At 70.3% G+C, this 40,977-nt stretch carries 32 protein-coding genes and 1 pseudogene; 23 read left to right on the forward strand and 10 right to left on the reverse strand.

Annotated features, from left to right (window positions below; all coding sequences use genetic code 11):
• Positions 1 to 643: 643 nt before the first annotated feature.
• The 3 genes from ACZ6SD_RS26865 to ACZ6SD_RS26875 all read right to left on the reverse strand — a co-directional run bounded on the left by ACZ6SD_RS26865 (position 644) and on the right by ACZ6SD_RS26875 (position 3,954).
• Positions 644 to 2,143 carry a PH domain-containing protein gene (locus ACZ6SD_RS26865; RefSeq protein WP_465319776.1) on the reverse strand — a complete coding sequence of 500 codons (1,500 nt, stop codon included), beginning with the start codon at positions 2,141 to 2,143 and terminating at the stop codon, positions 644 to 646.
• Positions 2,140 to 2,631, reverse strand: coding sequence for a PH domain-containing protein (locus ACZ6SD_RS26870; protein WP_465319777.1), 492 nt, complete (start codon positions 2,629 to 2,631; stop codon positions 2,140 to 2,142). Before ACZ6SD_RS26870 ends, ACZ6SD_RS26865 begins: the two co-directional genes overlap by 4 nt.
• Positions 2,632 to 2,721: 90 nt before the next feature.
• Positions 2,722 to 3,954 carry an NAD(P)/FAD-dependent oxidoreductase gene (locus ACZ6SD_RS26875; protein ID WP_465319778.1) on the reverse strand — a complete coding sequence of 411 codons (1,233 nt, stop codon included), beginning with the start codon at positions 3,952 to 3,954 and terminating at the stop codon, positions 2,722 to 2,724.
• A gap of 178 nt (positions 3,955 to 4,132) precedes the next feature.
• On the opposite strand from ACZ6SD_RS26875, the gene ACZ6SD_RS26880 reads away from it, so the two are divergent.
• Together ACZ6SD_RS26880 and ACZ6SD_RS26885 are read left to right on the forward strand one after the other, a co-directional pair.
• Positions 4,133 to 4,345, forward strand: coding sequence for a hypothetical protein (locus tag ACZ6SD_RS26880; RefSeq protein WP_465319779.1), 213 nt, complete (start codon positions 4,133 to 4,135; stop codon positions 4,343 to 4,345).
• A 67-nt stretch (positions 4,346 to 4,412) separates the two neighbouring features.
• Positions 4,413 to 6,332, forward strand: a complete 1,920-nt coding sequence (locus ACZ6SD_RS26885) for an SDR family oxidoreductase (RefSeq protein WP_465319780.1) — start codon at positions 4,413 to 4,415, stop codon at positions 6,330 to 6,332.
• Positions 6,333 to 6,440: 108 nt separating this feature from the next.
• Here ACZ6SD_RS26885 and ACZ6SD_RS26890 read toward each other — a convergent pair.
• Positions 6,441 to 7,598: pseudogene (locus ACZ6SD_RS26890) on the reverse strand (multidrug effflux MFS transporter); the annotation flags it as partial.
• A 286-nt stretch (positions 7,599 to 7,884) separates the two neighbouring features.
• On the opposite strand from ACZ6SD_RS26890, the gene ACZ6SD_RS26895 reads away from it, so the two are divergent.
• Both ACZ6SD_RS26895 and ACZ6SD_RS26900 read left to right on the forward strand, forming a co-directional pair.
• Positions 7,885 to 8,895: a tetratricopeptide repeat protein gene (locus ACZ6SD_RS26895; protein ID WP_465319781.1), complete on the forward strand. Its 1,011-nt coding sequence runs from the start codon at positions 7,885 to 7,887 to the stop codon at positions 8,893 to 8,895.
• A gap of 556 nt (positions 8,896 to 9,451) precedes the next feature.
• A complete protein-coding gene (locus tag ACZ6SD_RS26900; protein ID WP_465319805.1) occupies positions 9,452 to 10,615 on the forward strand; it encodes a lactate 2-monooxygenase in 1,164 nt (387 codons plus the stop codon).
• A 1,064-nt stretch (positions 10,616 to 11,679) separates the two neighbouring features.
• Here the strand turns inward: ACZ6SD_RS26900 and ACZ6SD_RS26905 are convergent.
• A complete protein-coding gene (locus ACZ6SD_RS26905; protein ID WP_465319782.1) occupies positions 11,680 to 13,338 on the reverse strand; it encodes a bifunctional 3'-5' exonuclease/DNA polymerase in 1,659 nt (552 codons plus the stop codon).
• Between the two features lie 173 nt (positions 13,339 to 13,511).
• Between ACZ6SD_RS26905 and ACZ6SD_RS26910 the strand changes: the two genes are divergently transcribed.
• The gene (locus tag ACZ6SD_RS26910; RefSeq protein ID WP_465319806.1) at positions 13,512 to 15,074 is read left to right on the forward strand and encodes an acyl-CoA synthetase; all 1,563 of its coding nucleotides are present in this window, start codon (positions 13,512 to 13,514) and stop codon (positions 15,072 to 15,074) included.
• A gap of 307 nt (positions 15,075 to 15,381) precedes the next feature.
• Here ACZ6SD_RS26910 and ACZ6SD_RS26915 read toward each other — a convergent pair whose 3' ends face one another.
• The gene (locus ACZ6SD_RS26915; RefSeq protein ID WP_465319783.1) at positions 15,382 to 16,173 is read right to left on the reverse strand and encodes a pentapeptide repeat-containing protein; all 792 of its coding nucleotides are present in this window, start codon (positions 16,171 to 16,173) and stop codon (positions 15,382 to 15,384) included.
• A gap of 12 nt (positions 16,174 to 16,185) precedes the next feature.
• Positions 16,186 to 16,755, reverse strand: coding sequence for a TetR/AcrR family transcriptional regulator (locus tag ACZ6SD_RS26920; RefSeq protein ID WP_465319784.1), 570 nt, complete (start codon positions 16,753 to 16,755; stop codon positions 16,186 to 16,188).
• 78 nt (positions 16,756 to 16,833) lie between these two features.
• On the opposite strand from ACZ6SD_RS26920, the gene ACZ6SD_RS26925 reads away from it, so the two are divergent.
• From ACZ6SD_RS26925 to ACZ6SD_RS26975, 11 genes are all read left to right on the forward strand, one after another.
• Positions 16,834 to 18,042 (forward strand): acyl-CoA dehydrogenase family protein, encoded by a 1,209-nt coding sequence (locus ACZ6SD_RS26925; RefSeq protein ID WP_465319785.1) that lies wholly within the window; start codon positions 16,834 to 16,836, stop codon positions 18,040 to 18,042.
• Positions 18,039 to 18,848, forward strand: coding sequence for an SDR family oxidoreductase (locus ACZ6SD_RS26930; protein WP_465319786.1), 810 nt, complete (start codon positions 18,039 to 18,041; stop codon positions 18,846 to 18,848). The genes ACZ6SD_RS26925 and ACZ6SD_RS26930 overlap by 4 nt, the downstream gene beginning before the upstream one ends.
• Positions 18,838 to 19,587 carry an SDR family oxidoreductase gene (locus tag ACZ6SD_RS26935; protein WP_465319787.1) on the forward strand — a complete coding sequence of 250 codons (750 nt, stop codon included), beginning with the start codon at positions 18,838 to 18,840 and terminating at the stop codon, positions 19,585 to 19,587. The genes ACZ6SD_RS26930 and ACZ6SD_RS26935 overlap by 11 nt, the downstream gene beginning before the upstream one ends.
• Positions 19,584 to 20,666 (forward strand): phosphotransferase family protein, encoded by a 1,083-nt coding sequence (locus ACZ6SD_RS26940; RefSeq protein ID WP_465319788.1) that lies wholly within the window; start codon positions 19,584 to 19,586, stop codon positions 20,664 to 20,666. The genes ACZ6SD_RS26935 and ACZ6SD_RS26940 overlap by 4 nt, the downstream gene beginning before the upstream one ends.
• Before the next feature lie 135 nt (positions 20,667 to 20,801).
• Positions 20,802 to 21,467 (forward strand): histidine phosphatase family protein, encoded by a 666-nt coding sequence (locus ACZ6SD_RS26945; RefSeq protein ID WP_465319789.1) that lies wholly within the window; start codon positions 20,802 to 20,804, stop codon positions 21,465 to 21,467.
• A gap of 7 nt (positions 21,468 to 21,474) precedes the next feature.
• Positions 21,475 to 22,467 carry an SMP-30/gluconolactonase/LRE family protein gene (locus ACZ6SD_RS26950; protein WP_465319790.1) on the forward strand — a complete coding sequence of 331 codons (993 nt, stop codon included), beginning with the start codon at positions 21,475 to 21,477 and terminating at the stop codon, positions 22,465 to 22,467.
• Positions 22,468 to 22,584: 117 nt separating this feature from the next.
• Positions 22,585 to 23,352, forward strand: a complete 768-nt coding sequence (locus ACZ6SD_RS26955; RefSeq protein WP_465319791.1) for a S1 family peptidase — start codon at positions 22,585 to 22,587, stop codon at positions 23,350 to 23,352.
• Between the two features lie 263 nt (positions 23,353 to 23,615).
• Positions 23,616 to 24,563, forward strand: coding sequence for an acyl-CoA desaturase (locus ACZ6SD_RS26960; RefSeq protein WP_465319792.1), 948 nt, complete (start codon positions 23,616 to 23,618; stop codon positions 24,561 to 24,563).
• A gap of 402 nt (positions 24,564 to 24,965) precedes the next feature.
• Positions 24,966 to 25,430 (forward strand): PPOX class F420-dependent oxidoreductase, encoded by a 465-nt coding sequence (locus tag ACZ6SD_RS26965; RefSeq protein WP_465319793.1) that lies wholly within the window; start codon positions 24,966 to 24,968, stop codon positions 25,428 to 25,430.
• Between the two features lie 534 nt (positions 25,431 to 25,964).
• On the forward strand, positions 25,965 to 26,336 hold the full coding sequence (locus tag ACZ6SD_RS26970; protein ID WP_465319794.1) for an STAS domain-containing protein: 372 nt from the start codon (positions 25,965 to 25,967) through the stop codon (positions 26,334 to 26,336).
• A gap of 367 nt (positions 26,337 to 26,703) precedes the next feature.
• The gene (locus ACZ6SD_RS26975; protein WP_465319795.1) at positions 26,704 to 27,108 is read left to right on the forward strand and encodes a hypothetical protein; all 405 of its coding nucleotides are present in this window, start codon (positions 26,704 to 26,706) and stop codon (positions 27,106 to 27,108) included.
• 121 nt (positions 27,109 to 27,229) lie between these two features.
• Here the strand turns inward: ACZ6SD_RS26975 and ACZ6SD_RS26980 are convergent, their stop codons facing one another.
• Positions 27,230 to 28,273, reverse strand: coding sequence for a fatty acid desaturase family protein (locus ACZ6SD_RS26980; RefSeq protein ID WP_465319796.1), 1,044 nt, complete (start codon positions 28,271 to 28,273; stop codon positions 27,230 to 27,232).
• Positions 28,274 to 29,213: 940 nt separating this feature from the next.
• On the opposite strand from ACZ6SD_RS26980, the gene kamB reads away from it, so the two are divergent.
• Positions 29,214 to 29,876 (forward strand): 16S rRNA (adenine(1408)-N(1))-methyltransferase KamB, encoded by a 663-nt coding sequence (gene kamB / locus ACZ6SD_RS26985; RefSeq protein ID WP_465319797.1) that lies wholly within the window; start codon positions 29,214 to 29,216, stop codon positions 29,874 to 29,876.
• Between the two features lie 884 nt (positions 29,877 to 30,760).
• Here the strand turns inward: kamB and ACZ6SD_RS26990 are convergent.
• Positions 30,761 to 31,885, reverse strand: a complete 1,125-nt coding sequence (locus tag ACZ6SD_RS26990; RefSeq protein WP_465319798.1) for a DUF371 domain-containing protein — start codon at positions 31,883 to 31,885, stop codon at positions 30,761 to 30,763.
• A 132-nt stretch (positions 31,886 to 32,017) separates the two neighbouring features.
• On the opposite strand from ACZ6SD_RS26990, the gene ACZ6SD_RS26995 reads away from it, so the two are divergent.
• Positions 32,018 to 32,908 (forward strand): sigma-70 family RNA polymerase sigma factor, encoded by an 891-nt coding sequence (locus tag ACZ6SD_RS26995; protein ID WP_465319799.1) that lies wholly within the window; start codon positions 32,018 to 32,020, stop codon positions 32,906 to 32,908.
• A 3-nt stretch (positions 32,909 to 32,911) separates the two neighbouring features.
• On the opposite strand, the gene ACZ6SD_RS27000 is transcribed toward ACZ6SD_RS26995, so the two are convergent.
• A complete protein-coding gene (locus tag ACZ6SD_RS27000; RefSeq protein ID WP_465319800.1) occupies positions 32,912 to 34,192 on the reverse strand; it encodes a glycosyltransferase 87 family protein in 1,281 nt (426 codons plus the stop codon).
• A 223-nt stretch (positions 34,193 to 34,415) separates the two neighbouring features.
• Between ACZ6SD_RS27000 and ACZ6SD_RS27005 the strand changes: the two genes are divergently transcribed.
• The 5 genes from ACZ6SD_RS27005 to ACZ6SD_RS27025 form a co-directional block, all read left to right on the forward strand.
• Positions 34,416 to 34,766 carry an MmcQ/YjbR family DNA-binding protein gene (locus ACZ6SD_RS27005; protein ID WP_465319807.1) on the forward strand — a complete coding sequence of 117 codons (351 nt, stop codon included), beginning with the start codon at positions 34,416 to 34,418 and terminating at the stop codon, positions 34,764 to 34,766.
• Positions 34,767 to 35,048: 282 nt separating this feature from the next.
• Positions 35,049 to 35,639: a TIR domain-containing protein gene (locus ACZ6SD_RS27010; RefSeq protein WP_465319801.1), complete on the forward strand. Its 591-nt coding sequence runs from the start codon at positions 35,049 to 35,051 to the stop codon at positions 35,637 to 35,639.
• A 19-nt stretch (positions 35,640 to 35,658) separates the two neighbouring features.
• Positions 35,659 to 37,272 carry a CATRA system-associated protein gene (locus ACZ6SD_RS27015; protein ID WP_465319802.1) on the forward strand — a complete coding sequence of 538 codons (1,614 nt, stop codon included), beginning with the start codon at positions 35,659 to 35,661 and terminating at the stop codon, positions 37,270 to 37,272.
• Positions 37,273 to 37,362: 90 nt separating this feature from the next.
• Complete coding sequence (locus ACZ6SD_RS27020; RefSeq protein WP_465319803.1) at positions 37,363 to 37,986, forward strand: hypothetical protein; 624 nt, start codon at positions 37,363 to 37,365, stop codon at positions 37,984 to 37,986.
• A gap of 8 nt (positions 37,987 to 37,994) precedes the next feature.
• Positions 37,995 to 40,977: ATP-binding protein (locus ACZ6SD_RS27025; RefSeq protein ID WP_465319804.1), on the forward strand; the 2,983-nt coding region annotated here is incomplete at its 3' end.

Raw genomic sequence — 40,977 nt, forward strand, 5'->3', positions numbered from 1 at the left:
AGCCTTCGGCCCCACGACCACGGCAAGTTTAGGGATCTTCCTTCACCCCCAAAGAAACCACTCCACCCCATCGAGCACCTGGCGAGCGTAGGTGCGGCTTCGTTGGGGCGCGGGTTCGCTGCTCTACCCCATTGAGCACTGGGCAGGCTCGGGCGCGGCTACGTGGGGGCCAGTTCGCTGCCCGGTCCAACTGTGGAGCACTTGGCGAGCCTGGGTTGCGGCCTGGCTGGGTGCGGGTCGCTGTTCGTTCCGCACCGTCGGGCACTTGGCAGGGGTCGGTGCTGCCTGGCAGGAAAGCTGAGTTTGCTGCTTTGGCCCATCGAGCACCTGGCGGGCCTTCGTCCGGCCTGGCGGCTGCTCGGGTGCGCTCCTTGACCCATCGAGCACCTGGCGAGGTCAGGTGCGGTTGGCGGCTGCTCGGGTCCACAACGGACCGATCTTCGGCCTGTTTCGCCGCCCGCAGCCCCCACAACAAACCCCCGCCCACCCTGGGGGCCGGGCCCTGTTCCATCCTATCGGTGCAGGTCAGCGCGGGGAATAGGGTGAGCTTGACCTGTGGATAACTCGCGATCATGGGCACGGTGGGTGCGTGTGGTCACGAGTTCGTGGGGTGTGGGGGCGCCCGAAGGGTGGGTGCGCGGTCTCAGGGGGTGAGGAACTGACGTAGCAGGTCGGGGACGGCGGTGTCGGCTAGGGCTAGGCCGTCTGGTTCGGCTATGTCGGGGACGGTGTAGGCGCCGTTGCCCGCTGCGGTGATGGCCGTGATGGAGAGCAGGCCCGCGCGGCGTTGGAAGAGGGTGCGGGTGATTTTCCAGCCGACGATGCCGGTGCGTTGCAGGGCGATGGTGCGGCGGTCCAGGGAGCCGGAGCGGGTGACCAGGTAGCGGTCGGTGAGGGTGTGGCCGAGGTTGCGGTAGCGGTCGAGTCCGATGAGGACGGACAGGGGGATCAGGGTGGCGCTGGTGATCCACAGCCAGTCCGGCCAAGCCGCGGTCAGGGTGAGGGTCAGTAGCGCGGCGGTGAGGGCGACAGTGGGGAGGACCGCCCGGATGAGGCGGCGGGTGCGGGCCTGGGGTGGGTGCGGGTGCAGGTGCGCTGCCGTGGGGGCGGTGGGGACACGCAGGACCGCGGCGGTGACTCGGTTGGCTTCGGGGTGGGGGGCGGGTGGGAGCAGGAGACTGCTGTTGCCCTGCCGGTTGAGGCCGGTGCTCACCGCGGTCAGGCGGGCGCCGCGGCCCGCGCGGAGGAGCAGCGGCTCGTGCAGGGCTACGCCGCGCAGGCGTTGTTCCTCGATCGACACCGACCGGGTGGTGAGCAGGCCGCGGCGGACGCGGAGGGTGCCGTCGGCGTGGCGGGTCAGGCGGTACGCGTGGTTTTGCAGCAGGTAGGCCACCAGCGACGCCAGCGCCGACAGGACCAGCACCAGCGCTGCCGCGACCGGGATCACCGTCGTCCAGTCGGCGTGGGTGAGCCAGCCGAACACCTCGCGCACGACGGCGACCTCGGAGAACTCGAAGTTCAGCTCGTTGGCCAGGTTCATCCCGAAGCCGACGACGACGGCGATGCTCAGCAGCCCGGACAGGCTCAGCGGCGCGTACCGGTACCAGCGGTTGTCCAGCCGCGAGATCGGCGTCTCCTCGACCTCTCGCACCGCCACCGCCGCAGGACGGTGCAGGAAGACCTGCCGCAGCCGGTCGGCCTCGGCCGCGGTCACCGCGTCGAGTTGCACGCCTTCGCCGGGGGTGCGTTCCTGCTGGCCGGTGCCGACGCGGACGGCGGCGAGCCCGAACAGCCGGTGCCCGAGCTTGGCGGTCAGGTCGACGGTGCGGATGCGGTCGCGCGGGATGGCGCGGCGCTGCCGGAACAGCACGCCCTTGTGCAGCTCGACCCGCGTGTCGGTGATGCGGTACTTCGTCGTCAGCCACGACAGCAGCCCGTACAGGACGATCAGGCCGACCGTGCCGACGCCGACCACCACCCGCCAGGTCTCCACATTTCCCACGAACACCAGCGCGAACAGCAGCGGCAGCAGCCCGATCAGCTCGTTGAGCGGTCGCACCACGATCATCCGGGCGTCGAGCCTGCCCCACTCCTGGGCGGGCTCGACGAACTCGGGCGCGGCGGGCAGCGTGGACTGGGTCATGTCGCGTCCCCGGGGGTGGCCTGGGTGGTGGCGGCGAGCTCGTCCACGATCCGCGCCGCCACGTCCTCGTCCAGGCCCGCGATCTTCAGCGGGCCCTGCGCGGACGCGGTGGTCACGGTGACCGTGGCCAGCTTGAGCAGCTGTTGCAGTGGCCCGCGCGCGGTGTCGACGGTCTGGATGCGCGACACCGGGGCCAGCCGCCACTCCTCGTTGATCCAGCCGCTGCGGGTGAACACCGCGTCGTCGGTGGTCTCCCAGCGGTGCACCCGGTAGCGCCAGCGCGGCATGACCAGCACGTGCGCGACCCCGACGACCGCGCTCACCACCGCGGCGACCCGCAGCCACCCCGGCGGGTCGTCGGCCAGCAGGACCACCAGCCCCTGCCCGAGGACGACCACGGCCCACCCGATCACGGCCTGCAGCGTCCACTGGGTGATGGCGCGCTTGCTGACCAGGTTCGCGGGCGCCCGCAACTGCGTCTTTTCCACATCCCCAGTCTGCCCGCAAGTCGAATACGCCGACGTCAGCCCGTAGGACTATCGGGGCACTCATCCATCACCCGGTGGATGAGCGGATCTTCACAGCAAGTCGGGCAGCGGCGCGGTGCGCAGGTCTTCCGCGGACGCGGGCTGCTGGAAGTCGACCAGCGCCTGCAACGCCTCCCCGTCGTCCCACTGGTTGACGTTCATGGCCGCCCGCACCCGGCCGCCTCGGGTCCAGAAGGCGGTGAACTCGCGGGCGGCGAGGTCGCCGCGGACGACCAGGTCGTCGGTGAACGGGTTGGCCAGGCCGCGGACTTCCATGCCCAGGTCGTACTGGTCGGAGAAGAAGTACGGGCTCTTGGCGTACGGCTCGGTGTCGCCCACCAGGACCCCGGCGACGTGCGAGCCCTGGTCCTTGGCGTTGGCCCAGTGCTCCACCCGCACCCGCCGCCCGTAGCGGGGGTGGAAGTGGGCGGCGATGTCGCCGACGGCGTACACGCCCGGGGCCGAGGTGCGCAGGGTGGCGTCCACCGCGACGCCGCCGCCCGCGACCGAGTCGGACAGTTCCAGTCCCGCAGCCTTCGCCAGGTCCAGCCGGGGGGACGCGCCGACGGCGACGAGGACCACGTCAGCGGGCAGTGTCGTCCCGTCGTCCAAGACCACGGCCGTGACCACGCCCTCCGCGCCGGTGAACGCCGTGACGCCGGTGTTGAGCCGCCAGGTGACGCCGTTGGCCGTGTGCAGGTCGCGGAAGACCTCGCCCACCTCCGTGCCCATCGTCTTGTGGAGCGGCAGCGGCAGCGGCTCGACCACCGTGACCTCGGCGTCGTGCGCGCGAGCCGCGGCGGCGGCCTCGCAGCCGATCCAGCCCGCGCCGACGATCACCACCCGCACGCCCGCGCCGAGGGCGTCGCGCAGCGCCAGCGCGTCGTCCAGGGTGCGCAGGGTGCGCAGGCCCGCCAGGTCGGCGCCGGGGACGGGCAGCGCGCGCGGCGCGGAACCGGTGGCCAGGATCAGCCGGTCGTACGGGATGTGCTCGCCGTCGCCGTCGACCACCGCGCGCTCGCCCAGGTGCAGGCCCGCGATCTCGGTCCCGGTGCGCAGGTCGATGTTGTGCTCGTCGTAGAAGTCCTCGTCATGGACCCACGCGGGCTCGTCCGCGTCGCCGAGCAGGATCCCCTTGGACAGGGCGGGCAGCTCATAGGGGCGGTGCGGGTCGCGGCCGACGAGGACGATCTCGCCGAGGAAGCCGCGCTCCCGCAGCGCTCCCGCGGCCGACGCGCCCGCGAGCCCGGTTCCGACGACGACGATCCGGTGCGGTTCTGCCATGGCAGACCTCCGTGGTCTTAGACCCCCGGCTGACTCGGTGAGCCATGAGGTTAGTCCTCAGCCGGGACGGGCGCGCGCCCCGGAAAATCTTGAAGCCGGGCCGCTATTCCTCGTCACCGATGGTTACCGTCCGCGTCCCACCTGTGACAGATTCAGGTGAAACCGCACAGTCGAAAGGATGGGCGCCGTGAACAGCCATAGAGAGTGGTCCGTGAGCTGTCGGGACATCGCCGGGCGCAGGCGGGAGGTGACGGTCCTGGTGCGGCAGGGCCGGGTGGTGCTGGTGGCCCCGCCCGGCGAGATGGCGATCCTCACGCCGCTGGACGTGGGCAGGCTGCGGGCGGCGCTGCGGGACGCGGTGGTGGACGCCTCGGTCGACTCGACTCAGTGAGTTCGCGGTCCCCATCTTCCTACCGATGAGTAGGTAGTGTCAGAATCTGCGCCAAGGAGGCACAGTGATGACAACCTATTTCGTCACCGGTGTTACAGGTTTCCTCGGGCGGCGGCTCGTTGAGCGCCTGCTGGAGCGCCCGGACTGCGCCGCGGTGCACGTTCTCGTGCGCCCGCGGTCGATGGAGCGCTTCGCGGCGGCCGCGGCCCGCTGGTCCCGGCCCGACCTGGTGGTCCCGGTCGTCGGCGACCTCACCGAGCCCGGCCTCGGCGTCGACCCGGCCCCGCTGACCGGGCGGATCGACCACGTGGTCCACCTCGGCGCTGTCTACGACCTCACCGCCTCCGACGACGCCAACCGTGCCGCCAACGTCGACGGCACGGCGCACGTGATCGAGTTCGCCGCCGCCATTGGCGCGCGGCTGCTGCACCACGTCTCGTCCATCGCCGTCGCGGGCGACCACCGCGGCCGGTTCACCGAAGCCGACTTCGACCTGGGCCAGCGCCACCACTGGCCGTATCACGCGACCAAGTTCGCCGCCGAGAAGCTGGTGCGCGACCAGGACAAAGTCCCCTACCGGGTCTACCGCCCGGCCGCGGTCGTCGGCGACTCGCGGACCGGCGAGATGGACAAGGTCGACGGCCCGTACTACTTCCTGCCCGCCCTCGCCCGTCTGGCCCGGCTGCCGTCCGCGCTGCCGCTGGCCGCGCCCGACCTCGGCGCGACGAACCTGGTCCCGGTCGACTACGTGGTCGAGGCGATGGCGCACCTCATGCACGTCGACGCCCCGTCCGGCACGACGTACCACCTGACGGAAAACGGAGAGCAGCGCGTCGTCGACGTCATGAACGCGTTCGCCAGGGCCATGGGCGCGCCGCGGATCCGCGCGACGCCGCCGGTGCGGCTGCCGCGCCTGCGCGCGGTCGGCCCGGTCGCCGACGCGGTGCTGGCCGAGCTGGGCGTCCCTGGCGCGGTGCTGCCGCACCTGGACCTGCCCACGGTGTTCGACTCGTCGGCGACCGTGGCCGCGCTGGTCGGCAGCGGCGTGACCCTGCCGGAGTTCGACTCCTACGCCGACAAGCTGGTGTCCTACTGGGCCGAGCACCTCGACCCCGAGCGGCCCTGGCTGGGCGCCGGGTCGCTGCGCGGCAGGCGGGTCGTGGTCACCGGCGCGTCGTCCGGGATCGGCCGGGCCACCGCGCTCGCCGCCGCCCGCCACGGCGCGGTCGTGCTGCTCGTCGCCCGCCGCCAGGCCGAACTGGACCAGGTGCGCGCCGAGATCGAGGCGGCGGGCGGCACGGCGTCGGTCCACCCGTGCGACCTGACCGACGCCGACGCGGTGGACGCGCTGGTCAAGGACCTCGGCGTGGTCGACGTGCTGGTCAACAACGCGGGGCGCTCGATCCGGCGGTCGGTGCGCCTGTCGGTCGACCGGTTGCACGACTACGAGCGCACCATGTCACTGAACTACTTCGCGCCGCTGCGGCTGACGTTGGGCCTGCTGCCCGGGATGCGCGCCCGCGGCTTCGGCCGGATCGTCAACGTCACGACCATGGGTTTGCAGACCGACACGCCCCGCTTCGCTGCCTACGTCGCCTCAAAGAGCGCGTTGGAGGCGTTCGGCCGGGCCGCGGGCCGCGAACTGCTGGCCGAGGGCGTCACTGTCGTCTCGGTGCGGATGCCGCTGGTCCGCACGCCGATGATCGGCCCGACCGCGGTCTACCGGGGGTTGCCCGCGATGTCGCCGGACCGCGCCGCCGCGATGGTGCTGCGCGCGATGACCAGCGGCGGCGAGGTCGTGCAGCGGCCGGAGGGGTTCGCGATGGAGCTACTGCGGGTCTTCGCGCCGAGTCTCGCCCGGCAGCTCCTCAATATCGCCTATCGAGTCTCCCCGGAATCGGCCCCGGAAGCTCGGCGGCGGGCCGAGCGGCCCATGGCCGTGCTCGCCACCGCCCTCGTGCGACCCCTGTGGCGGCGTCTTCGGTGAGTACAGCAGCTCCGGCGGAATCCGGTACTCGATCTCCACGGTCGGCGCCTCGCGGAACCGGACGTAGCGGCCGGGGCGGCGGCTGGTCGGCCGGATCAGGGCGAACGCGGCCAGGCCGCTGACTGACAGGCCCGCGATCACCAGGCCCATCGGCAGCGCCGTGGCGTGCCCGCCCAGCCCGACCAGCGGCGCGGCGAGCCCGCCGACGACGAACTGCAGGACGCCGAGCATCGCCGACGCGGTGCCCGCCCGGTGCGCGTGGTCGGCCAGCGCCAGCGCCATCGAGTTGGGCGAGACCATGCCCACGCTGGCGACCACCACGGCCAGGCCCACGAGCAGGTACGGCAGCGGCAGGCTGCGCGCGATCGCGCCGAGCACCGCGAGCCCGCCCACCGCCGAGGCGACCAGCCCGGCGGTCAGCAGCGCGCGCGGGCTGTGCCAGCGCAGCAGCAGCCCGTTGAGCTGGGCGGCGAGCATGAGCCCCAGCGCGTTCACGCCGAACACGAGGCTGAACTGCTGCGGGGACAGCCCGTGGATGTCCTGCAGCACGAACGACGAGCCCGCGATGTAGGCGAACATCGCGCCCAGGGTGAATCCGGCGGCGAGGCCGTAGGCGATGAACGTGCGGTCGGTGACGATCCGCAGGTACGTGCGCAGGGTGCGGCCCAGGTGCGCGGGTCTGCGCGCCGCGACGGGCAGCGTCTCGGGCAGGCCGAACGCGGAGACGACCAGCAGCACGACGCCGAAGCCCGCGAGGACGACGAACACCCCCGACCACGACGTCGCGCGCAGCACCTGTCCGCCGATGATCGGCGCGAGCATCGGCGCGAGGCCGTTGACCAGCATCAGGATCGAGAAGAACCGGGCCATGGCCGCGCCGGAGAACATGTCCCGCACGGCCGCGCGGGCGATCACGACGCCCGCCGCCGCGCTCACCCCTTGCGCGAACCGCAGCGCGATGAGCGCGTAGACCGAGGGCGCGATAGCGCAGGCCAGGGAGCTGACGGTGTAGAGCACCAGCCCGATGAGCATCGGCCGCCGCCTGCCGAACGAGTCCGACAGCGGCCCCGCCACGACCTGCCCGGCGGCCAGCCCGACCATGAACGCGGTCAGCGTGAGCTGGACCTGCGACTGCCCCGTCCCCAGCCGCTCGGCGAGCTGCGGGAACGCGGGCAGGTACATGTCGATCGACAGCGGCCCGAAGGCGGTCAGCCCCCCGAGGATGAGGGCGAGCCGAGGCTTCGTTGCCCGGGGCGGCGGATACACCCGATCAGTCTAGGTACAAAGGCGTATGAGGTCCCGTGGCGGTGACGCAGACAGCCGATGACCCGTTCTCTTCACCGGAATATCCGCTAAGTGATGGTGCTCACCTATTCGGATGACGTCAATCCGCACTACGGTCGAACCCCTTCGCTACGGTAAGTGCCGACTTCGGGGTGTGGCACGCGTCAGAGGAGAGATTCCGACTGATGTGTCGCGGCAGAGTGAGCGGGTCGTCGCCACACCTGAACGGCGGCTTGACACACTGAACGCGAGACGGGCGGGAGGTGCCATGGCCGAGTCGATCGACGCGGTGCTGGTCGAGGCCGCGCAGCTCACCGCGTCGGGCAGGCCGGAAGCCGCGATCGCGCTGCTGCGCCCGATCCTCGTCGTGCACCCGGACCACTCCGGCGCGTGGTGCCGCCTCGCCGCCGCCCTGCTCGACGCGGGCGACCCCCAGCTGTGCCTGGACGCCGCCAAACGCGCCATCACCCTGGGTGAGCGCTCATGGGCGCACCGTCTCGCCAGCCTCGCCCTCGCCGAGATGGGCAGGCACGACGAGGCCGTCGTCTCCGCCCGCGAGGCCGCCCGCCGCGACCCGGACGACTGGCGCGCCCACGTCGCCCTCGCCGAGGTCCTCGCCCACGAGAGCCCGGACGAGGCGCTGGCCGCGGCTGCCCGCGCGGTCGAGGTCGCCCCGGACGTGGCCCGCGCGCACGAGATCCTCGGCGCCGCCGCCGTCCGCGTCCGCGACATCGGCCTGGCCAAGCGCGCCTACGCCGACGCCCTGCGGCTCGACCCGGACAACGCCGACGTCCGCGCCGAACTCGCCCGGCTCGGCGGCCCCCGCCCGCAGCGGGTCGCCATCGAGCCCCGGCGGCGGGAGCCGATGTTCGGCCGCGCGGAGCGGATCACCCTGTGGCTGGTCCTGCGTCGCTGCGCGGGCTGGCTGACCGCGGGCTCGGTGGTGCTCATGGTCGCCGCGCTGCCCCAGCCCAGCCCCCTGCTGGCGTGGTTCGCGCTGGCCCTGCTGCTGACCGTGCTCGGCCTGGCCGCGGCGGCGGTCCTGGGCACGCCGAGCGAGAACCGCCTCCCCCCGCGCGAACTCGCCCGCCGCGTCCCGCTGCTCGCCGCCGGGGCGGTGCTGCTGGCGCTGGGCCTGCTCACCCTGGCCATCTGGGCGGTGGCCCTGGCCCTGGGCGCGCTCGGCACCCAGCTGCTGGTCCCGGCCCTGGTCCTGGCGCTGTGCGCGTCGACGGTCGGCTGGTTCGGCCTCTGGCGAATGCGGTCGTTCGCCCGTTAGGGTTTGGATCTCCGCTGGTCTGGTGATCGGCGCCATCGGTCTGTTGATCTACCTGCTGGTCACCACCTTCTCGAAGAAGCGGGACGGGCAGACGGGCGTCACCCCACCGCCCGGACAGCCCGCCCCGCCGCCGTACGGTCCGGGCGGGCAGCCGGGATATCCGCGGCCGGGCGTGCCGCAGTCACCGCCACAGGGCTTCCTGGCGCCGGGTCACCCGCCGCAGGCCGCGCCAGGAGCCGCGCCGCAGGGTTTCGCGCAGCCAGGTTTCCCTCAGCCAGGATTCGCCCAGTCGGGATACGCCCAGTCGGGATTCGCCCAGCCGGGGGTCCCGCCGCAGGGTGCGCCGCAGCCGCCCGCTTACCCGCCGCCGGGGTCGCCGCGGACCGGCGCGGCGCAGTGGCCCGCTCAGGGCTTCCCGCCGCCACAGCCATCACAGCCGCCTTACCCGCCGCAGCCGCCTTTCCCGCCGCGGGGCTGAGTGACGCGCAGGTCTGGCGCGGGGCGAACGCCGGTGCCAGACTCGCCCCGCCCAGCATCCCGCACGGTGAGGACGTCCATGCCTGGTCAGCCCGCTCAGTACCAGAACGAGATCTACCTGCACGGGCTCGCCGACCAGGTGCCGCCGTTCACCACCGACGTGACGCTGCTGGAGTCCGTCGCACGGGAGCGGATGGCGCCCGGCCCGTTCGGCTACGTCTCCGGCGGCGCGGGCTGCGGCGACACCATGCGCGCCAACCGGGCGGCGTTCGGCCGGTGGCGCGTCGTCCCCCGGATGCTCACCGACGCCACGACCCGCGACGTCTCCACCACCGTCCTGGGCACGCCGATGACCGCCCCGGTGCTGCTGGCCCCGGTCGGCGTCCAGTCGATCGTCCACCCCGACGGCGAACTGGCCACCGCCCGCGCCGCCGCCGCGCTGGGCGTGCCGATGGTCCTGTCCACCGCGTCGTCGTACCCGCTTGAGGACGTCGCCGACGCCAACGGCGCCGGTCAGCGCTGGTTCCAGCTCTACTGGCCGAACGAGCCAGAGGTGTGCGCGAGCCTGCTGCAGCGCGCCAAGCTGGCCGGGTACTCCACCCTGGTCGTCACCCTCGACACCTGGACCCTGGCCTGGCGCCCCCGCGACCTCGACCAGGCGTACCTGCCGTTCCTGCGCGGCACCGGCGTGGCCAACGCGTTCACCGACCCGGCGTTCCTCGCGGGCCTGGCGAAGCCGCCGGAGGAGGACCAGGCGATGGCCGTGCTGCGCTGGGTCTCGATGTTCACCGGCCAGGACAAGCGCTGGGACCAACTCCCGTTCCTGCGCGAGCACTGGGACGGCCCCATCGTCCTCAAGGGCATCCAGCACATCGACGACGCCCGGCGGGCCGCCGACGCCGGAATGGACGGCATCGTCGTCTCCAACCACGGCGGCCGCCAGGTCGACGGCGCGATCGGCGCGCTGGAGGTGCTGCCCGAGATCGCCTCCGCGGTGGGCGACCGCATGACAATCCTGTTCGACTCCGGCGTCCGCACCGGCGCCGACCTGCTCAAGGCCCTGGCCCTGGGCGCATCGGCCGTCCTGCTGGGCAGGCCGTATGTCTACGGCCTAGCCCTGGCAGGCGAAGACGGCGTCCGCCACGCCGTCCGAAGCCTCATGGCCGACTTCGACCTGACTCTGGGCCTCTCCGGCCACCGCACCCCAGCCGACCTGACCCCCGACTCCCTACGCCACACCTGACCCCACGGCCCGCCAGTCCGCGCCTGGCCCCGCGACTCGCTGGGCCTCACCTGACCTCGCGGTTCGCCGGGCCGTCGCTGCCCCGCGACCTGCTGGGCTACACCTGACCCGTGCGGCTTGCCGGTTGCTGCCCGCGCGATTCGCTGGGTCTCACCTGACCTGCGGTTTGCCGGGCCGTGCCTTGCCCCGCGACTTGCTGGGCCTCACCTGACCTCACGGCCCGCCAGTCCGCGGCTGGCCCCGTGACTCCCTGGGCCTCACCTGACCTCGCGGTTCGCCGGGCCGTCGCTGCCCCGCGACCTGCTGGGCTACGCCTGACCCGTGCGGCTTGCCGGATTGCTGCCCGCACGATCCGCTGGGCCTCACACCCTGACCCCACGATTAGCCGGGCCGTCGCTGCCCCGCGACTCGCTGGGCTACGCCTGACCCCTGCCGCTTGCTGGCTGCTGCCCGCGCGATCCGCTGGGCTTTACCTGCCCCGCAGGTTGCCGGGCCGCGTCTTGCCCTGCGGCTCGCTGGGCCTCACCTGCCCCGCGGTTTGCCCGGCCGTCGCTGCCCCGCGACCTGCTGGGCTACGCCTGACCCGTGCGGCTTGCCGGATTGCTGCCCGCGCGATTTGCTGGGTCTCACCCTGACCTCACGGTTAGCCTTGGCCGCGCCTGGCCCTGCGGCTCGCTGGGCCGCACCTGTCCGCACGGTTCGCCGGGCCGTCGCTGCCCCGCAGCCCGCTGGGCTGCGCTGCCCCTGCGGCTTGCTGGCTGCTGCCCGCGTGATCCGCTGGGCCGACCGTGACCCCACGGCTTGCTGCGCTGTGTCAGATGCGTGATTCGCCGGGCGATCTCTGGACTTGCCTGCTTGCCGGGCCGTCCCTGCCCACGATTTGCTGGGCCACAGCTGATCCGCGAGGTGCCGGGCCGCGCCTGAACCTGGCTCGCGGGCCGTGTCGAACCGCGAATCGCCGCGCCACACCCGCCCCGCGAGTCGCGAGGCCGTGCCCGAACCGCCGGGCCACCTCTGGTCCGCGAATCGCCACGCCCTGCCTGACTCCGGGGTTGGCCACCTGGCTACTTGGCGTCGGCGTAGTTGGTGACCGTCTTGGCCTCCAAGGGGAACCGGACAGCGGTCTCGGGGAAGACCAGTCGGCTGGCTTCCTCCGCCGCGGTCGTGATCTCCCGCGCCACCGCGTCCGCCGCCTCCGTTGGCGCGTGGACCAGCACCTCGTCGTGCTGGAAGAACACGATCTGGGCCCCCGGCGCGGTCGCGGCGATGCGGCGGCGCAGGGTGGCGAGCATGGTCAGCGCCCAGTCCGCTGCGCTGGCCTGGACGACGAAGTTGCGGGTGAAGCGGCCCCACTCCCGGGCCGCCTGCCTGCCCGCCCGGTCGGCTGTCTCGTCGCCGGTGGCGGCGGTGCGGTCGCGCCAGGCGTCGCTGGGCGGCGGGCTGGTGCGGCCGAGCCGGGAGCGGACGACCCGGCCGTCCTCGCCCGCGCGGGCGGCCTGCTCCACGTAGTCCACCGCCACTGGAAAGCGTTTGCGCAACACCGCGAGCAGCGGCCCGGCCTCGCCGCTGGTGCCGCCGTACATGGCTGAGAGCATGGCGATCTTGGCCCGGCCGCGGTCGCCGTCGAACGCGTCGGCGGCGAGGCTGGTGTAGAGGTCGCTGGCCGAGGAGACCTCGGCGAAGCGCGGGTCGCCCGACAGCGCGCCCAGCACCCGCGGCTCCAGTTGGGACGCGTCGGCGATCACCAGCGACCAGCCCGGGTCCGACCGCACGGCGGTGCGCAGCGCGCGGGGCAGTTGCAGCGCCGCGCCGCCCCGGGTGGCCCAGCGGCCGGACACGACGCCGCCGACCACGTACTCGGGACGGAAGCGCCCGCCCGACACCCAGGAGTCCAGCCACGACCAGCCGTGCGCGACATAGAGCCGCGCGAGTTCCTTGTACTCCAGCAGCGGCGCCACCGCCGGGTGGTCGACTTCCTTGAGCACCCACGCCCGCGCCGACGCGATCTCGATGCCCTCGCGGGCGAACGCGCGGACGATGCTCGGCGGGTGGTCCGGGTTGATCGGCCTGCCCGCGAACGCCAGCGAGATCCGCTCGGCCAGCGCCGCGAGCTTGGCGGGCCGCGCGCCGGGCAGCGGGCGCGGCCCCAGCAGGTCGGTCAGCAGGGCGGTGTGGATGTCCGCCCGCCACGGCAGCCCGTGGCGGCTCATCTCGGCCGCGGCCAGCCCGCCCGCGGACTCGGCGGCGACCAGCAGGCGCAGCCGGTCGGGGTGCGCGGTCGCGGCGATCCGGCGCTCCTGGTCTTCCAGGACCGCGACGGCGGCGGCCACCGGGTCCGTGCCGACCGGCGTGGTGCCCCGGTCGGCCTCGAACAGGGTCGGCTGCTCGCCGCGCGCCGCCGGGCGCGGGTCCTCCGGTTCGGGCAGGCCCCGGGGTCGGGCCCAGGCCGCGGCGAGGTTGCGCGGGCGGCCGGGGCGCTCCTCGAACGCCAGCAGGATGCCCTCGGCCAGCGCTAGGTCGTGGCAGCGGCCCAGCCGCACCCCGGCGCGCAGCAGCGCCGGATAGGCGTCGTCGAGCGCGGGCAGCACCCAGCGCGGCGCCGCCCTGGCCTCGGTCTCGCGCAGCCACCCGGCGAGATCGCGCACGTCACGCGCCTGATCCGACCCGTCGAGGACCTGGACGCGCCCCGTGCCCTCCGCGCCCGGGACCACCACTACTCGCACGCCGCGCATTCTGCGGCACGACTCTGACAAGTACTGCTAGTTGACTCACAAGTAGGTGTTACGGCACCGTTGCTACCGGTTGGTAACTCCGGGAGGTTTCGGTGACCGAGTATCTGACGCGTGTGCGCGACCTTGCTGCCAAGGTCCCCACCGCGGTGCGCAGCGTGGACGTCATGCGGAAAGCGGGTCTGGTCCCGTTCAGCCGCCCGGACCACATCCTGCGATCACTGGTCGCCGTGCGCAGACTGGGCCCCATCGCGGGTGCGGCGCAGGTGGCCGCGACTCGTGACCAGGCCGCGGTCGGCTTGGTGGACGAACTGGGCGCGCTCACCTTCCACCAGCTCGACCTGCGCTCCAACGCCCTGGCCCGAGCCCTGGCGGAGCAGGGCGTGACCGACAAGTCCGTCGTCGCGCTGCTGGCCCGCGACCACCGCGGCGCGGTCGAGACCATGCTGGCCACCGGCAAGCTCGGCGCCCGGCTGCTGCTGATGAACACCGGTTTCGCCAAGCCGCAGCTGGTCGACGTCGCCGCCCGCGAGGGCGTCACGGTGTTCGTCTACGACCAGGAGTTCACCCCGCTGGTCGAGGCCCTGCCCGCCGACCTGCCGCGGTTCCTGGCCTGGGTGGACGACCCGGCTGACGGCGTCCGCACGCTGGAGCAGCTCATCGCCAGCGCCGACGACTCTCCGGTGCCCGCGCCCAAGCAGCCCGGCGGCATGGTGCTGCTGACCAGCGGCACCACCGGCACCCCCAAGGGCGCCCCGCGCCAGGTGCGCTCGTCGCTGGCCGCGGCCCAGTTCCTCGACCGGATTCCGCTGCACACCGGCGGCTGCACGGTGCTCGCGGCCCCGCTGTTCCACGCGACCGGCATTTCGCAGTTCATCATCTCCTTCGCGCTGGGCTCCGCGGTCGTCCTGCGCCGCAAGTTCGACCCGGAGGCCACCCTCAAGCTCATCCAGGACAACGTCGCCGACGCCCTCGTCGTCGTGCCGACCATGCTCCAGCGGATCATGGACCTGGGCCCCGAGATCATCGACAAGTACGACACCTCGTCGCTGCGCGTCGTGTTCACCGCTGGCTCGGCCCTCTCCCCGGAACTGGGCAACCGCGCCAGCCGAGTCTTCGGCGACGTCATCCACAACGTGTACGGCTCCACCGAGGTCTCGGTAGTCACCGTGGCCACCCCCGAGGACTGGCGCGCGGCCCCCGGCACCGTCGGCCGCCCCCCGGTCGGCTGCAAGGTCGTCATCTACGACGAGGCCGGAAAGCCGATCACCGAACCGAACGTCACCGGCCGCGTCTTCGCAGGCAGCGGCCTAAGCTTCGCGGGCTATACGGACGGCCGAAACAAGGAACTGATCGACGGCCTCCTCTCCACCGGCGACCTGGGCCATTTCGACGCAGAGGGCCGCCTGTTCATCGACGGCCGAGACGACGACATGATCGTCTCCGGCGGCGAAAACGTCTTCCCAGCCGAAATCGAAAACCTCCTAGTCGAATACCCCGGCGTAGTAGAGGCGGCAGTCCTAGGCGTCGAGGACGAAAAGTTCGGCCAACGCCTCAAGGCCTACGTAGTCATAGACGAAAACACCAAGGTCGCCGAGGACGAACTCCTAGACCACGTCAAGAGCAACCTGGCCCGCTTCAAGGTCCCCCGCGAAGTCGTCTTCCTGGACGAACTCCCCCGAAACGCAACCGGAAAACTCCTCCGCAAGCGCCTACCCGAACTCGGCTGACTTCACGCCCGCCCGCCCGCTCCCGCCACATCAGCCAGGTGCTGGTTGCTGGGTGAGGGCGGGCGGTGCCAGCGAACCCACGCTCCTACCAGCACAAATCGCACCCAACGCTGCCAGGTGCTCGATGGGGTGGAGTGGTTTCTTCGGGGGAGAAGGAAGATCGCTAAGCTGGCTGCGCGCGTGTGAGGCCGTAGGCTTCCCACCCGTCTTTCACACGGCGATCTTCCTTCGTAGGGGCCCCGAAGAAACCACTCCACCCCATCGAGCAACCCCACGAAGCCCGGAACCCCATCAAGCACGCACAGCGTCACCAGTAGGCAGGGCGTCCCAACGTCTGCGGGATCTTGGTGCGGGCATCGCCCCGGGCGGCGTTGAGCTGCGTCTGGCTGAGGAACAGCGCGGTGCTCAGGTCCGCGCCGCCGACCCGAGCGTCCCGAAAATCGGTGCCAATGACATCAGCAAGGCGCAGATCGGCGTCAGTGAGATCCGCGCCAATAAGATAAGCCCCACGCAAACTAACACCGCGAAGATCAGCCCCAACCAGATTAGCGCCAATGAGATCCGCGTTCCGCCGATCCCGACGCCGTCCCTTCACTCCAGTGCGCGCGAGTTCACTAGCCCGAGAAAGCAGCGCACTGACGTCATGCCGGTGAGCGGCGACATCGACGTCCAGGATCGAAGAGCGGTTGCTCAACTGCTCGGTCTCGGCTAACGCCCGCCGAAGATCGGCATGCACCGGCCGCGCCGCGGGCAAGGTCAGCGCCTCAGTCAAATACCACAGCAGTTCATGAAGCTGCCGCATAATCGGCAGAGCCGCGAACATCTGCGAAGCGCTGCCCGGATGATCCCGCCAGTCCCGCCCGCCAAAGGTGACCTGAGAAACCTTCTGACCAGCGCCGAAACAATCATAAGTAGTGCACCCCGCGAAGCCGCTTTCCCGCAGCCGGGCATGGATGCCGCAGCGGAACTCGGGAGTCAGGTTGGGGCACGGCGTGCCCGCGGCTTTGTCGATGGCGAAGTCCGCGGAGGGGGTGAAGGCGAGGGCGACGCAGCAGAGGGCGAAGCAGTTCGCGCAGTCCGCCCGCAGGTTGGAGCGCATGGTGGTTCCTCCTCACTCGGCCGCGGCGACGACATGGTCCAGGGTGGAAAGCAGCAGCCGGATAAGGGTCTCCTGGTCGGTGCGTCCGCGACCAGTCCATTCGATGGTCAGTTCCTCGGTAAACGCCAGCCAGGCGCGGATCGCGAGTTCGACCGGCTCCGACCGGTTCGGCTGTCCCAGCGCCGACAGGACGCGTTCGGTGAGCGCGTCCTGGGTCTCGTCGTGGACGCGGCGGACCCAGTCGTCCTGGCCCGCGGCGCGGAACAGGCCCACGTACTGGGTGCGCCTGCGCTGGATGAACTCGACGTAGCCGGTGACGATTCCGCGCACGCCGTCGGTGTCGGTGTCGGCCGCGCGCAGCAGGCGCCGGGCCGCCGCGCGCACGACCTCGATGTAGTAGTCCTGTTTGGTGGGGAAGTAGTGGAACAGCAGGCTGCGGGAGATCCCGGCCTCGGCGGCGACCTCGTCGACGGTGATCTGGTGGATCGGGCGCGCGGTGAGTTTTCGCAGGCCGATGCCGATGAGCTGCTTGCGCCGGTCCTGCGCGGTGCGCCGCTCCCGGGGCGCGCTCGCCTTGGTCATCAGCCCTCCCTGTTGAGCATCGCTCGACAATCAGGGTAGCTTGTTGAGCGACGCTCAATAGCTACCGGAGGGTTCCCCGTGGACTTCGCGCACTCCGCCAAGGCCGCCGACTACATCGCGCGGGTAGGCGAGTTCATCCGCACCGAGATTGAGCCGGTCGAACCCGACTACCACCGTGAGCTGGCCGCGCTTTCCGATCCGTGGGTAGTGCTGCCGGTGATCGAGGAGCTCAAGGCGAAGGCGCGCGCCCAGGGCCTGTGGAACCTCTTCCTGCCCGACGAGACGCACGGCGCTGGCCTGCGCACCGTCGAGTACGCGCCGCTGGCCGAGTTGATGGGCCGCTCGGCGATCGCGCCAGAGGTGTTCAACTGCAACGCCCCGGACACCGGCAACATGGAGGTTCTGCACCTGTTCGGCAGCGACGAGCAGAAGGCCCGCTGGCTGGCGCCGCTGCTGCGCGGCGAGATCCGCTCGGCGTTCTGCATGACCGAGCCGGACGTGGCGTCCTCGGACGCGACGAACATGGCCGCCACCGCTCTGGTGAAGGGCGATGAGGTCGTCCTCAACGGCGTCAAGTGGTTCTCCACCGGCATCGGCCACCCGAACTGCCGGGTCGCGATCTTCATGGGCCTGACCGACCCGGACGCGCCCAAGCACCAGCGGCACTCGATGGTCCTGGTCCCGCTGGACACCCCGGGCGTCGAGATTGGGCGGATGCTGCCGGTCTTCGGCCGCCACGACGCGCCGTCCGGCCACGGCGAGGTCACCTTCACCGACGTCCGCCTGCCGCTGGACGCGATCATCGCCGGGCCGGGTCGCGGCTTCGAGATCGCCCAGGGCCGCCTCGGGCCGGGGCGCATCCACCACTGCATGCGCCTGATCGGCCTCGCCGAGAAGGCGCTCGAACTGGCCTGCCGCCGCGCCACCGAGCGGGTCGCGTTCGGCAAGCCGCTGGCCAACCTCGGCGGCAACCGCGAGCGCATCGCCGACGCGCGCATCGCCATCGAGCAGGCCCGTCTGCTGGTGCTCAGCACCGCGTGGAAGCTGGACACGCACGGGCTCGCCGGGGCGCGCTCGGAGGTCTCGCAGATCAAGGTCGTGGTGCCGAACATGGCCCTGGGCGTGCTCGACCTGGCCATCCAGCTGCACGGCGGCGCGGGCATGACCGACGACTTCCCTCTGGCGGCTGGGTACGCGAGCGCGCGGGCGCTGCGCCTGGCCGACGGCCCGGACGAGGTGCACCGGGGCGTGGTCGCGCGCATCGAGCTGAAGAAGCACGAGCAGTGACCGGCCGGGTGCTGGTCACCGGCGCCGGGTCCGGCCTGGGCCGCGCGTTGGCGGCGCGCTGGGCGCGGGCGGGCGCGCGGGTGCTGGTCACCGACGTCAGCGCGGCCTCCGCCGCTGCCGTCGCCGCCGAACTCGACACCGAGCACCTAGTCCTCGACGTCACCGACGAGGACTCCTGGCTCGCCGCGCGGCAGTGGTGCGAGCGAACCTGGGACGGGCTCGACGTGCTGGTCAACAACGCGGGCGTGGCCGCGTCCGGCCGCATCGAGACGGTGCCGATGGCCGACTGGGACTGGATCGTCGACATCAACCTCAAGGGCACGGTGCGCGGCTGCCGCACGTTCGTGCCGGTGTTCAAGCGCCAGGGCGCGGGCCACATCGTCAACGTCGCCTCGATGGCCGCGATCATGAACCTGCCCACGATGGCCCCGTACAACGTGGTGAAGGCGGGGGTGCTGTCGCTGTCGGAGACGCTGCGCTTCGAGCTGGCCCCGTACGGGATCGGCACGACCGTCGTCTGCCCCGGGTTCTTCCAGACCAACCTGCCCGACCGCTCTCGTAACGCCGATCCCACGCGGGTCGACCTGACCGAGAAGCTGATGGCCGCGGCCACGGTGACCGCGGAAGACGTGGCGAACCAGGTGGTGGAGGGTGTCGCGGCGGGGGAGTTCCTGGTGCTCACCCACGAGGACGGCAGGCAATCGCACGAGTTCAAGCGGCTGCGCCCGGAGAAGTTCGAGGCGCAGGTCGTCGCGTTCTGGGACCGCTTGCGGTCGAAAATGGAGAAGGAGAACCGTGAGTCGTAAGAGGATCCTCATCACCGGAGCCAGTTCCGGCCTCGGCGAGGAAATGGCCCGCCAGTTCGCCGCGAAGGGCCGCGACCTCGCGCTCGCCGCCCGCCGCACCGACCGGCTGGAGGAGCTGCGGGACGAGCTGGTCAAGGCCAACCCGGGCGTCAAGATCGCGGTGCGGGCGCTCGACGTCAACGACCACGACGCGGTCTTCAAGGTCTTCGGCGAGTTCCGCGCCGAGCTCGGCGGCATCGACCGGGTCATCGTGAACGCGGGCCTGGGCAAGGGCCAGCCGGTCGGCACCGGCTACTTCTACGCCAACCGGCAGACCGCCGAGACCAACTTCGTCGCCGCGCTGGCCCAGTGCGAGGCCGCCATGGAGATTTTCCGCGACCAGAACGCGGGCCACCTGGTGGTCATCTCCTCGATGAGCGCCATGCGCGGCATGCCGAAGAACCTGTCGACCTACGCCGCCACCAAGGCCGGGGTCTCCGCGCTGGCCGAGGGCATCCGCGCGGACACGCTCCGGACCCCGATCAAGGTCACCACCGTCTACCCGGGCTACATCCGCTCGGAGATGAACGACAAGGTGAAGAAGACCCCGCTGATGGTCGACACGGTGCCGGGTGTGCAAGCCATGGTGAAGGCGATCGAGCGTGAGGTCGGCTCGGCGTGCGCGCCCGCGTGGCCGTGGACTCTGCTCGGGTTCGCCATGCGGAACCTGCCGCTGGGCATCGTGGCCAAGATGTCATGAGCGCCCCGCGCGACGAGCCCCGCGACGTCCGCGCCGAGGACAGCTTCGACACCGCCGCGGTGCACGCCTGGCTCAAGACGGTTGTGGACGGGCTCGACGGCGAGCCCGTCGTGCGGCAGTTTCCCGGCGGCGCGTCGAACCTGACGTACCTGCTGTCCTACCCGGACCGTGAGCTGATCCTGCGCCGCCCGCCCGCGGGCCAGAAGGCGGCTTCCGCGCACGACATGCGGCGCGAGTACCGGGTGCAGCGGCAGCTCAAGCCGGTGTATCCGTATGTGCCCACCGTGCTCGGGCTGTGCGACGACGAGAGCGTGCTGGGCTCCGACTTCTACGTCATGGAGCGGATTCCGGGCACGATCCTGCGCGGGAACCTGCCCGAGGGTATGGCGCTGAGCCCCGAGCAGGCCCGCGCGCTTTCCACGGCCCTGATAGACCGGCTGGTCGATCTGCACCGCGTAGACCCGGAACAGGCAGGACTAACCGATCTCGGTAAGGGCGCGGGCTATGTCGGGCGGCAGGTGCGCGGCTGGTCCGAGCGCTTCGCCCGCGCCCGCACCGACAACGTGCCCGACTTCGCCGAGGTCATGGCCTGGCTCGCGGCCAACCAGCCCGACGACGTGGCCACCGTGGTCATCCACAACGACTGGCGCTTCGACAACGTTGTGCTCAACAGCAGAGTTCTCGATGGCTCTGTATCTGACACAGACCTGGCCGTCGTCGGCGTCCTGGACTGGGAGATGTCGACCCTGGGCGACCCGCTGATGGATCTCGGCGGCGCCGTGGCCTACTGGGTGCAGGCCGATGACGACGACGTGTTCCAGAAGGCCCGCAGGCAGCCGACGCACCTGCCCGGGATGCTAACCCGCGCGGAGCTGGTGGCGCACTACTGCGACCGGATGGGCTTGCGTGCGGACGACTGGGCGTTCTACGAGACGTTCGGCTTGTTCCGGCTGGCGGTGATCATGCAGCAGATCTACTACCGCTACCACCACGGCCAGACGAACAACCCCCGGTTCAAGGACTTCTGGATGTTCATCGGCTACCTCGAATGGCGCTGCCGCGAGGTGATGGCCCGATGAGCGAGCTTGCGAGCGAATCATCGACACAGTGCGTTGGCGCGCGGGACAACCGAACAGGTGAGGTTGTCCAGTGAGCGAGCTTGCGAGCGAATCAATGGCACAGCAGTGCGCAGGCCACCGGATAGGCGAGGCCCGATGAGCGCGGTCTACCTGCTGCGGCACGGACAAGCGTCGTTTGGGGCCGCCGACTACGACGTGCTCTCGCCGACCGGCGAGCTCCAGGCCAAGGTGCTGGGGGCCGAGCTGCGCGAGCGCGGGCTCGCCCCCGTCCAGGCGTGGTCGGGCACGCTGTCGCGGCAGCGGTCCACCGCGTCGATCACGCTTGCCGCCGCCGGGATAGACCTGCCCTGCCAGACGGACGAGCGGTGGAACGAGTACGACCACCTCGGCCTCGTCCAGCACCACCTGGCCGCGCACGAGACGAGGCAGCCTGCGTCGCCCCGCGACTTCCAGGACATCCTCGACCGCGCGCTGCACGGCTGGATCAGCGACGGCGTGGCGGCGGGCGACGCGGGCACGTTCGCCGACTTCGAGGCACGGGCCAACGCGGCGCTTACCGAGGTCGCGGAAAGCCTGGGATCGGGTGGCACGGCCGTGGTGTTCACCTCCGGCGGTGTCATCGCCGCGATCTGCGCCCGCCTGCTCGGCCTGCCCGGCGCGGGCCTGGTCTCGCTTAACCGGGTCGTGGTCAACGCCGCCGTCACCAAGATCGTGCACGGCCGCTCGGGGGCCTCGCTGGTCTCGTTCAACGAGCACGGCCACTTCGAGGGCGCCAACCGTGAACTGCTGACCTACCGCTGAGGTGCGCATGGCCCGTCCGAAGATCGACCCAGTCGTCTGGCACGCGCCCCCGCCGGGGCCGCTCCCAGAGCCGACACTGCCCCCGCTTACCGTCCTGCCGGTCAACGGGGCGGGAGCGGAGGACGTGCTGGTCGACGCCTCAGGCCACATCTACACCGGCGTGGACGACGGACGAGTCCTGCGCCTCACGCCTGACGGCGGGCGGATAGACACCGTCGCCGACACCGGCGGCCGTCCCCTGGGCCTGGAGCACTACCCGGACGGCCGGTTGCTGGTCTGCGACGCCCGGCGCGGCCTGCTCCTGGTCGACCGCGTCGACGGCGCGGTCGAGGTGCTGGCGCCCGCCGGACCCGGCCTGCGGGTCTGCAACAACGCCGGGGTCGGGAAGGACGGCACGGTCTACTTCACCAACTCCACCGACCGGTTCGACCTCCCGCACTGGAAGGGCGACCTGCTGGAGCACCGGGGCACCGGGCGGCTGCTGCGCCGCGACCCGGACGGCACAGTGGACACCGTGCTTACCGGCCTGCACTTCGCCAACGGCGTCGCCCTGGCCGAGGACGAGTCTTATGTTGTCGTGGCGGATATGGCGGAGTACCGCCTTCGGCGCGTCTGGCTGAGCGGTGTGGACGCCGGTAAGTCGGACATCCTGGTCGACAACCTCCCGGCCTTCCCGGACAACATCTCCACCGGGTCGGACGGCCTGATCTGGATCGGCATGGCCAACCCGCGCAACCCGCTCCTGGACCGGCTGCTGCGGCTGCCGCCGGTGCTGCGCAAGGCCCTGTGGGCGATTCCCGAGCGGTGGCAGCCCCGCGAGGCGCGGACGGCCTGGGTGCGGGCGGTGGACGGGCGAACCGGGCGGATTGTCCACGACATCTACGGCACGCCGGACAACTACCACATGGTCACCGGCGTCCGCGAGTACCACGGACGGGTGTACCTGGGCAGTCTGCATGAACCAGCGGTGGCTTTTTTCGACCTCAGTGGACACATGTAGTCAGCCGGACCTCTCGAACGAGGAAAGTCGTTCCCTCACAAGGGTTTATCCCGGCATCGCTCACCACTGACGGGGGCATCCTGACACTGACGTGCAAGCACCTCGTCAGGAGGCCCCATGTCCATTCTCGCGCGCGCCGCCGCCATCACCGCCCTCCTGTTCGCCGCGCTGGCGCCGCCCGCCCACGCGGGTCCCATGGTGGTGGGCGGCACCCCGGCGCCCCCGGGCGCGTATCCGTGGGCCGTTCGCCTGTCGGTGGGCTGCGGTGGCTCCCTGGTGGCCCCGCAGGTGGTCCTGACCGCCGCGCACTGCGTCCGCGCGACCGGCCCGGACACCGAGATCACCGCCACCGTCGGCGTCGTCGACCTGTCCGACCCGGCGGCCAAAGTGGTCTCGTCCACCTACGTCCACCGGGCGCCCGACTTCATCGACGTCACCCAGGGCAGCGACTGGGCGCTGATCAAGCTCGCCGCGCCCGTCGAGCAGCCGGTGCTCGAACTGGAATCCGCCGTGATCGGGACCGGGGAGTTCGCGATCATGGGGTGGGGCGCGGACAAGGAAGGCGGCTCCCAGCAGCAGGTCCTCCTGCACGCGAAGGTGCCCATGGTGGACGACAAGGCGTGCGGCGACCGCTACCAGGCGGCGGGCTACCCGTTCACCCCCGCCGCCATGCTCTGCGCCGGACTGCTCGACACCGGCGGCGTCGACACCTGCCAGGGCGACTCCGGCGGCCCGATGGTCCTCGCGGACGCGGCCGGGGTGCTCAAGCAGGTCGGGATCGTCAGCTGGGGGATCGGCTGCGCGCGCCCGCAGTACCCGGGGATCTACACCGAGGTGGCCACCTACAACTCCAGCATTAAGGCGGCCATCACGTCGCTGCCATGAGCAGTTGGCCCGGCGTAGCTGTTACCTCCCGTAACATCCGCCGTGTCCGTCGCGGACTCCGGGGAGCAGGGGCTCACGGAGACCGTGGCGGCGGTCGGGACCTGTGACGCACACCTCAGTGGCGCGGTGGGCAGGCGACTCTCGACATTTCGGACACCACGCCCCCCGTGGGTTGTTTGGTGTCCGGTCGAGCGCCTGGTTTGCTTACCGCCGAGTGGGTACCGGTCCCTGGAGGTACTCGTCATCGAAGCTGGAGGCAGCACATGACCGCGACCGTCGAGGGCAGCGGATCGCCGGTGGACGCTGGAGCGCCGAAACCGATCTATGGCGCCCCGCGCGCCAACTGGCCGCAGTTCGGCACCTACCTGTTCATCCTCGTCCCCTTCGTCGCGCTCGTCGCCGCCGTCCCGTTCGCCTGGGGATGGGGCCTGGGCTGGGTCGACGTCGCGCTCGCGGTGTTCTTCTACACGTTCACCTGCCTGGGCGTGACCGTCGGCTACCACCGCTACTTCACCCACGGCGCCTTCAAGGCCAAGCGCCCGGTCCGCGTCGGACTGGCCATCATGGGCAGCATGGCCCTCCAGGGCCCGATCCTGCACTGGGTGGCCGACCACCGCCGCCACCACGCCTTCGCCGACCGCGACGGCGACCCGCACTCCCCGTGGGCCTTCGGCACGTCCCCCGTGGCCCTGGTCAAGGGCTTCTGGCACGCCCACATGGGCTGGGTCTTCGACCGCAAACTCACCAACGCCGAACGCTTCGCCCCCGACATGCTCGCCGACAAGGACATCGCCCGCGTCGACCGCCAGTTCGGCCTGTGGACCGCGGTCACCCTGCTCGCCCCCGCGGTCCTCGGCGGCCTGCTGACCTGGTCCTGGTGGGGCGCCCTCACCGCGTTCTTCTGGGCGGGCCTGGTCCGAGTGTCCTTCCTGCACCACGTGACCTGGTCGGTCAACTCCATCTGCCACATGATCGGCAACCGCCCCTTCAAGTCCCGCGACAAGGCCACCAACTTCTGGCCCCTGGCCGTCCTCTCAATGGGCGAGGCCTGGCACAACCTCCACCACGCCGACCCCACCTGCGCCCGCCACGGAGTCCAGCGCGGACAGGTCGACGTCTCGGCCCGCCTCATCTGGATCTTCGAAAAGCTCGGCTGGGTGAGCGAGGTCCGCTGGCCCACTCCGCAGCGGCTCGCGAAGCTCGCGAAGTAGGTCTCTGTCGCTGTCTGTCTGTCTGCTTGATGGGGTGGAGTGGTTTCTTCGGGGCCCCTATGAAGGAAGATCGCCGTGTGAAAGACGGGTGGGATGCCTTCGGCCTCACACGTGCGGAGCCAGCTTAGCGATCTTCCTTCTCCCCCGAAGAAACCACTCCACCCCATCAAGCACCTGGCAGGGGCGGTTCGGCCTGGCAGGAACGCGGTTCGCTGTCTCCGCCTTCGTTGAGTGCCTGGCAGGAGGGCGGGTTCGCTGTCTCCGCTCCCATGGGGTGGGTGCCTGGCAGCTTTGGGTTGCCGGGTTGGCAGGTAGGAAGGTTTGCTGCTCCATCTCGTGAAGCACCTGGCAGGTAGGTGGATCAGGCAGGCAGGCGGATTTGATCGGGCTTAGGGTCGGGGTATGTCGCCGCGAATCGCCACCGCACGGATGCCGGAGCGGGCCGAGTTGTTGGACTTTCTGCGGGCCAGGACGCGGTGCGTGTTGGCGACCACTCGCGCCGATGGGCGGCCGCAGATGTCGCCGGTCACCCACGGGGTCGACGCCGAGGGGCGGGTGGTGATCTCGACCTACCCGCAGCGGGCCAAGGCGCGCAACGCGCGGCGCGACCCGGCGGTTTCCCTGTGCGTGGTTTCCCACGATTGGAACGGCCCATATGTCCAGGTCGACGGTCGCGCCGAGGTCCTCGACCTGCCGGACGCGCTGGAACCCCTGGTCGAGTACTTCCGCGCGGTTTCCGGTGAGCACCCGGACTGGGCCGAGTACCGGCAGGCCATGGTGCGCCAGGGCAAGTGCCTGATCCGGATCGCCATCGAGCGCTGGGGGCCGATCGCCACGGGCGGGTTCCCGCCTGAGGTGGCGCGCTGAACCCGGTCGGGTCGGGGGCGCGCTTTTCGGTCGTCGGAAAACCGCCAATTACCCGTAGCGGAGCAATTCTTTACCACGATCGTGGGCGTTACTACTTCAATCGGGTGGCGGTAGAGGCTTTCGGTAACACAACGCTCTGCGTGGTCGATCGACTCGGTATGTCAGTCGAACTGAGGGACCTCGCGTGGGCCAAAGCCGCGCTGGAGTGGCGTGCCCGGACACGGCGGCATGACATCGGCGAGTGTTCGCGGGACGAGCAGCGCCTCGTGCCGGACATCGCGGAAGCCCGTCGTCGTGCGCGGCGGTGACGTTGACATTGACGAAAGCGACAGTCGCCGTTGTCGTGATCAACGAATAGGGGTCCGCGCGCTGTGGTCTTGGGCACGCGGGAGTGTCGCGGTGCGGGTACGGTGAATAGACGGCGTTATAGTCCCTCGGAAATCGAGCGGCACGCCGCGTCGGTGATCATCCGCCCCAGCCGCTCGCGCAGGCGGTCCTCCCGCGCGCAGGCTTGAGAAGTCCGGGAGGCCCGCCGTGCAGTCGCGCGAGCCGTTGGTGGTCGCCACGCGCCGGACGCGTTCGGCCGTCGTGGTCTCGGCGGCGGGCCGGATCGACCTGCTCACCGAGCGTCCGTGGCGCGAGCAGGTCGAGGACGCGTGCGCCGAGGACACCGTCAAGCGCTTCGTCGTGGTCGACCTCTCGCAGGTGACGTTCATGAGCGTGGGCACGGCTCCGCTGCTGATCCGGGCCCACTACCACTGCCTGCACCGGGGCAGGCTGCTTCGGGTGGCCGCCCCGCTCGGGCCCGCGCTGCACACTCTCCAGGTGACCGGGGTCCGCGACGTGGTCACGGTCTACCGCGATCTCAACGCCGCGCTCGAACCGGCGGTCCGCTCCTCCTGGTGACGGTCCGTTCATTCGGATCTCGCGCCGAAAGCCGAGTCGCTCGTTCGAGTGTTTTTCGCCGCCACGGTAACAGTTGAGCCCAACGGGTGATCTTGCCGCACAGACGGGTAACTCACACGGCGCAAAGCTCGTGATCGTGACTGCGCTATCCGTGACAGGCCCGACGCTTCACGCTTCCGGGGGTTGGGGTCGGTTATTCGAGTGCGGTTCGCATTGACTCCGAGGCTCATCACTTCAGGTGATCGGATGGTCACGGTTCGATCAACCTGGTAGCGATTGGCCCGCAAGTCGAACCCTTTTGGAGAGGAACACTCGTATGAACCGTCACCTCGTTCGGATCGCGTCCGCGGCCGCGACCGTGGGTGCGATGTCCTTGGCCGGAGTGGGCCTCGCGGCCGCTGACACCCCTGAGTCCGCGCTCCCGGTCTCGGCCAGCGCGTCCGACATCGATGACAAGACCATCACCGACGTCGCGAAGACCGGTGCGACCGAGAAGATCCTGCCCTCGGGCGTCATGAGCCTGCTGCAGAGCGTTCTCGGCCTCGGCGGGGGCAAGGGTCCCCTCGGCGGTCTCATCGGCGGCAACGGCGGCCCCCTCAGCGGGCTCACCGGCGGCGGCTCCGACTCTGACACCGCCTCGGACACCGCCTCGGACACCGCGTCCAGCGGTTCCGAAACGGACGCGGCTTCCGGCACGGACGCTGCCTCCGGCACGGACGCGGGGACCGGCACCGAGACCGGAACTGGCTCCGACGCCGCCGCGGGTGAGTGATCCCCGCATCTCCGCCAACGTGTCCTGAGGGAACGCGAGCCGTGCGGCCGTGACCTTGTGACGCGGTGACCGACGAGCCCCGGCGACCTGGACAGGTCGCCGGGGCTCGGGTGCGCTGGGGTCAGGCTGTCGAGGCGCGCAGCGGGGCGCCGACCTCGTGCAGGTGCCGCAGCACGTGCCCGTAGGAGGCGAACAGGCCGCACTGGGCGTACTCGATGCCGTGCTCGGCGCAGTGGTCGCGGACGATCGCTTGCGCGTGCCGCAGGTTCGGGCTGGGCATGTTGGGGAACAGGTGGTGCTCGATCTGGTAGTTGAGCCCGCCCAGCGCGATGTCGGTGACCACTCCGCCGCGCACGTTGCGGGAAGTCAGCACCTGCTTGCGCAGGAAGTCGAGGGTCTGTCCGGCGGGGACGGTGGGCATTCCCTTGTGGTTCGGGGCGAACGAGCAGCCCATGTACACACCCCACAGGCCCTGGTGGACGGCGATGAACGCCAGGCCCATCAGCGGCGGCAGCACCAGGAACACGGCCGCGAGGTACACGACGGCGTGGCCGATCAGCAGTGTCTTCTCGGTCCGCCGGGCGGACTTCACCTCGCCGGACCACACGGCCTGCGCGCTGGACACGTGCAGGTTGAGGCCTTCGAGCAGCAGCAGGGGGAAGAACAGGTACGCCTGGTTGCGCACGGTCCAGCGCACGAACCCGCGCTTGGCCTTCGCGTCGGCCACGGTGAACGCCAGCGGGCCGATGTCGAGGTCGGGGTCGTCCTCTTCGTGGTTGGGGTTGGCGTGGTGCTTGTTGTGCTTGTTGACCCACCAGCCGTAGCTGAGCCCGACCAGGGCGCCGTGCGCGAGGCCGGTGATGTCGTTGGCCCGCTTCGTGCGGAAGATCTGCTTGTGCCCGGCGTCGTGTCCGATGAACGACAGCTGGGTGAACATCACCGCGAGGAAAGCGGCGACGGCCAGCGTCCACCAACTCGCGCCGAGGAAGACGAAGGCGCCCCAGCCCGCGGCGAGCGCGATCAGGTTCAGGGTGATGCGGGCGATGTAGTAGCCGCGGCGTCGTTCGAGCAGGCCTGCCGCCCGGATCCGGCGTGACAGCGCGGTGAAGTCGCTTGCTGTCGCCGGTGGCGGCCCGGTCATGGTGGCGATATCGGATGAGGTCATGTAGTTCTGTCTTCCCGTGGGTGGGCGGCGCGTCCGCGGGCGCGAGGACGAGACGCGTCGAAAAAAGTCGCGGAGAACTTCGGCGGAATTCGCCGGAGACTTCGCCTGGCTCGCGGAAACGGACCAGCGCCGAGTAGCGGGCGAGGCGGGGTCACGGCACCTCCGTGACCTGGGTTCAGCGTCTCATCGACGTGGGGGTTCGGCAAGCGCGGAGGTCAACGCCTCGGCCTGGGAACCTCCCGCGCGCCCCACCTCGCGCCCCGGTCGCCCGACGACACCGAAGCGCTCACCGGACGGCGCCGAGGTGTTTGCCCCACAGCACGGAAGCGCTCGCCGAACGGACACGGGAGGCGTTTGCCAGCGGGTACTGGAGCGCTTGCCGAACGGCACGGAGGTGCTTGCTGGCGGACGGTGTGGTTGTCGTCGGGCGTGGAGGCGGTTGTGCGGCGGCGCGGAGGTGGTTGCCGGAGGGCCGGGGAGGAAGTTGGCGAACGGACACGGAAACGCTCGCCGGTTGCCGTGGAGGTGCTCGCTGGACGGGGCGGTTGCTGGGCGGTGTGGAGGCCGCCTGCTGGCGGCGCGGTGGCGGTTGCTGGGCGGCGTGGAGGTGCTTGCTGGACGGCGTGGCGGCGGTTGTTGGACGGCAGGGAGAGTGCTTGCTGGACGGCGCGGCGGTTTGCCGAACGGGCAAGGAGGTGCTTGCCCGGCGCATGGATGCGCTCGCCGGACGGCACGAAGGCGCTTGCCTGCTGCCTCAGCGTCCCTCGGGCGCCAGCCGGGCGTGCCGGAACCGTGGCGGCGCCAGGAGAGGATCACCCCGCCGAACACGCCGCCGCATGTCGCGTTCGCGCCAAGTGGACGGCCGCCATCGCCGTCCCTCTCCGCCGCTGAACGGGATCGTGCCCGTCCCGCGCCGAAGCCGATCGTTAGGCTGTTCCACATGCGCCGCATCACCGGAAAGCAGGTCGTAGACCTCAGCGGCCCGGACTTCGACACCCTGCTGTCCCAGCACGACGGCGTGACCCTCGACGTCGGCACCGGCGACGGCAAGCACGCCTTCCACCTCGCCAAGGCCCACCCCGACCGCCTCGTGATCGGCCTCGACGCGGCCAAGGACAACCTGCGCAAGGTCGCCACCAAGGCCAGCGCCCGCAAAGGCGGACTCCCCAACCTCCTTTATCTCTGGGCCGCGGCCGAACACCTCCCCGCGGACCTGCACGGCGTCACCGACCTGCATGTCCTCATGCCCTGGGGCAGCCTCCTGCGCGGCATGCTCGGCTCCGACCCGGCCATGCTGCGCGGCCTCGCCGCCGTCTGTGTTCCCGACACCACCTTCCTGATCACCCTCAACCTGCACGCCTGGCGCCCCCCCGTCCCCGAGGTCGGCGACCACCCCGAACCAACCCCCGAGTCCGCCGCCACCGACCTGGGCCCAGCCCTCAAAGCAGCCGACTGGCGCCTGGACACCGCGGAATACCTCGACGCAGAAGGCATCAGCGCCCTCGCGACCTCATGGACCCGCCGCCTCAACTCCTCCCGTGACCAACTCGACGTCCTCGCCCTGACCGGCCTGATCAACCCCACCCCGGACAGCGCCGCCTGACCGAGCCGTAGTGATCGCCCGGACGCGCCGCAGCCCCACCCGCAACCCACCCGGCGAACTCGCCATGCCCGGCAACCCCACCCGTCGGCGCATCTCGCACACCTGAGCCTTTGCCGCCGTGAGGCTCGGCGTACCCGGCGACCCCGTGCACCAGCGAAGCCCGCACACCCGAGCGTTGTTGGTCGCAAGGCTGTGCCCGCGAATGTCCGCTGGCGATTCCCGCGCACCCGAGCCTTGTTCGCCGCGAGATTCCGCGTACTCGGCCCCACCGTTTACTAGCGAATCCCGCGCGCCGAGCGTGTTGGTCGCGAGGCTCCTGTGCACGCGCCCCTGTCCACCAGTGGTTCCCGCACATCGAAGCCTTGTTCGCCGTGAGACTCGGCGTACCCGGCCACCCCATGCACCAGCGAAGCCCACACACCCGAGCCTTCTCCGCCGCAGGGCCCCGCGTGTCCACAACCTGTCGCCAGCGAGTTCCAGGCACCAGAGCCTTCTCCGCTGCTCCAAGTGCCTGCGACCTGCCGGTGAGCGAACCCCGCGTCCCCAAGCCTCGTTCGCACATAGCTCCGCGTGCCCGAGGCCCCCCCTTGTCCGCTGGGTCCCTGCGCCTTGAGACCCATAAGCGCGTCCAGGACGCCTACTAACCGGGAGACTCTCATGCGCCCGAGACTCCGCTTGCCCGATAACTCCGTTCCCTTGAAACCTCCTCTCCCCCTGACCCCTAATGGCCGAAGGGCAACCAGCGATGTCGTCTAGTGCTGCGGCAGGCATGTTCCCAGAAGGGTGGCGGCCCCTGAGTTCCTGCCCTCTTCCAAGTTATCGACGCGGGTGCCCGGCGGCAAAGGGATGCGCGCTGCCCTGTGGATAACTCGGGTTTGGCCTGGTCAGCCCCTGTGTGGACGGTCCAAGCCGAGCACGAAGTCGTAGGCCTGCTTGCGTGACCACCCCGGCTGTTCCGCGAGCGCGCGGGCGAGCGTCTTCGCCGACACGTCCTGGGCCAAGAGCGTGGTCAGCAGCGCGGCGGGGGTCAGATCCGGCGCGGGATCGGTGGGGAAGTTCTCGACGGGGTCGAGCGCGCACAGGACGTCCCCCGAGCCGCCGATCTCGCGGATCCGGGCAAGCGGCCCCCACACCGGAAGCTCCCCGCCATGCGGCAGCACAGTCGCCGCCTGGGTGCCGATCGCGCGTTCTGCGTCGTCCAGGTGCCGGGGCAGTTCGCTTACCGGGCAGCGGAAGACCACTGTGGACGATCGGTGCGCCGTCGCCAGCCGCACGACTTCGCGTCGGGCGAATGCGGTGGCGAGCAGCACCGGTCCGCCGAGCGGGGACGCCTTCGCCACCGCCAACTCGGGTGGCAGGCCGAGCACCTCGACCACGGGCCGGTCGGCCAGCAGCGCACGCACGGCCGGGCTCGTGGTGTCCACGGTCGACACGGCCAGGATTCGTGCGTCGGAAAGGGGCGCCTCGGCGCCGACGATCCCACCGTGCGCGGTAACGACCGACCGGGCGGCGGGATCTTCGGCGAGGATGACGTCCGCGGCCGCGCATTCGGCCGCGAGCCGGTCGTCGTGGCCCTGGCCTGCCCGGTAGCGGATCAGCCGCGGGTCCGGCCGGTCGTCGCGCTCGACCACGACGTCGATCACCGCGGCCGGGTCGGCCATGGCGGCGGCCAGGGCGCGCGGGAGGTCGGCGGAGGCGAGGTCGGCGTCGGTGGCCAGGGTGTTCGGTAGCCGTTCGCCGCTGCGGCGCACGACGGCCGTGTCGCCGGGTCGCCAGCGGGAGTTGGCCAGAGCGCGCACGGTCGCGGTCTCGCCGCCCGCGCTGATCGTGATCAGCACGGGGCCCGCGAGGGCGGGCGGCGGGTCGCCGACCAGCGCGCTGTCGACGCCGACCACGCACGTCGCCCGGCCGGTGATGTCGGAGTCGACGGCGAACTCCAGGGTTTTGGCATGGGTCGCCCGGATCAGCGGGTGCCCTCGGCACCGCAGCCGCAGCAACTCGTCCGCCACCGTCCCCGCACCTCTCCCTGGTCCGATCGAGCATAGTGACGCGGGCAGTATCAGCACCGGGCTGGTGTCCTGTCACAACGGTCGAGGTGGGCACGTCACCCCTACGACGGAACCTGATCGAAGGATGTGACCGTGACCGACAGCGACTGGCTGGCCAGGCGATTCGAGGACAACCGCGCCCACCTACGCACGGTGGCCTACCGGATGCTCGGCTCGCTCCCCGAGGCGGAGGACGCCGTCCAGGAGGCGTGGCTACGGCTCAGCCGCGCCGACACCGACGAGGTGCGCAACCTGGCGGGCTGGCTCACCACGGTCGTGTCCCGGGTGTGCCTGGACATGCTCCGCTCCCGCAAGACCCGCCGTGAAGACCCGGTCGGCGACGACATCCCCGAGTCGCCCGCCGTGGAGGCTGGCCCGGAACACCAAGCCGTGCTCGCCGACACCGTGGGCCCGGCGCTGCTGGTCGTCCTGGAGACTTTGGCCCCCGCCGAGCGCCTGGCGTTCGTCCTGCACGACATGTTCGCCGTCCCCTTCGACGAGATCGCGGCCATCATCGAGCGCTCACCGGCCGCTGCCCGGCAACTCGCCAGCCGTGCCCGCCGCCGAGTCCAAGGCGCGTCTTCCGCCCCCGAGGTGGACCTCGCCAGGCAACGGGAAGTGGTCGACGCCTTCCTAACCGCCTCCCGCGGCGGCGATTTCACGGCCCTGCTCGCCGTCCTCGCCCCGGACGTCGTGCTCCGCGCCGACCCGATAGCCATCGCGGGCGCCACGGCGAGCCAGGCGGCGGGCGCGCCGGTCCTGGCGCCCGAGGTCCGCGGCGCGGCGTCGGTGGCCAAGGCGTTCACCGGCCGCGCCCGCGCTGTCGGGTTGGCGTTGGTCAACGGAGCGGTCGGGGGCATGTGGGCGCCCAACGGCGAGCCCCGCGTCGTCTTCGACATCGTCGTCAGCGGCGGGAAGATCGTCGCCATCGACGTCGTCGCCGACCCTGCCCACCTCGCCGAACTCGACTTGTCGGCCCTCTAGCGACTACTGGAGAACCGGTAGGGCGGGTTCCCGTGGCCGATCGGCGGCCTCCTGGAACACGTGGACGGCGGCGAAGGCCAGCAACACCAGGCCGACGGTCACGTGCAGGGATTGCAGCGCGGTCACCGCGGCGGTGGGCAGGCCGTCCTTGGCGAACAGGAGGCCGGGAAACGGGAGGCCGATGTTGGTGCCGATCGGCCACGCGAACAGCAGCAGGTAGCCCGCGACCGTCGACGCCAGCATCAGGCGGGAGCGGTTGACGTAGGCGGCGTGGGCGCCGAGCACGAGGAAGGGGACGAACCAGACCCAGTAGTGGGACCAGCCCATGGGCGCTACCAGGACGCCGGTGACGCCGACTGTCGCGACGGCGAGAAGCTCGTTTCCCTGCCTGCTGGCAAGCACCGCTACCGTGAGCGCGACCATCGTCACCAACCCCGCGACGGAGAGCCACAGCAGGGTTGGAGGCTCTTGGTCGCCCAGGGCCCGGCCGATGACGCCGCGGAGGGTCTGGTTCTCCGAGGCGAGGGTGAACGCGGACCCGACGATGCGGTTGGCGTCGGCGAAGTTGCCGGTCCAGAACCGCCACGACTCGCCCGCGAGGACCAGGAACCCGACGCCGACCGTGGCCGCGACCGCCGACGCGGAGACCGCGGCGGCCCGGAAGCGCCTGGTGAGCAGCAGGTAGACGATGAAGATGCCCGGGACGAGCTTGATGCCCGCCGCGACGCCGACCAGGACGCCCTTGGCGCGGTGGCGGTCGGGCAGGGCGAGGTCGAGGACGACCATGGCCATGAGGACGAGGTTGACCTGGCCCCAGGTGTTGTTCCACAGCACCGGTTGCAGCCCCAGGCTCAGCGCGCCGAGCGCGGCGGTGGCGGCGAGCCTGCCGTGGTCGATGGCGTGGCCGAGCATGCCCCAGCCTGTCCACACCACGGCGAGCAGGGCGAAGACGTTCGCGCCCAGCACAAGGGCGGGCGCGATCGACACCGGAATCCCGACCAGCGGCACGAACAGCACCGCGGCGAACGGGGTGTATTTGAACGTGCCCCCGATCGTCGGCAGCGCTGCCTTGCCCTCTTCGTAGAGCGGAGCCCCGTCGAGGACGGCCTGCCCGGCGGCGACATAGGACCAGAAATCGGTCAGCGCGGAGCGCAGCGGAACCCAGCGGATTCCCCAGGCGTGGTAGACGTACAAGGCGATCAAGAGAAGCATGCCCGCCCCGGCCAGCCAGGCGACGGAACCGGGTAGGGCGCGCGGTCTTCTGGTGGAGGAATTCCAACTCACCGCGGTGACTTTCTCACGGCTTCCCCGCCAGAACGCGCGGAAAGGCCAACGACCACCCGGACGGGCGAATTCTCGGAGTGTCGCGGTCGGTTTTCCGCCAGCCGACGGCCTCTGGCCGACCACGTCATTGGTGAGTGCATTCGACATTCGCCGCGCGCTTTCCACCGCCCGCTCGCCCCCGGCGGGCGCCGGGCTGTCGGTGGTGTGGGCGAGAATGACCCACATGGGTGTGTCCAGCGGTGAGTTCCTGCGGATGGTCGACCGTCTCGCCGAGGTCGAGCGCGCCAAGGCGCGGGACTACATGTCGTTCAGCGTGTGCGGCAAGCGGTTCGGCTACCACTGGCCGAGGACGAGCACGGTCGGCCTCAAGCAGACCCTGTCCGAGCAGATCGCCCTGGTCGCCGAACGCCCCGACGTCTTCGAGGTCCAGTTCACCGCGGGCGGCTTCGGCTGGATCGTCGTCCACCTCCCCAAGATCGACGCCGACGAGCTCCTGGAACTCCTCTACGAGGCTTGGCGCCTGTCCGCCCCCGAACCTCTCGCCGACGAACACCCGCTCCCGGTGAGTGACTAACTTCCGATCGTGAACCTCCCCGCTCGGGCCGGGACTCTTTCCCGGCGGCTTCTGGCGTCGAGTGCCCGTTGAGCGCGGTCGGTGACTTCCAATGAGGACTTTGTCGCAAATTCGCTTGCCGAGAAATCGTTACAGGCCAGCGGGAACGATGGGATGTCGATTCGATCACGTGGTTGTCGTCCTGTCCAGTGATTGTCCACTTTTTCGCATGTTCGGAGTCTGTTGTGCGCGGTCTCGCTGCTTTACGCTCGGACCGCCCAACAACAGGTCCACGAAGGAGCGATGGCGCGCGTGTACGAGTACGACGTGTTCATTAGCTACCGGCGCCTGGGCAAGGTGCCCGAGTGGGTTCGCAACCATTTCATCCCCAACCTTCGGGACCTGCTGATCGACAACCTCGACTACACGCCAAAAATCTTCCACGACGAGAAGATCCGTGGTGGGGTGGAGTGGCCGCTGGAGTTGGAGTCGGCCCTGCGGCGAACCCGCGTCCTGGTTCCGGTGTGTTCACCGCAGTACTTCCGGTCCCCGTGGTGCCTGGCGGAGTGGCACTCCATGGCGCAACGGGAGAAACTTCTTGGCCTGGCCTCACCGGAACAGCCTCAGGGGTTGATCTACCCGGTGCTCTTCTCCGACTCGGTGAACTTTCCCGACTACGCCCGCAATCGGCAGATGCAGAACTTGAAACCGTGGAACCTGCCGTACGCCCAGTTCCAGCAAAGCATGGACTTCCTCGGGTTTCACCGAGAGTTGGAGAAGATCGCCATCGAACTCGCGGAACTGCTGCAACGGGTGCCCGAGTGGCGCCCCGATTGGCCTGTCGACCGGCCGGAACCCCCGCTTCCCCCGCCGACGCCCCTACCGAGGCTCTGACGCCATGGCCGGGACTGTCGTGACGTTCTACTCATACAAGGGCGGTGTTGGCCGCAGTTTCACCCTCGCCAACATCGCCGTGCTGTTGGCGCGGTGGGGCCACCGCGTGCTGTGCGTCGACTGGGACTTGGAGGCGCCTGGCCTGCACGACTACTTCCGGCCCATGACGGAGACCGAGCCCACCAGCGGGACCATCGACCTAGTGGACGACTTCCTGTCCGGCGTCGACCGCCCGGTCAGCGACCACGTGACCCCGTTGACCGGCCCGGGAACGCTCCATCTCATGGCGGCGGGCAGGCAAGACGCCGACTACATAACCAAAGTGCAGAGCATCGACTGGGCGAGGCTCTACGACAACGGATTCGCCGATTTCCTTGAACGGTGCCGTGCGCAATGGACGGCCGACTACGACTACATCCTGCTCGACAGCCGCACCGGCGTGTCCGACATCGGCAGCATCTGCACCGCGCATCTTCCCGACCGGCTTGTCGTCCTGTTCACCGCGAACGTGCAGAGCATGCAGGGCGCGAAGAAAATAGTGGAACGCGCTGGTCAGGCTCGTGACCGCATGCCATACGACCGGCCGCAACTTCCCGTGCTGCCGGTGCTGTCCAGATTCGACAGTCGGGTTGAGTACGAGCGCGCCGAACAGTGGCGGCGCACCTGTCTGGAAGAAACAAGCGGGCTGTTCGGCAACTGGCTCGACCGGGCCGTCTCGCCCGAGGTGATGTCCAAGCACCTCACCCTTCCCTATGTCTCCTACTGGAGTTTCGGCGAGCAACTGCCCGTCAGCTTCGAGGCGTCCCCGACCGCGGACCAGATCGGCTTCGCCCTGGAGACGGTCGCCGCGGTCGTCGCGCACCACTTCGACCACACGCTGCTGCTGGCCGAGAACCGCGACGCCTATGTGGCCGCCGCCCAGATCGGGAACGGCGAGTTCGCGCACGATGTGGTGGTGAGCGCGCCGCGGTCGGCCCTGGCGGTCGCTGATTCGCTGATCGAGGAACTGCGCGTGCTCGGCGTTCGGGTGGGGCGGTCGCTGTCGGGAGACCGGTCCATGCTCGGCAGGGTGGACGACGCCCGCCACCTGTGCCTGGTGGTCGACGGCGAGGTCAGCCGGTGGCAGTCGGTCGAGGTGGATCTGTTCCTGCGCCGCACTCTCGGCCAAGACCGCAGACTGATCCCGGTGCTCACCGAGAACGCCGACGTGAACTCACTGCCCGGTTACGTCGGCAACCTGCGCTATCTCAGAATCGGTTCCGCACACGGACCCGCTGAAGTGGCGCGCAGCCTGGTGGCCCAACTCGACGGCTCCACATCCATGGATGACAGCGGCGACACGGGTGCCGATCTCGCCGCCCTGCTTCGCCGGACCGCTCGCGCCACCCTTCGCCCGGTGTTGTGGGAACTCGTGGAAGACGCCGTTTTCGCCTTGTCCGCCGCTGTCACGGCGAGGGACGAAGCGCGGATTCACGAGGCCGCGGTGGATGTCGAACTCGCGGGCCGACCCCGGTCTGTCTACGGCCAGGACGACTACCGCGTCGAGGCTCCGGAGGAAATCCGCTTGATGATCGAAAATCTCGTACGGCTGCTCGAAGGACAAGAGGCGAAACCGAACGGCACTGGGCCGTGAGTTTTCGAGGTTTGCCCGAATAGAACCATCTCGGTTTCGGCCCGGCTCGCTCGCTGGGCCGAGAACTCAGGCGTGCCCGGAGGACATCGGATGACTGACCAATTGGGACACAAGCAGATCGCGGCCATGCTGACGCTGATGGCGCTCAACAAGGAGGTGTCCAATCCCCAACTACAGGCCATTCTGGGCTTCGCGCTCGACGGCAAGGACCGCAGGGGGCTCAACGATCTGCAGATGGTCACCAGCAGGAAGCAGGGACGGTGCTTCGTCCACGAGTTGACCGATCGGGGGTGGGCTTGGTGCGGCGACGAACTGGGCACGCAGGCGCCACCTCGGCCCGGCTACCTCGGCGCCGCGCTTTACGTCCTGCTCGGCGGGGTCGGCCGGTTCCTGCGCCGAGAGAACCTTCGGCTGGGCGACGTTTTCGTGGCCGAGGCCGACTGGACGGCGGAAGAGATCGAAAGCCGGATACGCCTGGCGTACCGGAAGCTGGCTCCGTCGCCACGGGACTGGGTGCGGCTGGCCGACCTGCGCCCCATGCTCGATGGCGCGCCGAGAGCGGAGGTCGACGCGGTGCTCAAGGAACTGAGCCGCACCAAGCAGGCGCACCTAGCGCCCGACCCGAACCGCAAGACGCTTACCGAAGCCGACCATGACGCGGCCATCCGCATCGGCGGCGAGGACAGCCACCTGCTTTCCCTGGCGGCGTCATGATCGGGCCAATGGAAGCGTTGCGGGCGCTGCATTTGAACCCGGCCAACACGCCCGACCACGTGTGGCGGGATTCTCCGTACCATGTGGACGGTATGCACTCCGATGTGTCCTCGGCGATCGAAGCGGGCATCGCGGAGGCGGTGGCCAGCGATGGCCCCAGCCCCATCGGGCTGGTCTTGCAGGGGCAGAAGGGGGTCGGCAAGACGCACCTGCTTGGCCAGATCCGCCGTCGAGTGCACTGCGCGGGCGGCTACTTCTTCCTCAACGACATCACCGCAGGCGACGCTTTCTGGGAGAACACCGCCAACTCCCTGCGCGGGGGCCTCGCGCGACCGAACGAGACCGGTGAATCCCAGCTCAGGACCTTCCTGAGGCGGGTATGCGACCGGGCCAAGGTCGGGAAGCAGACCACCGATGCCGTCACCGGCGCGCGGAACCTGACCAGGAAAGACCTCGACGCCTTTGTCGCCGGGCTCCGCGAACTCGACCCCCAAGTGGCGCAGGAGTGCCACGACACCGCGCGGGCACTGGTCCTGTCTGCCAGCGAGGACGCCGACCAGAGCTACATCGGGGATGACTACCTGGGCGGATTTGACGAGTCGGTTCGCGGTGAGCGGCGCAAGTGGGGAATCCGCCGACACCCGAAGTCGCTGTTGACCCAGGTCTACGACATCTCGCAGCTTCTGGCGCTGACGGGTCCGACCGTGGTGGCCGTCGACCAGCTTGACACCCTGATCGCGCGTGAGCCAAAGCAGATCACGCAGCTCAGGGACTCTGGCGGCGAGTCGGCCCTGCTGGTGGCGCAGATCGCCGACGGGCTGATGCGGTTGCGCGAGGTCACCCGCCGGACCGTCACCGTGCTGGCATGCCTTCCCGGCACCTGGGAGCAGATCAAGACCAAGGCCGTGGACACGGTCCCGGACCGCTTCCGCGAATCGCTCACCCTTGGCCGCATCACTGACGCCGCGCTTGGCCGCGCGCTGATTGAGACCCGGGTCGGCGTGGCGTATAAGGACATGAAGTTCACGCCGCCGCACCCCACTTGGCCGGTGGCGCCGTCCGCTTTCGAGGGGGAGTGGCAGCAGTACACCCCTCGTGAGCTGCTGAAGCGACTGGGCAGCCATATCCACACCTGCCTGCGCACCGGGGAAATCCGGGAACTGGCCGGGTTTGACGACCGTGCCCCACGGTTGCCCGTCGTGACGACCGAGAAACCGCAGCCGGATCGCTTGGCCGCGCTCGACGCCCGGTTCGACAAGCTGTGGTCGACCGCGAAGCGCAAGGCGATGCTCGATGAGCGCGCCGAGGACAAGCTGATGCCGGAACTGCTGTCCGCCGCGCTGCGGGCCTGGATCACCGAGGTCGGCGACGACCACATGGAATGGGTCCGCGAGACGGGAAGCTGGGCCAAGCACGAGTTGCACGCCTGGCTCAGCCGCACCGTCGACGAGGCACTGGACTTGCAGGAGCACTGGGCATTCCGGGCGATCTCCGCCAAGCACCACGTGGCCGTGCTGCACCGCCTGCGCAAAGCCCGGTCAGCGGCCGGGGCGCGCCAGGGCGCCGACAACCGCCACCTGATCCTGATCCGCAACGGATCGTGGTCGACGGGGACCGCGACCCAGGCCGAGCTCAGGGAGTTCGAGGCCGCGGGCGGGCGGCGGGTGAAACTCTCCGAGACGGACCTGCGCACGTTCTGGGCGCTCAAGGAGATGTTCGCCAAGGGCGGCAACGACTTGGACGAGTGGCTGGTCGCGCGCAGGCCCGCCAGCCGCTCCCAGTTCCTCTCCACGGTGCTGCCCGTATCCCGAGCGCCGGAGGTGGGAACCCACCCGCCGCCCGAGAACCAGGAGTTCACGCTCGGAACCGTGGCGGACACCGGAGAGCCCCTGCGGATCGAGTTGGCGGCTCTGCGCAAGCACGCGGCGATCTTCGCGGGCTCGGGTTCGGGCAAGACAGTCCTCATTAGACGAATCGTCGAGGAGTGCGCCCTGCTGGGCGTGTCCGCGATCGTGCTCGACCCGAACAACGACCTCGCGCGGCTCGGCGACGCCTGGCCGGAACCGCCAGCGCAGTGGGGGCCGGACGACGCCCGGATGGCCAAGCGGTACCTGGACGAGACCGACGTGGTGGTCTGGACACCGGGCCGGGCGAGCGGCAGGCCGCTGGGTTTCCAGCCGCTGCCGGACTTCGCGGGGGTCCTCGATGACGACGACGAGTTCACCGCGGCCGTGGAGATCGCCGTGGCGACGCTGGCGCCGCAGATCAGGCTCACCGGGTCGACCGCCAAGGCCAGCCTCGGCCAAGCCGTCCTGCGGCAGGCGCTCATCTACTACGCGCGCACGGGGGCACGCAGCCTCCCGGAGTTCATCGACGTCCTCGCCGAACTGCCTGAGGGCGTGAGCACCCTCGACAACGGCGTGCGCATCGCGGCGGAACTGGCGGAACAACTCAAAGCCGCCATGGTCAACGACCCGCTTTTCGCGGGCACGGGCGAACACGTCGACCCAGGTGTCCTCCTCACCCCCGAGCCGGGGAAGCGCGCCCGGGTGTCGGTGATCAGCTTCGTCGGCCTGCCGTCCGACGGACAGCGGCAGAACTTCGTCAACCAACTGCAAATGGAGCTTTTCGCCTGGATCAAACGCAACCCGGCGGGCGACCGCCCCCTGGGCGGCCTGTTCGTCATGGACGAAGCCCAAACCCTCGCCGCGTCGGGCGCCCTGACCGCCAGCACCCGTGGCACGATCGTGCTCGCCTCCCAGGCCCGCAAGTACGGTTTGGGCCTGCTGTTCGCCACCCAGGCCCCCAAGGGCCTGCACAACCAGGTCGTCGGCAACGCGATGACCCAGTTCTTCGGCCGCCTCAACAGCCCCGCCCAAATCGCCGCGGCCAACGAACTGGCCAGAGCCAAAGGCAGCCCGGTGGCCGGTATCTCCCGCTTGGAACGCGGCCAGTTCTCCGTCTCGGGCGAGATGTTCGGGTTCCGCCAGC

The organism is Actinokineospora sp. NPDC051303, assembly GCF_055586285.1.

Excerpts from the sequence above, each read along its gene's own strand:
- ACZ6SD_RS26865 (WP_465319776.1), bottom strand. The coding sequence starts at position 2,143 with ATGACCCAGTCCACGCTGCCCGCCGCGCCCGAGTTCGTCGAGCCCGCC.
- ACZ6SD_RS26875 (WP_465319778.1), bottom strand. The coding sequence starts at position 3,954 with ATGGCAGAACCGCACCGGATCGTCGTCGTCGGAACCGGGCTCGCGGGC.
- ACZ6SD_RS26880 (WP_465319779.1), top strand. The coding sequence starts at position 4,133 with ATGGGCGCCGTGAACAGCCATAGAGAGTGGTCCGTGAGCTGTCGGGAC.
- ACZ6SD_RS26885 (WP_465319780.1), top strand. The coding sequence starts at position 4,413 with ATGACAACCTATTTCGTCACCGGTGTTACAGGTTTCCTCGGGCGGCGG.
- ACZ6SD_RS26895 (WP_465319781.1), top strand. The coding sequence starts at position 7,885 with ATGGCCGAGTCGATCGACGCGGTGCTGGTCGAGGCCGCGCAGCTCACC.
- ACZ6SD_RS26900 (WP_465319805.1), top strand. The coding sequence starts at position 9,452 with ATGCCTGGTCAGCCCGCTCAGTACCAGAACGAGATCTACCTGCACGGG.
- ACZ6SD_RS26910 (WP_465319806.1), top strand. The coding sequence starts at position 13,512 with ATGCGGAAAGCGGGTCTGGTCCCGTTCAGCCGCCCGGACCACATCCTG.
- ACZ6SD_RS26915 (WP_465319783.1), bottom strand. The coding sequence starts at position 16,173 with ATGCGCTCCAACCTGCGGGCGGACTGCGCGAACTGCTTCGCCCTCTGC.
- ACZ6SD_RS26920 (WP_465319784.1), bottom strand. The coding sequence starts at position 16,755 with ATGACCAAGGCGAGCGCGCCCCGGGAGCGGCGCACCGCGCAGGACCGG.
- ACZ6SD_RS26940 (WP_465319788.1), top strand. The coding sequence starts at position 19,584 with ATGAGCGCCCCGCGCGACGAGCCCCGCGACGTCCGCGCCGAGGACAGC.
- ACZ6SD_RS26945 (WP_465319789.1), top strand. The coding sequence starts at position 20,802 with ATGAGCGCGGTCTACCTGCTGCGGCACGGACAAGCGTCGTTTGGGGCC.
- ACZ6SD_RS26950 (WP_465319790.1), top strand. The coding sequence starts at position 21,475 with ATGGCCCGTCCGAAGATCGACCCAGTCGTCTGGCACGCGCCCCCGCCG.
- ACZ6SD_RS26955 (WP_465319791.1), top strand. The coding sequence starts at position 22,585 with ATGTCCATTCTCGCGCGCGCCGCCGCCATCACCGCCCTCCTGTTCGCC.
- ACZ6SD_RS26960 (WP_465319792.1), top strand. The coding sequence starts at position 23,616 with ATGACCGCGACCGTCGAGGGCAGCGGATCGCCGGTGGACGCTGGAGCG.
- ACZ6SD_RS26965 (WP_465319793.1), top strand. The coding sequence starts at position 24,966 with ATGTCGCCGCGAATCGCCACCGCACGGATGCCGGAGCGGGCCGAGTTG.
- ACZ6SD_RS26975 (WP_465319795.1), top strand. The coding sequence starts at position 26,704 with ATGTCCTTGGCCGGAGTGGGCCTCGCGGCCGCTGACACCCCTGAGTCC.
- ACZ6SD_RS26980 (WP_465319796.1), bottom strand. The coding sequence starts at position 28,273 with ATGACCTCATCCGATATCGCCACCATGACCGGGCCGCCACCGGCGACA.
- kamB (WP_465319797.1), top strand. The coding sequence starts at position 29,214 with ATGCGCCGCATCACCGGAAAGCAGGTCGTAGACCTCAGCGGCCCGGAC.
- ACZ6SD_RS27005 (WP_465319807.1), top strand. The coding sequence starts at position 34,416 with ATGGGTGTGTCCAGCGGTGAGTTCCTGCGGATGGTCGACCGTCTCGCC.
- ACZ6SD_RS27010 (WP_465319801.1), top strand. The coding sequence starts at position 35,049 with ATGGCGCGCGTGTACGAGTACGACGTGTTCATTAGCTACCGGCGCCTG.
- ACZ6SD_RS27020 (WP_465319803.1), top strand. The coding sequence starts at position 37,363 with ATGACTGACCAATTGGGACACAAGCAGATCGCGGCCATGCTGACGCTG.